The 48,853-nt window shown below is 67.6% G+C and carries 45 protein-coding genes, 2 tRNA genes, 1 pseudogene and 1 riboswitch (1 of these 49 running past the window's edge); of the genes and pseudogenes, 25 read left to right on the forward strand and 23 right to left on the reverse strand.

All coding sequences use genetic code 11. The features are described from left to right. Nucleotides 1–167 carry the end of a phytoene desaturase family protein gene (locus tag ABLI39_RS12690; protein WP_349413782.1) on the forward strand. Its footprint begins 1,453 nt before the window's first position, so only the last 167 of its 1,620 coding nucleotides appear in the window; its start codon lies off the left edge, out of view; its stop codon occupies nucleotides 165–167. Here the strand turns inward: ABLI39_RS12690 and ABLI39_RS12695 are convergent. Beyond that, a complete protein-coding gene (locus tag ABLI39_RS12695) occupies nucleotides 164–2,362 on the reverse strand; it encodes a RecQ family ATP-dependent DNA helicase (RefSeq protein ID WP_349413783.1) in 2,199 nt (732 codons plus the stop codon). The genes ABLI39_RS12690 and ABLI39_RS12695 overlap by 4 nt on opposite strands. Nucleotides 2,363–2,485: 123 nt before the next feature. On the opposite strand from ABLI39_RS12695, the gene ABLI39_RS12700 reads away from it, so the two are divergent. From ABLI39_RS12700 to ABLI39_RS12715, 4 genes are all read left to right on the forward strand, one after another. Continuing rightward, the gene (locus ABLI39_RS12700; protein ID WP_349413784.1) at nucleotides 2,486–3,904 is read left to right on the forward strand and encodes a phosphomannomutase/phosphoglucomutase; all 1,419 of its coding nucleotides are present in this window, start codon (nucleotides 2,486–2,488) and stop codon (nucleotides 3,902–3,904) included. A gap of 5 nt (nucleotides 3,905–3,909) precedes the next feature. Next, a complete protein-coding gene (locus tag ABLI39_RS12705; RefSeq protein WP_349413785.1) occupies nucleotides 3,910–4,419 on the forward strand; it encodes a hypothetical protein in 510 nt (169 codons plus the stop codon). A 14-nt stretch (nucleotides 4,420–4,433) separates the two neighbouring features. Continuing rightward, nucleotides 4,434–4,883: an RrF2 family transcriptional regulator gene (locus ABLI39_RS12710; RefSeq protein ID WP_349413786.1), complete on the forward strand. Its 450-nt coding sequence runs from the start codon at nucleotides 4,434–4,436 to the stop codon at nucleotides 4,881–4,883. A 151-nt stretch (nucleotides 4,884–5,034) separates the two neighbouring features. Continuing rightward, nucleotides 5,035–6,195, forward strand: a complete 1,161-nt coding sequence (locus ABLI39_RS12715) for a globin domain-containing protein (RefSeq protein ID WP_349413787.1) — start codon at nucleotides 5,035–5,037, stop codon at nucleotides 6,193–6,195. A 78-nt stretch (nucleotides 6,196–6,273) separates the two neighbouring features. On the opposite strand, the gene ABLI39_RS12720 is transcribed toward ABLI39_RS12715, so the two are convergent. Continuing rightward, nucleotides 6,274–8,106 (reverse strand): phosphoenolpyruvate carboxykinase (GTP), encoded by a 1,833-nt coding sequence (locus ABLI39_RS12720; RefSeq protein WP_349413788.1) that lies wholly within the window; start codon nucleotides 8,104–8,106, stop codon nucleotides 6,274–6,276. A 278-nt stretch (nucleotides 8,107–8,384) separates the two neighbouring features. Here ABLI39_RS12720 and ABLI39_RS12725 point away from each other — a divergent pair. Further along, nucleotides 8,385–8,458, forward strand: a tRNA-Arg gene (locus ABLI39_RS12725). A gap of 175 nt (nucleotides 8,459–8,633) precedes the next feature. On the opposite strand, the gene ABLI39_RS12730 is transcribed toward ABLI39_RS12725, so the two are convergent. Continuing rightward, nucleotides 8,634–9,350 (reverse strand): FadR/GntR family transcriptional regulator, encoded by a 717-nt coding sequence (locus ABLI39_RS12730; RefSeq protein ID WP_349413826.1) that lies wholly within the window; start codon nucleotides 9,348–9,350, stop codon nucleotides 8,634–8,636. Nucleotides 9,351–9,483: 133 nt separating this feature from the next. Here ABLI39_RS12730 and ABLI39_RS12735 point away from each other — a divergent pair, with 133 nt between their 5' ends. The 4 genes from ABLI39_RS12735 (at nucleotide 9,484) to ABLI39_RS12750 (ending at nucleotide 14,406) form a co-directional block, all read left to right on the forward strand. Further along, the gene (locus ABLI39_RS12735; protein ID WP_349413789.1) at nucleotides 9,484–10,944 is read left to right on the forward strand and encodes a dihydrolipoyl dehydrogenase family protein; all 1,461 of its coding nucleotides are present in this window, start codon (nucleotides 9,484–9,486) and stop codon (nucleotides 10,942–10,944) included. A gap of 89 nt (nucleotides 10,945–11,033) precedes the next feature. Continuing rightward, nucleotides 11,034–11,711, forward strand: a complete 678-nt coding sequence (locus tag ABLI39_RS12740) for a sugar ABC transporter ATP-binding protein (protein WP_349413790.1) — start codon at nucleotides 11,034–11,036, stop codon at nucleotides 11,709–11,711. Continuing rightward, the gene (locus ABLI39_RS12745; protein ID WP_349413791.1) at nucleotides 11,708–13,753 is read left to right on the forward strand and encodes a YhgE/Pip family protein; all 2,046 of its coding nucleotides are present in this window, start codon (nucleotides 11,708–11,710) and stop codon (nucleotides 13,751–13,753) included. The genes ABLI39_RS12740 and ABLI39_RS12745 overlap by 4 nt, the downstream gene beginning before the upstream one ends. Further along, nucleotides 13,750–14,406: a TetR/AcrR family transcriptional regulator gene (locus ABLI39_RS12750; RefSeq protein WP_349413792.1), complete on the forward strand. Its 657-nt coding sequence runs from the start codon at nucleotides 13,750–13,752 to the stop codon at nucleotides 14,404–14,406. Before ABLI39_RS12745 ends, ABLI39_RS12750 begins: the two co-directional genes overlap by 4 nt. Before the next feature lie 6 nt (nucleotides 14,407–14,412). Here the strand turns inward: ABLI39_RS12750 and ABLI39_RS12755 are convergent, their stop codons facing one another. The 6 genes and pseudogenes from ABLI39_RS12755 to ABLI39_RS12780 all read right to left on the reverse strand — a co-directional run bounded on the left by ABLI39_RS12755 (nucleotide 14,413) and on the right by ABLI39_RS12780 (nucleotide 18,732). Beyond that, the gene (locus ABLI39_RS12755) at nucleotides 14,413–14,733 is read right to left on the reverse strand and encodes a hypothetical protein (protein ID WP_349413793.1); all 321 of its coding nucleotides are present in this window, start codon (nucleotides 14,731–14,733) and stop codon (nucleotides 14,413–14,415) included. Between the two features lie 344 nt (nucleotides 14,734–15,077). Continuing rightward, nucleotides 15,078–16,073 (reverse strand): annotated as a pseudogene (locus ABLI39_RS12760) (EamA family transporter); the annotation flags it as partial. A 30-nt stretch (nucleotides 16,074–16,103) separates the two neighbouring features. Next, nucleotides 16,104–16,643 (reverse strand): hypothetical protein, encoded by a 540-nt coding sequence (locus tag ABLI39_RS12765; protein WP_349413794.1) that lies wholly within the window; start codon nucleotides 16,641–16,643, stop codon nucleotides 16,104–16,106. Between the two features lie 115 nt (nucleotides 16,644–16,758). Continuing rightward, complete coding sequence (locus ABLI39_RS12770; RefSeq protein ID WP_349413795.1) at nucleotides 16,759–17,286, reverse strand: SixA phosphatase family protein; 528 nt, start codon at nucleotides 17,284–17,286, stop codon at nucleotides 16,759–16,761. A gap of 55 nt (nucleotides 17,287–17,341) precedes the next feature. Beyond that, complete coding sequence (locus tag ABLI39_RS12775; RefSeq protein ID WP_024366200.1) at nucleotides 17,342–17,545, reverse strand: dodecin family protein; 204 nt, start codon at nucleotides 17,543–17,545, stop codon at nucleotides 17,342–17,344. Between the two features lie 314 nt (nucleotides 17,546–17,859). After that, nucleotides 17,860–18,732 (reverse strand): winged helix-turn-helix domain-containing protein, encoded by an 873-nt coding sequence (locus tag ABLI39_RS12780; RefSeq protein WP_349413796.1) that lies wholly within the window; start codon nucleotides 18,730–18,732, stop codon nucleotides 17,860–17,862. Nucleotides 18,733–19,338: 606 nt separating this feature from the next. Between ABLI39_RS12780 and ABLI39_RS12785 the strand changes: the two genes are divergently transcribed. The 3 genes from ABLI39_RS12785 (at nucleotide 19,339) to ABLI39_RS12795 (ending at nucleotide 22,702) form a co-directional block, all read left to right on the forward strand. After that, nucleotides 19,339–20,079 (forward strand): response regulator transcription factor, encoded by a 741-nt coding sequence (locus ABLI39_RS12785; protein WP_349413797.1) that lies wholly within the window; start codon nucleotides 19,339–19,341, stop codon nucleotides 20,077–20,079. 3 nt (nucleotides 20,080–20,082) lie between these two features. After that, a complete protein-coding gene (locus ABLI39_RS12790; protein ID WP_349413798.1) occupies nucleotides 20,083–21,678 on the forward strand; it encodes a sensor histidine kinase in 1,596 nt (531 codons plus the stop codon). A 107-nt stretch (nucleotides 21,679–21,785) separates the two neighbouring features. Then, nucleotides 21,786–21,975: riboswitch (cyclic di-AMP (ydaO/yuaA leader) on the forward strand. Then, on the forward strand, nucleotides 21,974–22,702 hold the full coding sequence (locus ABLI39_RS12795; RefSeq protein ID WP_349413799.1) for an aggregation-promoting factor C-terminal-like domain-containing protein: 729 nt from the start codon (nucleotides 21,974–21,976) through the stop codon (nucleotides 22,700–22,702). It overlaps the preceding riboswitch by 2 nt. Nucleotides 22,703–22,819: 117 nt before the next feature. Here the strand turns inward: ABLI39_RS12795 and ABLI39_RS12800 are convergent, their stop codons facing one another. The 3 genes from ABLI39_RS12800 to ABLI39_RS12810 are packed head-to-tail and all read right to left on the reverse strand — an operon-like array spanning nucleotide 22,820 to nucleotide 24,715. After that, nucleotides 22,820–23,197, reverse strand: a complete 378-nt coding sequence (locus ABLI39_RS12800; protein ID WP_349413800.1) for a glyoxalase superfamily protein — start codon at nucleotides 23,195–23,197, stop codon at nucleotides 22,820–22,822. Between the two features lie 54 nt (nucleotides 23,198–23,251). Next, the gene (gene upp, locus ABLI39_RS12805; protein ID WP_091255877.1) at nucleotides 23,252–23,887 is read right to left on the reverse strand and encodes a uracil phosphoribosyltransferase; all 636 of its coding nucleotides are present in this window, start codon (nucleotides 23,885–23,887) and stop codon (nucleotides 23,252–23,254) included. 12 nt (nucleotides 23,888–23,899) lie between these two features. Beyond that, a complete protein-coding gene (locus tag ABLI39_RS12810) occupies nucleotides 23,900–24,715 on the reverse strand; it encodes a phosphatase PAP2 family protein (RefSeq protein ID WP_349413827.1) in 816 nt (271 codons plus the stop codon). Nucleotides 24,716–24,813: 98 nt separating this feature from the next. Here ABLI39_RS12810 and ABLI39_RS12815 point away from each other — a divergent pair, with 98 nt between their 5' ends. Further along, nucleotides 24,814–25,317, forward strand: coding sequence for a nucleoside deaminase (locus ABLI39_RS12815; RefSeq protein ID WP_349413801.1), 504 nt, complete (start codon nucleotides 24,814–24,816; stop codon nucleotides 25,315–25,317). 2 nt (nucleotides 25,318–25,319) lie between these two features. On the opposite strand, the gene ABLI39_RS12820 is transcribed toward ABLI39_RS12815, so the two are convergent. Genes ABLI39_RS12820 through ABLI39_RS12835 form a run of 4 tightly spaced genes read right to left on the reverse strand, consistent with a single transcriptional unit; the run spans nucleotide 25,320 to nucleotide 29,157 of the window. After that, the gene (locus ABLI39_RS12820; RefSeq protein WP_349413802.1) at nucleotides 25,320–26,561 is read right to left on the reverse strand and encodes a DNA glycosylase AlkZ-like family protein; all 1,242 of its coding nucleotides are present in this window, start codon (nucleotides 26,559–26,561) and stop codon (nucleotides 25,320–25,322) included. 4 nt (nucleotides 26,562–26,565) lie between these two features. Then, nucleotides 26,566–27,720 (reverse strand): glycosyltransferase, encoded by a 1,155-nt coding sequence (locus tag ABLI39_RS12825; RefSeq protein ID WP_349413803.1) that lies wholly within the window; start codon nucleotides 27,718–27,720, stop codon nucleotides 26,566–26,568. 6 nt (nucleotides 27,721–27,726) lie between these two features. After that, nucleotides 27,727–28,125: a 6-pyruvoyl trahydropterin synthase family protein gene (locus ABLI39_RS12830; protein ID WP_349413804.1), complete on the reverse strand. Its 399-nt coding sequence runs from the start codon at nucleotides 28,123–28,125 to the stop codon at nucleotides 27,727–27,729. Between the two features lie 3 nt (nucleotides 28,126–28,128). Further along, nucleotides 28,129–29,157 carry a zinc-dependent alcohol dehydrogenase gene (locus ABLI39_RS12835; protein ID WP_349413806.1) on the reverse strand — a complete coding sequence of 343 codons (1,029 nt, stop codon included), beginning with the start codon at nucleotides 29,155–29,157 and terminating at the stop codon, nucleotides 28,129–28,131. Between the two features lie 126 nt (nucleotides 29,158–29,283). On the opposite strand from ABLI39_RS12835, the gene ABLI39_RS12840 reads away from it, so the two are divergent. After that, nucleotides 29,284–29,373: transfer RNA gene (locus ABLI39_RS12840), tRNA-Ser, on the forward strand. 89 nt (nucleotides 29,374–29,462) lie between these two features. Here the strand turns inward: ABLI39_RS12840 and ABLI39_RS12845 are convergent. After that, nucleotides 29,463–29,978 (reverse strand): hypothetical protein, encoded by a 516-nt coding sequence (locus ABLI39_RS12845; protein WP_349413807.1) that lies wholly within the window; start codon nucleotides 29,976–29,978, stop codon nucleotides 29,463–29,465. A gap of 242 nt (nucleotides 29,979–30,220) precedes the next feature. On the opposite strand from ABLI39_RS12845, the gene ABLI39_RS12850 reads away from it, so the two are divergent. After that, nucleotides 30,221–30,379, forward strand: a complete 159-nt coding sequence (locus ABLI39_RS12850; protein WP_349413808.1) for a three-helix bundle dimerization domain-containing protein — start codon at nucleotides 30,221–30,223, stop codon at nucleotides 30,377–30,379. Between the two features lie 88 nt (nucleotides 30,380–30,467). Here ABLI39_RS12850 and ABLI39_RS12855 read toward each other — a convergent pair whose 3' ends face one another. Further along, on the reverse strand, nucleotides 30,468–32,309 hold the full coding sequence (locus tag ABLI39_RS12855; protein WP_349413809.1) for a pyruvate kinase: 1,842 nt from the start codon (nucleotides 32,307–32,309) through the stop codon (nucleotides 30,468–30,470). A 130-nt stretch (nucleotides 32,310–32,439) separates the two neighbouring features. After that, the gene (locus tag ABLI39_RS12860) at nucleotides 32,440–33,966 is read right to left on the reverse strand and encodes a CYTH and CHAD domain-containing protein (protein WP_349413810.1); all 1,527 of its coding nucleotides are present in this window, start codon (nucleotides 33,964–33,966) and stop codon (nucleotides 32,440–32,442) included. A gap of 446 nt (nucleotides 33,967–34,412) precedes the next feature. Between ABLI39_RS12860 and ABLI39_RS12865 the strand changes: the two genes are divergently transcribed. Beyond that, nucleotides 34,413–36,197, forward strand: a complete 1,785-nt coding sequence (locus ABLI39_RS12865) for a putative bifunctional diguanylate cyclase/phosphodiesterase (protein WP_349413811.1) — start codon at nucleotides 34,413–34,415, stop codon at nucleotides 36,195–36,197. A gap of 220 nt (nucleotides 36,198–36,417) precedes the next feature. Here the strand turns inward: ABLI39_RS12865 and ABLI39_RS12870 are convergent, their stop codons facing one another. Continuing rightward, nucleotides 36,418–36,894: a DUF4188 domain-containing protein gene (locus ABLI39_RS12870; protein WP_349413812.1), complete on the reverse strand. Its 477-nt coding sequence runs from the start codon at nucleotides 36,892–36,894 to the stop codon at nucleotides 36,418–36,420. A 71-nt stretch (nucleotides 36,895–36,965) separates the two neighbouring features. On the opposite strand from ABLI39_RS12870, the gene ABLI39_RS12875 reads away from it, so the two are divergent. Then, nucleotides 36,966–37,607, forward strand: coding sequence for a MerR family transcriptional regulator (locus ABLI39_RS12875; protein WP_349413813.1), 642 nt, complete (start codon nucleotides 36,966–36,968; stop codon nucleotides 37,605–37,607). A gap of 35 nt (nucleotides 37,608–37,642) precedes the next feature. Here the strand turns inward: ABLI39_RS12875 and ABLI39_RS12880 are convergent, their stop codons facing one another. Together ABLI39_RS12880 and ABLI39_RS12885 are read right to left on the reverse strand one after the other, a co-directional pair. After that, entirely contained in the window at nucleotides 37,643–38,008 is a 366-nt protein-coding gene (locus ABLI39_RS12880) for a hypothetical protein (RefSeq protein ID WP_349413814.1), read from the reverse strand. Between the two features lie 257 nt (nucleotides 38,009–38,265). Continuing rightward, nucleotides 38,266–39,483, reverse strand: a complete 1,218-nt coding sequence (locus ABLI39_RS12885; RefSeq protein WP_349413815.1) for a TIGR03364 family FAD-dependent oxidoreductase — start codon at nucleotides 39,481–39,483, stop codon at nucleotides 38,266–38,268. Between the two features lie 215 nt (nucleotides 39,484–39,698). On the opposite strand from ABLI39_RS12885, the gene ABLI39_RS12890 reads away from it, so the two are divergent. The 4 genes from ABLI39_RS12890 to phnE all read left to right on the forward strand — a co-directional run bounded on the left by ABLI39_RS12890 (nucleotide 39,699) and on the right by phnE (nucleotide 44,019). Next, the gene (locus ABLI39_RS12890) at nucleotides 39,699–40,391 is read left to right on the forward strand and encodes a phosphonatase-like hydrolase (RefSeq protein WP_349413816.1); all 693 of its coding nucleotides are present in this window, start codon (nucleotides 39,699–39,701) and stop codon (nucleotides 40,389–40,391) included. Between the two features lie 147 nt (nucleotides 40,392–40,538). Further along, nucleotides 40,539–41,492 carry a phosphate/phosphite/phosphonate ABC transporter substrate-binding protein gene (locus ABLI39_RS12895; RefSeq protein WP_349413817.1) on the forward strand — a complete coding sequence of 318 codons (954 nt, stop codon included), beginning with the start codon at nucleotides 40,539–40,541 and terminating at the stop codon, nucleotides 41,490–41,492. Between the two features lie 3 nt (nucleotides 41,493–41,495). Further along, complete coding sequence (gene phnC / locus ABLI39_RS12900) at nucleotides 41,496–42,278, forward strand: phosphonate ABC transporter ATP-binding protein (protein ID WP_349413818.1); 783 nt, start codon at nucleotides 41,496–41,498, stop codon at nucleotides 42,276–42,278. Between the two features lie 217 nt (nucleotides 42,279–42,495). Then, entirely contained in the window at nucleotides 42,496–44,019 is a 1,524-nt protein-coding gene (gene phnE / locus ABLI39_RS12905; protein ID WP_349413819.1) for a phosphonate ABC transporter, permease protein PhnE, read from the forward strand. A gap of 32 nt (nucleotides 44,020–44,051) precedes the next feature. Here the strand turns inward: phnE and ABLI39_RS12910 are convergent, their stop codons facing one another. After that, entirely contained in the window at nucleotides 44,052–44,198 is a 147-nt protein-coding gene (locus ABLI39_RS12910) for a lmo0937 family membrane protein (protein ID WP_146335827.1), read from the reverse strand. A gap of 193 nt (nucleotides 44,199–44,391) precedes the next feature. On the opposite strand from ABLI39_RS12910, the gene ABLI39_RS12915 reads away from it, so the two are divergent. From ABLI39_RS12915 to ppsA, 3 genes are all read left to right on the forward strand, one after another. After that, entirely contained in the window at nucleotides 44,392–44,832 is a 441-nt protein-coding gene (locus ABLI39_RS12915) for a VOC family protein (RefSeq protein ID WP_349413820.1), read from the forward strand. Between the two features lie 421 nt (nucleotides 44,833–45,253). Next, nucleotides 45,254–46,072 carry a pyruvate, water dikinase regulatory protein gene (locus ABLI39_RS12920; RefSeq protein WP_349413821.1) on the forward strand — a complete coding sequence of 273 codons (819 nt, stop codon included), beginning with the start codon at nucleotides 45,254–45,256 and terminating at the stop codon, nucleotides 46,070–46,072. Between the two features lie 150 nt (nucleotides 46,073–46,222). Then, complete coding sequence (gene ppsA / locus ABLI39_RS12925) at nucleotides 46,223–48,652, forward strand: phosphoenolpyruvate synthase (protein WP_349413822.1); 2,430 nt, start codon at nucleotides 46,223–46,225, stop codon at nucleotides 48,650–48,652. Nucleotides 48,653–48,853 lie beyond the last annotated feature (201 nt).

Genomic DNA, 48,853 nt, shown 5'->3' on the forward strand with positions numbered 1-48,853 from the left:
ACGACGACGCGCCCCTGGACACCCCGGCGCAGCGCTGGGGCGTGGCCACAGACGATCCGCAGCTCTTGCTCTGCGGCTCCGGCGCTCGCCGCGGCGGCGCGGTCAGCGCGATCGGCGGGCACAACGCGGCCATGGCCGTGCTGGAATCGGACCAGCTGCCCGCTTAGCCGGCCTGGCCGAGCACGAGCGGCAGCACTGCGCCGGCGCCGGCGAGCCGGAGGGCCCGGCCGGCCACGGTCACGGTCCAGCGGCTGTCCACGAGGTCGTCCACCAGCATGACGCTCTGGCCCTGGATACCCTCCAGCGCGGCAGCGAGTTCTGGTCCCACGACCAGCCGGTCCCAGACGCCGGCCAGCCGGTAGGCGCTGTTGCCGCCGCGGCCGCCCGTGGGGCCGCCGTGGGCCAGATGCAGCTGCCCCAGGTAGGGGATGCGGCCGATCTCGGAGATGCCGCGGGCCAGGGAGTCCACCAGTTCCGGCTTTGTGCGGGAGGGAACGCTGACGATCGCCGCCGGGCGCCCCGCGCCGCTCCAGCCGGGGGTCCGCGCGTCGCCGCTGCCCCATTCACGCAGGACCTGCACACAGGCGCGCAGCATGCCCGGGTCGACGGGCCGGTCGGGGGCGCCGGCGGCGAAGGTCTCGCGCAGCGCGCCGCCCCAGCCCAGGTCGGTCAGCCGGGCCAGCACCCGGCCGTTGGCCAGGGCCTCCTCCGGTTTGATCTTGCCCTTGACGTTCACGCCCAGGCGGTCCATGCCGCTGGGCCACTGCAGCCGCGGCTCGAGCACCATGCCGGCCCGGCTCAGGGTCGCGCCCGCCGCTTCCGTGGCGTCCGCGGCGACGTCGGCCGGGAACCACCGGCCCGCGCAGTTGTCACAGCGGCCGCAGGCCCGTGCCGTTTCGTCGTCGAGGACCGAGGTGATGTACTCCATCCGGCAGCCGGCGGTGTCCTGGTAGATCACCATGGAATCCTGCTCGTCCACCCGGGCCTCGGCGATCCGGCGGTACCGCTCGGCGTCGTACGTCCACGGCTGGCCGGTGGAGCGCCACCCGCCGCCCACGCGTTCGACGGCGCCGTCGACGGCCAGCACCTTGAGCAGCAGTTCCAGCGGGGTCCGGCGCAGGTCAACCCTGGCCTCGAGCGCCACGGTGGACACGGCGGTCCCCGCCTCGGCGAGGGCCGTGAGCACGGCGGCTGCCTTTTCTTCCGAGGGCATGGAGGCGGTGGCGAAGTACTGCCAGATCTCCCGGTCCTCGGAACCGGGCAAAAGCAGAACGTCGGCATTGGCGGCGCCGCGGCCGGCGCGGCCGACCTGCTGGTAGTAGGCCACCGGTGACGACGGCGCGCCGAGGTGGACCACAAAGCCGAGGTCCGGCTTGTCGAAGCCCATGCCCAGCGCCGAGGTGGCCACGAGGGCCTTGACCTGGTTGTCTTTGAGCAGCTGCTCGGCACGTTCGCGGTCCGCGGGATCGGTCCGGCCGGTGTAGGCGAGCACCTCGTGGCCGGCTTCGGCCAGCAGGCGTGCGGTGTCCTCGGCGGCGGAGACGGTGAGTGTGTAGATGATGCCGCTGCCGGGCAGGTCGGACAGGTGGGTGAGCAGCCAGCCCAGCCGTTCCCGCGAGTCCGGCAACCGCAGCACACCGAGGCGCAGGGACTCCCGGCCCAGGGCGCCGCGGATGGTCAGCACTCCCTCGCCGAGCTGTTCCTCGATGTCGTGGACCACGCGGGAGTTGGCGGTGGCGGTGGTGGCCAGGACCGGAACGCTGTCCGGCAACTGGGTGATCAGGTCCGCGATCCGCCGGTAGTCGGGACGGAAGTCGTGGCCCCAGTCGGAGATGCAGTGCGCCTCGTCGATCACCAGCAGCCCGGTCCGGCGGACCAGCTCGGGCAGCTGGTTTTCGCGGAACGAGGGGTTGGTGAGCCGCTCCGGGGAGACCAGGAGTACGTCCACTTCGTCGGCCGCCAGTTGTTCGCGGACCGTGTCCCAGTCGAGCTGGTTGGCAGAGTTGATGGCCACCGCCCGGACACCGGCCCGCGCCGCGGCCGCGACCTGGTCGCGCATCAGCGCCAGCAGCGGGGACACGATCAGCGTGGGGCCGGCGCCGCGGCGGCGCAGCAGCAGGGACGCGACAAAGTACACCGCCGACTTTCCCCAGCCGGTGCGCTGCACAACAAGTGCGCGCCGTCCGCCGTCGACGAGTGCCTCGATCGCCTCGAACTGGCCGTCGTGGAACTCCGCGCCGGGGTGCCCCACCAGCTCGCGCAGCACCGCCTGGGCCTGTTCCCGCGTCGCGGTACCCCCGGCGGCGGTAGCGGTGCCGGATTCGGCGGCGGTGAGGAGGGCAGCGTTCTGGTTATTGGCCATTGCCTCAGTATCCCAGTCCCCTCCGACAGCCGCGAAGCCGGCGTCCGCCTATGTGGACAGGTGTTGTCCACATAGGCCGCACGCCCCCGGCGGCCCGCCGCCGCTTCCACGTAAGATGGAGCCGTGACTAACGACCAGACGAAGACTTTTGACCTCTCGGCTTCCTTCAAGGCCTACGACGTGCGCGGAATCGTGGGCGACTCCATTACCGCCGAAATCGTCGAGGCCGTGGGGGCTGCCTTCGTGGACGTCCTGGGCCTGGCCGGACAGACCGTACTGGTCGGCGGCGACATGCGCCCCTCCTCGCCCGAGTTCAGCCGCGCCTTTGCCAACGGCGCAGCCACCCGCGGGGCCAACGTGCAGCTGCTGGACCTGATTTCCACCGATGAGCTGTACTACGCCTGCGGGGCCCTGAACGCGGCCGGCGCCACCTTCACCGCCAGCCACAACCCGGCCGAATACAACGGCATCAAGATGGCCAAGGCCGGCGCCGTGCCGATCTCCTCGGAAACCGGCCTGAAGGAGATCCAGGCCCTGGCCGAGGAGTACCTCAACGTTGGCAAGATCCCCGCGAACGGCACCCGCGGCCTGATCAGCGTCCGCGACGTGCTCAAGGACTACTCCGAATACCTGCGCAGCCTCGTTGACCTCCGCGGATCCCGGCCGCTGAAGGTCGTGGTGGACGCCGGCAACGGCATGGCGGGCATGACCACCCCGGCGGTGCTGGGCGACACCCTGCTGCCGAAGCTGCCGCTTGAGATCATTCCGCTCTACTTCGAGCTCGACGGGTCCTTCCCGAACCACCCGGCCAACCCGCTGGAGCCGGCAAACCTCCGCGACCTGCAGGCCGCCGTCGTCGAGCACGGCGCGGACATCGGGCTGGCGTTCGACGGCGACGCCGACCGCTGCTTCGTGATCGACGAAAAGGGCGAGCCGGTCTCGCCGTCGGCAGTGACCGGCATGGTGGCGCGCCGCGAGATTGCCCGGGCCAAGTCCAACGGCGAGGACCACCCGACGATCATCCACAACCTGCTGACCTCGCGGGCCGTGCCCGAACTGGTGACCCACGACGGTGGCCGCGCGGTCCGGACCCGGGTGGGGCACTCCTTCATCAAGGCCGTGATGGCGGCCGAAGGCGCCATCTTCGGCGGCGAGCACTCCGCGCACTTCTACTTCCGCGACTTCTGGAATGCGGACACCGGCATGCTGGCCGCCATGCACGTCCTTGCCGCCCTCGGCGAGCAGGACGGCCCGCTCTCCGAGCTCGGCCGCGAATACGAGCCGTACCGGTCCTCCGGCGAGATCAACTCGGAAATCGAGGACAAGGCCGGCGCCGTGGAGCGCGTGCGCCAGGACTTCCACAACGAGGACGTCGAGGTGGACTACCTCGACGGCAGCACCTTCATCGCGGCGGACGGCAGCTACTGGTTCAACCTGCGCCCGTCCAACACCGAGCCCTTCCTGCGCCTGAACGTCGAGGCCACGGACCAGCAGACGATGGAACGCGTCCGCGACCGGGTCCTGGCCGTGGTGCGGGGCTGACCACGGTGACCGATCCTTCCGAGGCCCAGGGCGCCCTTCTGCAGCCGGCCGACCCGGCCGCGGACTCCTGGCGCGGCTCGGTGCCGGACGCCAGCGCCACCGACCTGGAGAACCTGCTCGGCACCGGTGTCGGCGCGGCCCAGGAACAGCTGGAGCGCAACGGCGGCTTCCTCCCCTTTGCCCTGGTGGTGGAGAACGACGGCGAGGTCCGCCTCGTCGCGGTCACGCCGGCGGACGCGGCCGGGGACAGCGACGCCGATTTCGATGCCGACGGCATGATCAGCGACCTCACCGAACTGCTCCGGCAGCACCGGGACGAGTTCCGTGCTGCCGCCATTGTCTGCGACATCACCCTGCTGGAAGAGGACTCGGACGCGATCCACGTGGCCGCCGAGCACCAGGACGGTTCCGTGTTCGCGGCCGTGCTGCCCTACGGCGCCAACCCGGAGACGAACGAGCTGGAGTTTGGCGAGCTTTCCGCCGACTCCAACGAACCCGCCGTTTGGGTGGACTAGACCAGCCCGGTGCCATGAAGATCAATGCCTTCGCGGACGTAAGCCTGCGCGCGATGATGGTGCTTGCGGCCGCTGCCGACGGCGAACTGCTCACCACCCAGAGCATCGCGGACGCCGTCGGCACGCCCTACAACCACGTCAGCAAGGCGATGGCGAGACTGCGCGTCCTGGGCCTGATCGACGTCGAACGCGGCCGCAACGGCGGGTCCAGGCTCAGCAATGCCGGCCGCGCCGCCACCGTCGGCCAGGTGCTGCGCGCCCTGGATACCCGGACCGACCCGGCCGACTGCGCGGGTGCCGGCGGCACCTGCCCCCTGATTACCGAGTGCCGGCTCCGCGGGGCGCTCGGCCGGGCCAGGGAGGCCTTCTACCGTGAGCTTGACGACATCGTCGTCGCCTCGCTGCCCACCGCGCGGCAGATGAATCCCGTCTTTCAGGCGATCGGCCTGCGTCCCGGCCTCTAGCCGGGCACCGCCTCCCCGGCCGCCCTCCTTTCCCGATTTGCAACCATTTTCTACGACGTGTAGAAATGAGGCATAAATACTCGTATTTCAAATGCTGGTATTTCGGATCGGCCCGGTTGAAGACCCCGGGCCACTACCTCAGGAGTCAGCAATGCTCTCGGACAAGTCCTTCCCCGTCATCGAGGCCACCCTGCCGCTGGTCGGTTCCCGGATCGGCGAGATCACCCCCAAGTTTTACGCCCGGCTCTTCGGCGCGCACCCTGGGCTGCTCGACGGGCTGTTCAGCCGCTCCAACCAGCGCTCCGGCGACCAGCAGCAGGCCCTGGCCGGGAGCATCGCCGCTTTCGCCAGCCACCTGGTGAGCCACCCGGGCACCCTGCCGGAGACCGTCCTGGCCCGCATCGCGCACCGGCACGCCTCGCTCGGCATCACGGAGCCGCAGTACCAGGTGGTCTACGAGCACCTCTTCGCCGCCATCGCCGAAGACCTGGCCGAGGTCATCACCCCGGAAATCGCCGAAGCCTGGACCGAGGTGTACTGGCTGATGGCCGATGCGCTGATCAAGCTCGAAAAGGGTCTCTATGCTGCCCAGGCCAACGGCAAGATGTGGACCCCATGGCGGGTCGCGGCCAAGACAGCGGCCGGCACCGGCTCCATGACATTTGTGCTGGAACCGGCCGACGACACTCCCATCACCCCGGTGCTGCCCGGCCAATACGTCAGCGTCAAGGTCACCCTCCCGGAGGGCCTGCGGCAGGTCCGCCAGTACTCGCTCTCGGGCGACGCCGGCACCAGCCGCAGCTTCACCACCAAACTCGACGACGGCGGCGAGGTCTCCCCGGTGCTGCACAACAACGTTGAGGTCGGCGACGTCTTGGAGATCTCCAACCCCTACGGCGAGATCACGCTCAAGGATGGCGAGGGCCCCGTGGTCCTGGCCTCCGCCGGCATCGGCTGCACACCGTCGGCCTCGATCCTGCGCTCCCTCGCGGCGGCCGGCTCGGACCGCCAGGTGCTCGTCCTGCACGCCGAAAGCACCCTGGACTCCTGGGCGCTGCGCTCCCAGATGACCGACGACGTCGAGCGTCTCGAGGGCGCGGAACTGCAGCTCTGGCTGGAACGGCCCGAGGCCGGAGCGCGGGAAGGCTTTATGTCGCTGCGCGACGTGGACCTGCCGGCCAACGCCTCGCTGTACCTCTGCGGGCCGCTGCCGTTCATGAAGAACATCCGGAACGAGGCCATCAACGCCGGCATCCCGGCCACCAAGATCCACTACGAGGTCTTCGGCCCGGACATCTGGCTCGCCAACTGAACTGAGCCTCGAGAGAACGACGGCGGCCCCGCACCTTGGGAAAAGGTGCGGGGCCGCCGTCGTGCGTTCAACTGTCTGCTAGTGCGCGGACATGCGCTCCTTCAGCGAGTCGAGCTCGGAGCGCAGCGCCTCCGGCAGGGAGTCGCCGAACTTCGCGTACCACTCCTCGATCGAGGCCAGCTCGGTGTCCCATTCGGCGCGGTCGACGCGGACGGCGTCCTCCACGTGGGCGTGGGTCAGGTCCAGGCCGGTCAGGTCCAGCGCGTGGCCGGTCGGGACGTAGCCGATCGGCGTCTCGACGGCGTCGGCCTTGCCCTCGATGCGCTGGATGGCCCACTTGAGCACACGGGCGTTGTCGCCGAAACCGGGCCAGGCGAAGCCGCCGTCGGCCGTGCGGCGGAACCAGTTCACTAGGAAGATGTGCGGCAGCCGCTCCGGGTTGGCCTTGCCGGAGACGCTGATCCAGTGCTTCAGGTAGTCGCCGGCGTCGTAGCCGATGAACGGCAGCATGGCCATCGGGTCGCGGCGGAGCACGCCCACCTGTCCCGCGGCGGCGGCCGTGGTTTCCGAGGAGAGGGTCGAGCCCATAAAGATGCCGTTGGTCCAGCTGCGGGCCTGTGTCACCAGGGGGACGGTGGTCTTGCGCCGGCCGCCGAAGAGGATCGCGGAGACCTCCACGCCCTCCGGGCTGTAGTACTCCTCGGCGAGCATGTCGACCTGCGAGATCGGCGTGCAGAAGCGGGAGTTCGGGTGTGCGGCGGGCTTGTCCGAGGCCGGGGTCCAGTCGTTGCCCTGCCAGTCGATCAGGTGCGCCGGGACCTCGTCGGTCATGCCTTCCCACCACACGCCGCCGTCATCCGTGAGCGCGACATTGGTGAAGATGCTGTGGCCCTTGGCGATGGCGCGCATGGCGTTGGGGTTGGTGCCCCAGCCGGTGCCGGGGGCGACGCCGAAGAGGCCGGCTTCCGGGTTGGTGGCGCGCAGTTCTCCTTCCTTGCCGATCCGCATCCAGGTGATGTCGTCGCCGAGGGTTTCGACTTCCCAGCCGTCGATGGTGGGGTCGAGCAGGGCGAGGTTGGTCTTGCCGCAGGCGGAGGGGAACGCGGCGGAGACGTAGTAGTTCTTCTTCTCCGGGGAGGTGAGCTTGAGGATGAGCATGTGCTCCGCGAGCCAGCCCTCGTCCCGGGCCATCACCGAGGCGATGCGCAGCGCGTAGCACTTCTTGCCCAGCAGGGCGTTGCCGCCGTAGCCGGAGCCGAACGACCAGATGGAGCGCTCTTCGGGGAAGTGCACGATCCACTTGTCCGGGTTGCAGGGCCATGCGACGTCGGCCTGGCCGGGGGCCAGCGGGGCTCCCAGGGAGTGCAGGGCGGGAACAAAGAAGGCGTTCGTGGCGGTGATCTTGTCCAGGACCTCGGTGCCGATCGTGGCCATGATGCGCATGGAGGCGACAACGTAGGCGCTGTCCGTGATTTCGACGCCGAACTTGGGGTCCTCGGCGTCTAGGTGGCCCATCACGAAGGGGATGACGTACATGGTGCGGCCGCGCATGGAGCCGCTGAACAGGCCGCGCAGCTTCTCCTTCATCTCCGCCGGGGCCATCCAGTTGTTGGTGAAGCCCGCGTCGCGTTCGTTTTCGGAGCAGATGAAGGTCTGCTCCTCCACCCGGGCGACGTCGGCGGGATCCGAGAATGCGGCGAAGGACTTCGGGAACAGCTTCTCGTTAAGCCGGGTCAGGGTGCCGGCGGCAACGAGCTCGTCCGTGAGCCGGGTGTTCTCCTCTTCCGAACCATCAACCCAGTGGATCCGGTCCGGCTGGGTCAGTTCAGCAACCTCTTCAACCCATGCCAGCAGTCCAGCATGAGTGGTGGGTGCTTTCTCAAGCAGCGGCAGTCGCGCCAGATCGCCCATTACGGTTCCCTTCCTCGGGTTCAGTGGTGTGTCCTAAATGCTAGGTGTCGCGGAGGGTCCAGCTTCAGGCCCAATTACGGGTTGACTGCGGGCCCGCAAACCAAAACCGCGGAAATTCAAGGTTTAATAACTCCACACGGCGGATTTTTTGTGACTAAGGTCACATAGACCGGTCTAGTCAGCTAGATTACAGGGTTTCCGATTTGGAAGTCTGGGCCCATCTCGCGTAAAGTAATTCGAGGTTCGGGGGAGCGAGAAACTCCCGAAGAGCCGAGAATGCGCCCATAGCTCAGCTGGATAGAGCGTCTGTCTACGGAACAGAAGGTCAGGGGTTCGAATCCCTTTGGGCGCACAGAAATAAAGATCCGCATCGGTCCGCCGGTGCGGATCTTTTGTTTTCCCGGGGCTCGGCACACCCGGAAACGCGGCACATCCGGAAGGACGCTGCGGTTTCGGACGGGCGCGGCCCGGGCCCGGTGGGCGCCGGTCCGAAACCGTAGCGAACACCCGGAAGCGCGGCCCGAAAACTACTCCGCCGGTCCGCCCACTGCCGCTTCGATCCGGCGGCGCATCCCGTCAAAATGGCTGCCCAGCCGCTCGGCGGCCCGCGCCGCGTCCCCCGCCGCCACGGCCTCGTAGATGCCCCGGTGCAGCGCGGCCGCCCCCGGGGATACGACGCCGGGGCCGAGCTCCCGCTCGATCCCCCGGTAGACCGCCTGGAACGCATCGAGCAGGCCGCGCAGCAGCCCGTTGTCCAGCGGCTCGAACAGCCGGCGGTGGAAGTCGGCGTCGGCTTCGACAAAGTGCTCCCCGGATCCTGCCAGCGCTTCCATCCGGCGCACGGCCGCCTCGAGTCCCGCGAGCCGCTCCGGCGTCATGAGCGCCATGGACCCGCCGATCAGCGCGGATTCCAGCACCCGGCGCACCTCCACCAGTTCCAGCGCCTCCCGCCCGCGGTGGCGCAGGGACAACCGAGCCGTGAAGGCCAGACCGTCCACCAGGGCGCCGAAGCCGCTCGCGGCGACGAACATGCCGAAGCCGTGGCGGATCTCGATCACGCCCAGGGCCTGGAGCACCTTGAGCGCCTCGCGCAGCGTGTTCCGGCCGGTTCCGAGTAGGGCGGCCAGTTCGGTTTCGGTGGGCAGCGCCTCCCCCGGCTCCAGCTCCCGTTCGAGGATCAGTTCGATGATCCCTTCCTGCAGGGCGCGCAGCCTTGCCTGCGCGCCGGGCCGGTTCGGCGGCATGGCCGGGCCGGCGGTCAAAGCTGCTGCGTTCACTGGTGGCCTCCTGCCCCGAAGTGGTCCTCAGCGTAGCGGAGGTCCCATGTCCTGCAAAGGGTCCGGGAACGGCCCTTCCCGGCAGGGTTAGGCTGTTGCCATGACGGCACATATTGAGCGTGAATTCGATGTCATTGTGATCGGGGCCGGCGCGGTGGGCGAGAACGTGGCCGAGCGCGTGGTGAAGGGCGGCCTGACCGCCGTCATGGTGGAGGCGGAGCTGGTGGGCGGCGAGTGCTCCTACTGGGCCTGCATGCCGTCGAAGGCCTTGCTGCGCCCCGGCACCGCGCTCCACGGCGCCCAGACCGTCCCCGGCGCCGAGGAAGCCGTCACCCGGGTGCTCGACGCCGCCGCCGTCCTGAAGCGGCGGGACTATTTCACGTCCAACTGGCAGGACGACAGCCAGGTCAAGTGGGCCGAGGACACGGGCATCGAGCTGATCCGCGGCCACGGCTGGATCACCGGCCCCCGCCGGGCGGAGGTGGCCGGGCTGGACGGCAACAATTACGCACTGACGGCACGCCATGCCGTCGTGGTGGCCACGGGGTCGCGTCCAAGCATCCCGCCGGTGGAAGGGCTCGCCGACGTCGATTTCTGGACCACCCGGGAGGCCACGTCCGCCCAGGACATCCCGGCGCGGTTCGGCGTGCTCGGCGGCGGCGTGGCCGGCACCGAACTCGCCCAGGCCTTCGCGCGGCTCGGGGCGTCCGTAACGCTGGTGGCCCGGGGCGGGCTGCTGAGGGCATTCCCGGCGGCGGCGGCGGAGCTGGTCGAGGCCGGGCTGCGCGCGGACGGCGTCGAACTGCACCTCCACACCGGCACGCAAAGCGTCCACGAGAACGACGACGGCTCCCTTACCCTGGTGCTCCAGGGCGGCAGCCAAGTCACGGTCGACAAGCTCCTGGTCGCCACCGGAAGGCACCCCGCACTCGAAGGAATCGGGCTGGAGAGCGTGGGCCTCGCCGGCGACGACGACGGCGCGCCGCCGCGGCTGCGGACCGACGCGAGCGGGCTCGTCGCAGGAGCCGAGGGCCAGGACGGCGCCCCGTGGCTGTACGCCGTCGGCGATGCCGCGGGCAAGGTCCTGCTGACCCACCAGGGCAAATACGAGGCGCGGGCCACCGGCGACGCGATTGCCGCCCGCGCCGCCGGCACGCTCTCCGGCGAACCCGCGCCCTGGAGCCGCTACGCCCACACGGCCGACGAGCACGCCGTCCCCAACGTCGTCTTCACCGACCCCGAGCTGGCAAATGTGGGCCGCAGCCTGGAACAGGCAACCAAGGACGGCTACCGGGCCACGTCCGTGGAGCTCCCCATCCAGGTCGCGGGCTCCTCGCTGCATTCCGAGCATTACAAGGGCTGGGCCCAGCTCGTGGTAGACGAGGACCGCAAAGTGCTGCTGGGCGCCACGTTCGCCGGCCCCGACGTGGCCGAACTGCTGCACGCGGCAACCATCGCCGTCGTCGGCGAGGTCCCGCTGGACCGGCTCTGGCATGCGGTCCCGTCCTACCCGACCATCAGCGAGGTATGGCTGCGGCTGCTCGAAGAGTACGGCCTCTAAGCGCGAAGTGTCCGTTCGCTCACATCTATTTGAACTGACCGGTCAGTTTAGTTAGCCTTGAAGCAGACCATTTCTGCGAAAGGCTTTCCTTGCTCAGCGTTCAACAGCTCCACGTGAAGGGCCGGCGCGATTTCCTGCTCCCGCCGACCTCGCTGCAGGCCGCCCGGGGTGAACTGCTCCTCGTCAGCGGCAAGCGCCAGGACCAGCGGACCGCCCTGGCCCTGACGCTCAGCGGCCGAATGAAGCCCACGGCCGGCGCCATCGACTGGGACGGCGCAACGCGGATCAAGCAGCTGCGGCAGGCCAGCGCCGTCGTCGACGCCCCCGGCGTGAACGAACCGGAGCCGCACCTGAGCGTCCGCGACCTCGTCACCGAGGACCTCGCCCTGATCCCCCGCCGCTACCGGGGCGCGCTGCTGAGCACGCCCTGGCTCAAGGTCAACCGCTTCGAGGACATTGCCGGGCGCTGGGCCGAGGAACTTCCCGCGGACCGGCGCCTTGAGCTGCTCACGGCACTGGCCCTGGCCAACCCGCACACCGACCTGTTGGTGGTCGACTCCCCCGACCGGCACAGCGGCGACCCCGCCGACTGGCTGCCGCGGCTGGCGGAACTGGCGTACGACGCCGGCCGTCCGCTCGCCGTCGTCGCCGTCGTCGGCAGTGTCCCGGCGGACTGGACCGGTCCGGTCGCGGAGATCGGCAACGCCGCCCCGGCGCCCGAACCGGCCGAAGCCCCCCTTATCTCCGAAACCGAGGATGCCCGATGACCGTGCTGCGGCTGGCCCGTTCCGAACTCAAGCGCATGACCGGCGGCCTGCTGCCGAAGCTGACCATCCTGGCGCTGACCCTGGTGCCGCTGCTTTACGGCGCGGTGTACCTGTATGCGAACTGGGATCCCTACGGCAAGCTGAACCAGATCGACGCGGCCCTCGTGGTTGAAGACACCGGAGCCGGCACGGCCGACGGCTCCCGGCTGGAGGCTGGCCGGAAGGTCGCCGACAGCCTGGTGGAGGGCCATGTGTTCAACTGGCAGGCCGTCTCCAGCGCGGAGGCGGCAGATGAGGGCGTGAGCAACGGCAAGTATGCGTTCGCGCTGAAGATCCCCCGCGATTTCTCCGCCAACCTGGTCTCGCCGGGGAGTTTCGACGCCGCCAACCAGGCCATGCTGAACGTCACCACCAACGACGCCAACAACTACCTGCTCAGCACCATCGTGGACAAGCTCACCACCGCTGTCCACGCGAGCGTCGCGAAAGAGGTGGGCGAAGGCACCGCCAACCAGCTCCTCACCGGTTTCGGCACCATCCACACGCAGATGCTCAAGGCCTCCGATGGCGCCCGCGAGCTCGCCGGCGGAGTGTCCTCGCTTCACGACGGCACGGTGACCCTTCACCAGGGCACGGGCTCGCTCCGGAGCGGCGCCGCCGAGTTGGCGGCCGGGCAGCACAAACTACTCGACGGCGCCAACGCCCTCAACAGCGGCGCCGGGCAGCTCGCCGCCGGGCTGGGCCAGCTCACGGACAAGACCGCCACCCTGCCCGCGGACTCGCAGCGGCTGGCCGACGGCGCCGCCCAGGTGGCGGCCGGAAACGCCGCGCTGAACACCAAGTTCCAGGGCATCGCCGGGCAAATGGCCGCGGCGGATCAGGCCGCCGCGCAGGCCCAGCGCGCCAAGGTGGCGGAGTCGACCGCTCGCATGGTGGCCTCCGGGCTGATGCTCCAGCCCCAGGCCGACTCCCTGATGGCCGACTACGACGCCCATAACACCCCGGCCCCCTCCGGCGCGGCCGCTGCGCTGAAGGGCGCCGCCGGGCAGATCCAGCAGCTCGCGGACGGCTCGGCAGCCGTCAGCGCGGGCGCCTCACGGCTGGCCGGGGCGACGCCGGCCCTCACCGACGCCGTCGGCAAGGCCTCCGCCGGCGCCGACCAGCTCTCCAGCGGTTCCGCGGCCCTGGCCAGCGGGGAGCAGAACGCGGCCGCCGGGGCAGACAAGCTCTCCGACGGCGCGGCTCAGCTCGACGACGGCGCCGCACGGCTTGAGGACGGCTCGGCCACCGCCTCCAACGGCGCCGGCACCCTCGCCGGCGAGCTCGCCAAGGGCGCCGGCAAGGTCCCCAACCCCGGCGACGCGCAAAAGGACAGCCTCGCCAAGGTCATGGCGGACCCGGTGGCCGTCAGCAACGTTTCCCAGGCCAAGGCCGGATCCTACGGTGCCGGGCTGGCTCCGTTCTTCCTCACCCTCGCCCTGTGGATCGGCGTGTTTATGCTGATCCAGGCGATGCGCCCGGTCACCCAGCGCGCGCTGGCGTCCAATGCGCCGGCATGGAAGATCGCCGTCGGAGGCTGGCTGCCGTTCCTGGCCGTCGCCGCCGCACAGGCCAGCCTGCTGACCCTGGTGGTGGATGTGGGGCTGGGCCTTGATCCCGCCCACCCTGTGCTGATGTGGGTCCTGATGCTTGCCGCCGCCATGGCGTTCAGCGCGATCATCCAGGGTGTGGTGGCGCTGCTCGGCTCACCCGGCAAACTTGTGGTGCTGATCCTGCTGGTGCTGCAGCTGGTCTCCTCCGGGGGCACCTTCCCCTGGCAGACCACGCCGGAACCGCTGCACGTGGTCCACCAGCTCCTGCCGATGGGTTACGTGGTCAGCGGCATGCGGCACCTGATCTACGGGGCCGATCTGGCCAGCATCCTGCCCACCATGCTGGGCCTGGTTGGCTACACTTTGCTGGGACTGGCGATGTCCGCCGTCGCCGTCCGGAAGCACAAGTTCTGGACCCTCAAGACCCTGAAGCCGGAGATCGCCCTATGAGCCCCATCAGCGCGGCAACCCCCACCAGCGCGACCGGGGACTCCGACGCCGACGGCGGCAAGAAGCTCCGGCCCGGACGCACCAACGCCACCAAACAGAAATTGTTCGAGGCGTCGATGGAGCTGATCGGCGAGCGAGGGGCCGCGGGCGTGACGGTGGACGAGATCGCGGCGGCGGCCGGGGTCTCCAAAGGCACGGTGTATTACAACTTCGGCAGCAAATCGGATCTGATCGCGCAACTGTTGCGGCACGGGGTGGACATCCTGATGGCCCGGCTGCTGAGCGTCAGGGACGAATCGGCGGACCCGCTGGCCGCAATGGACGAGATGATCGGCCAGGCCATGGATTTTATGGCCGAATACCCCTCGTTCGCCAGGCTGTGGGTGAGCGAGAACTGGCGGACGCCCAGCGAGTGGCAGGACACCTTCGCGGAGCTCCGCGGCCGGCTCCTCGGCGTGATCGGCGCCGCGATCGAAGCCGTGGCCGCCAAGTACCCCGTGGATCCCGGGGTCTCGCGCGGGAGCCTGGAGACCGCGATCTTCGGGGCGTGCTTTGTGGTGGGACTGGACCGCCAGACCTACAACCCGGAGCGCACCCGGGCGCAAAGTGTCGCCGCAATCATGGCGATCATGCGTGGCTACGTCGTGAAATAGTCCCGTTCAGGGATGATTGGTCACATGCGCCACATGGGTAAAAGCGGCAAAACTGCCATCGGAGCCTCGTTGGCGGCGCTGGCCCTGCTGGTACTCGCCGGCGCCACCCTTAACGAAACCGTGGGATTGTGGTTCCTGGCCGCCTGCGCCGTGGCCTACGTGGCGTGTGTGGCCGAGGTCGTCATCCGCCGGCGGCACAGGACGCTGCTGGCAAGCGGGGTGGGCAGCATCCTCTTCATCGCCTTCGGCATTGCATTCCTGCGCCAATGGGGCCTGGCGTTCAACCCCGACCCGGAGGCGCTGTCCACCCGCGTGGATGCCGAACATCCGGATCTGTACTTCTACCTCTCGGCGTGCGCCGGCGCGGCGACGCTGCTTTTGCTGCTCGCCGGCACGGTCCTGCCCGGCCGGGGCCCAGCACGGCGCTCCGGCTACCCGTCGCGTCGACCAGCGGCGGCGTCCCGGCGCCCGGCGCCGCGCAGGCCAGCAGCCCGGCCGTCCACCCCGCGTGCCTCGGCCCCCCGCGCTTCCGCACCGAGGGCGGCACCCAGGTCAGCGGCGTCCCGCCCGGCAGCACCTCGTCCTGCCGCGCCCCGGTCCTCGGCCGCACCTCGTTCCGCGGCGCCAAAGCCGGCCGCACCCCGCGCTTCAGCGCCCCGCGCTGCTTCACCCCGGACCTCGGCCGCCCGAACCCCCGCGCCGGCAGCCAAGCGTCCGTCGTCGTCCAAACCGGCGGCAAAGCTGCCGCCGAAGCCCCCGGCCAAGCCCTCCACCCGGCGCTGACGGGCCGTCCGCGGCCCAGGCGCCCGGAGCACCGCGATTGCCACCCCGGCGAGGAGCAACAGCCCGCCCGCCACTTCCGCCGGCGAAGGCACCTCGGACAGCACCAGCCACGCGGTGGTCATCCCCACCACCGGGACCAGCAGCGTGAACGGCACCACGGCGGAGGACGGGTACAGCCCCAGCAGCCGGTTCCAGATGCCGTAGCCCACGAGGGAGCCGAAAGCTGCGGTGTAGACGGCACTGAGGATCGACGCCGGCTGCAGGTCCAGCAGCGCCCCCGACACCGCGCCGGGCCCGTCTACCAGCAGCGAGAGTCCGGCCAGCGGCAGGGGCACCACGGCCCCGGACCACACCACGAGCCCCAGCCCCGAGGCGGCCTTCGCCTTGCGGGCCACAACGTTGCCCGCGGCCCAGGACAGTGCCGCGGCGAGCACAATCAGCAGGGGCAGAAGCGGGGCCACCAGGCTCCGGCCGACCGCCACCACGGACAGGCCAGCGATCCCGAGCACGACGCCGGCCAACTGCCGGCGGGTGGGCCGCTCGCCAAGGATCCCGGCCGCCAGCAGCACCGTCAGCAGCACCTGCGCCTGCAGCACGAGAGAGGCCAGCCCGGCGGGCATGCCAAGCGCCATCGCCAGGTAGAGCAGCCCGAACTGGCCCGCGCTCATCAGCAGGCCGACACCGATGATGGCCTTCAAGCTCACGTCAGGCTTGCGGATGAAGAAGATGCAGGGAACCACCACCAGGGTGAAGCGCATGGCGACGAACAGGAGCGGCGGCATCTGCGCGCCGCCCCCGGGGTTCAGGCCAAGGTCGATGGCGACGAAGTTGATGCCCCACAGGACCGCAACCAGCAGGGCAAGCGCGGAGTGGCGGGGGGTCATCGCGCGAGCGGCCCCCGCCATTCCGGCGCGTCAGAGATTGCGTGGCCGTTCGCCGTGTGGGCCCTCGGTGTCATGCCGCTCCGCAGCCGTGTCCTCGCGGATCCCGGCGGCACCGCCCGCCTCGGCCGGCCGCTCGCGGCCGGCCCGGTCCCGGCGCAGCTCCTCTTGGGGCGCCGCGTCCGGGTGGCGGGCGTCCAGGTGCTCGGTGTCGTGGTGGCCGGCGTCGCCGCGCTCGGTGACGACGACGTCAGGATCGACTTCGTCGGCCCGGCGAAGCTGGTCCTCGGCGCCGGCGCGGACGGTTTGGGCTTCCTGCTGCGTCCCGCGCGCCTGCATGCGGAGGCGTTCGGCTTCGACTTCGGCTGCCTTCGCGTCGGCTTCCGCCCGGGCCGCCTTCGCCTCGTGCTCCCGCGCGGCAAGCTGGTCGGCTTCCGCTTTTTCGCGCATTTCTGCGGCCCGGTTCCTGTCCGCGTCAGTCTTGCGCTTGCGGCTGAAGTAAATTGCTCCTGCGACGATCGCGAGTACCACCACGACGCCGACGATGATCCCTACGAGCTGTCCTGAATCCACGCTGATCCACCTTTTCCCTCGGTCACTAAGACAACACCGGCAGTAAAAGCAATAACAGCATCAGTAAACAACACAATCAGCACGCAGGCCATCAATCCGGAAGCCCGCCGGCCTGCTATTTTGCCCGCGGCACCTTGAAGTGCGTCAGCCGGGCGTCCTGACCGTCGAGCTCGGCCCACGGCTTCTCCGTCTCGAAGACCGTCAGGCCACTGGTGGGATAGCGGGTGGCCGCATCCATGTAGGCGTCATGGTTGGAGTCCCGGGACGCGAGATGCATGGCCAGGTCCTGCACGCCGGGCATGTGGGCGATCACCATAAGCGTCGTGACCGTGTCCGGAACGTGGTTGATGACCGCCAGCATGCGCAGGGCCGAAGCGCCGTACAGTCCGTCCTCGAGTTTCGGCGTCGGGGCCTTGTCCCCCAGTTCACTGCACACCCAGGTGCAGGTCTGCCTGGTCCGCAGGGCGCTCGAGCACAGGATGAAATCCGGCACCACACCGTGCTTGAGAAGCCATTTGCCCGCCAGCGGCGCCTCGCGGTGTCCGCGCTCTTCCAACGGCCGCTCATGATCGGCGACGCCGCCGGGCCAGTCGGCCTTGGCGTGCCGCATGAGCACCAGACGTTTGATGTGATGCGCGCTCATGGCTCAATCCTAGTGCGGCCCGGATCCGCCACGGGCGCGCATCACCTCAGTCCCTTCAGTCGTCCAGGACGAAGGTCACCTCGAGGACCACGTGCCAGGCCACGACGGCGCCGTCGCTGATTTCGACCTTCTGCTCCTTCACCCACGCCCCCGTGACATTGCGCAGGGTCTTGTTGGCCCGGTCGACGCCCTCCTTAATGGCGGCATCAAACGAGGTCTTCGAATTGGCGCTCAGGGTAGTAATACGTGCAACAGACATGTTTCCTCCCAATAGTCGGATCGACGGGACCGAGACTACGCCCAAAGGAAGGAATCACAACAGGGCCAACAGCCGCGGAGGCACGTACTCCGTCGCCCGGACCATCCGAGGCGGCCAAAGCGTGGTGCGAGGGCGCTGTAGCGCAGCGGCACATCCCGAAAGCGCCGTTATTGCGTGAGCGCCGCCGTCGGATCCCTGACCGAGCCCTGCGAGGGTAGGGGACGGCGGCGCGAGCGCAGGCGCCGAGGGATCGTGCCGCGAAAGCGAAAGCGCCCGCCCCCACCAGGGACAGGCGCTTCGCAAATAGGCTAAGGCTAGATGGAGTACTCCGGAGCGGCCCAGACTACGACTTCGGGGTGCTCGTAGAACCGGTATCCCTGGCCGCGCACGGTCCGCACGGTGTTGGCCAGGCGTCCGAGCTTCGAACGCAGGCGGCGGATGTGGACGTCGATGGTCCGCTCGTTGGGAACCTCTTCGGCATTGCGCCACAGGCCCTCGAGCAGCTCATCGCGGCCCACGGTGCGGGTGCCGTTCTCCACGAGGTAGTTGAGGAGCTCGAATTCCTTGAACGTCAGGTTCAGCGATTCGCCGTCGAGCGCCACTTCACGGCGGGCGAGGTCGATCAGCACACCGGACGGGCGCGGATCCTGCGGCTGCTGGAGCCGGGCGTTCTCGGCGCGCTGGCGGGCGCCGGCGGTCGGATCGCCGAAGGTGGAGCGGACGACGTCGAGCGCGGACCCCGGGGCGGATGCCGGGGCGACGGCGACGGCGGCGTAGCTTTCGGCGCCGGCGACCAGCGACTGGGCGTAGGCGCGGATTTCCTGCGCCAGCTTGGCAATGGAGGTCCCGGCAGCCGCGGCGGTTTCCTCATCGATGCCCATGTAAAGGACAAAGCCGCGGGCCACATTGTCGTTGGGCACGGGGCGGACCGGGCTGCCGTTGCCGGGGGCGATCACCGGAGTCGGCGCGGTGGCCGGGGCCAGCTCGGCGGCGGGGACGGCGCGCAGCTGTCCGTACGAGTTGGGATTGTAGCCCTGGGCGGCGTAACCGGGGGCGGGGAAGCTGTTGCCTGCTCCCGCGGGGCCGTAGCTCGGGCGGCCGCCAAAGCCCTGGCGAAGGCCGGATGCCTGGCCGGCCTTGTTGGCGTTACGGACGGAGATGTGGACGTATCCGGATGCAACTGACATGGAATGCTTACCTCAATGTGAATGGCCGTCATCGCGGCTCGAATGCTTAAGTTCCCCGCAATGAGAACTGGGGAGGGGCGCCCGACGCTGGGCTGGGAGCGAATGCCTAGAAACGTTCTGGGGTGGAGAAGTTAGGCGTGCATTCGACAACAGCGCATCTCGGTACCAGCTGGTGCGCTGATCCAGGAAGCTGCGGCTGCAGGTGCTGTTGAGTTCTTGTTCACATTTGAAGTGTGCAACGTAACAATAAGAACTAGCAAGTAACAATGGACCCCAAAGTCCGCATTGTGAGACAAAACGGGAGTTTGTAGCGCAAGTCACAATTCTGGCGAGTCAAGGAAGTGTGCTTTATTATTGCCGAACGAACGGTCGGTTCCCGGGTTCTGTCGAAGATTATTCGCCACGTCACCTCGTCGGCCGGAAATCGTTCACGGTAAGGCGCGGCAGCAAAATCAGGGGCCCTGGACGCCCGCAACTTTCCCGTCCGCGGGCCGGACAAGGGCCAAATCCGGCGGACCGACTGGTCCAGCTCGCTAAGCTGTGATTCACAGCTGGCGCACAGGATCCCCAAAGCCATCCCCTACTGCCGGATTGGAGAGTTGTCGCATGGCCACCTCGCACTCCATGACCAACAACCTGCCCCACCTCACGCACCCGGACGGCTCCCCCATCCGCGCCCTGGTAGTGGATGACGAACCCAGCCTCTCGGAGCTCATGAGCATGGGGCTGAGGATGGCCGGCTGGTCCGTGGCGGTGGCGGCGGACGGTCCGACGGCGGTGAAACTCGCCAAAGAGTTCCGCCCGGACGTGCTTGTCCTGGACGTAATGCTCCCCGGCTTCGACGGCGTCGAACTGCTGGGCCGGATCCGGGCCTTCGCGCCGGAGGTCCCCGCGTTGTTCCTGACCGCCAAGGACGCCGTCCAGGACCGGATCACCGGCCTGGCAGCGGGCGGCGACGACTACGTGACCAAGCCGTTCAGCATGGAAGAGGTCCTGCTGCGGCTGCACCGGCTGGTCCAGCGCTCCGGCGTCGCGGCCATGGACACCGCCGAGCTCGTGGTCGGGGACCTCGTCCTGAACGTGGACACCCGGGAAGTGACCCGCGCCGGGGAGGAACTTCATCTGACCGCCACCCAGTTCGAACTGCTGCGCTACCTAATGGAAAACCCCAAACGCGTGGTCAGCAAGGCGCAGATCCTGGACCGCGTTTGGGACTACGATTTCGGCGGCCAGGCCAACATCGTGGAGCTCTACATCTCCTACCTCCGCAAAAAGGTCGACGCGGTCCACCCGCCGATGATCCACACCGTGCGCGGCGCCGGGTATGTCCTGAAACCGGCGGACTAGTCCGTGGCAACTCCCGCCCGAGACTCCGGCACCGGCCGGGACTGGCGCAGCCCGTCCACTTGGCACCTGCGCACACGACTGGTCCTGCTCGCCATGGCCCTGCTCGTTGCGATCTGCGGCGCCGTCGGGCTGGTCAGCTACGCCTCGATGGATCTGTTCCTGACGAAACAGCTGGACTCCCAGCTGGACCAGGCCTCCGAACGGGCGCGGGAGTTCGGCCGTCCCGGCCCCGGCAACGGCGAGGGGCGCCGGGATCCGCTGGAAGCACGCGGCCAGGCGGTGGGCACCCTCAACGCCCGGATCCTCGGAGACGCCGTCACCAGCGCCGGCTTCCTCGCCGACGACGCCACCCGGAAGGCGCTCTCCGCCGACGACGCCGGCGTCCTGCTGGCGCTCACCCCCGGCGCACTCCCCGTTGACCGGACCCTGTCCAGCGGCGCCTACCGGCTGGTCGCGGCGCAGACACCGTACGGCGATGTGATCGTTACCGGCCTGCCCCTGAAGGACAAACAGAACACGCTGGCTTCACTGGTCTGGACGATGGTCCTGGTCTCCGCCGGCGGGCTGGTGGTGATCGGGCTGGCCGGAACGGCGCTGATCCGGCGGACCATGAAACCGCTGGAGCACCTGTCCGAGGTGGCCACCAAGGTCTCCCGCCTCCCGCTCGACGCCGGCGAGGTTGCCCTGGCGGTGCGGGTGCCGGAGGCGGCCGCCAATCCCGGCACGGAGGTGGGCAGCGTGGGCTATGCCCTGAACCAGATGCTGGACAACGTTTCCAGCGCGCTGGAGGCGCGGCAGCAGAGCGAGATGAAGGTGCGGCAGTTCGTTGCCGACGCGTCCCACGAGCTGCGGACCCCGCTGACGGCCATCCGCGGCTACACGGAGCTGATGCGTATGACCGAGCACTTCACCCCGGACGGCCAGAAATCCCTCGCCCGCGTGCAGAGCCAGTCGGAACGGATGACCACCCTCGTGGAAGACCTGCTCCTGCTTGCCCGCCTCGACGAGGGCCAGCCGCTGAAGTTCAGCGACGTGGACCTCTCGCAGCTCGCGATCGAGACGGTCAGCGACGAGAAGGTCATGGCCCCGGACCGCCTCTGGCAGCTGGAGCTCGCCGAGGAGCCCGTGGTGGTGCGGGGTGACGCCGCCCAGCTGCACCAGGTGCTCGCGAACCTGCTCTCCAACGCGCGCAAGCACACCAAACCCGGCACCACCGTGACCACGGGGGTGAAGTGCGCCGACGACGGCAGCGCGGTCGTCACGGTGACGGACAACGGCACCGGAATTGCCCCTGAATTCGTGGACCGGGTGTTCCGCCGCTTTGCCCGGGCGGACGCGTCCCGCCGGAACCCTGTCACGGCCGCGGCACCCGTCGTCGCAGTTCCGGCGCCGGAACCGGCCCCGGCGAGGGTGCGCGGCGGAGCCGCCGCCCCCTTGACCTCCCCTGTTCCGGCCGCGACGGCGGAGGGCACCAGCGGCCTGGGGCTGTCCATTGTGCAGGCCATCGTCGAAGCCCACGGCGGCACCGTCGCTGTCACGTCCCGGCCCGGCCGCACGCAGTTCACCGTCCGCCTCCCCGCGCCATCTGCGGCGGGATAGTAGGAGCAAGCAACCACGCCGCCAACTATGGCCGCCGTTACCTAAATGTGACTTTCGCGGGAAAGTCCGGTATCGTTCTAGAGTGCGGCCATCGACCTGGCCGCATATCCGGTTTGACGCCAAACTCTGCCGCTTCCCGGATTCCGATGGATTAGGCAGAGGCGGGGGACCCAGAGTTCCCGGGCATTCTCCATCCATGCACCCTTGGGGTTAAGCCGCCACGTTGAGATTCCGTGCGGCCGGATTTTTTGCATCCGAACCCGACAGCTAACTCCGTAGGCGTTGAGAGGCAAACATGACTGAATTCAAGGTACCCATGCGCCCAGAAGGCGCTAAACAGACAGCTGAAGCCGACGTCGCGCGCCACCGCGCCGAGCCGGCCAAGCGCACGGCCCTGTCCCGGATTGGCTCCGGCCCCGGCACCAAGGGCAAGCGCGCCGCCGTGGTAGCCACCGCCCTCGCGGTCCTGCTGGGCGCAGGCGCCGCGGGCCAGGCTTCCAACACCTCGGCCCACACGGAGGCCGCGTCCAAGGACGCGTCGTTGCAGAAGCTGGAGTTCGAACAGGTCGGCAGCAACTCCCCGGCCTCCCCCTCCACCGGCACCGTGGACGCCAAGGCCTCCGAGGTCAAGCCGGCCGAGGCCCCGGCACCCCCGGCCCCGCCCGCGCCGGCCGCTCCCGCTCCCGCCGCGGTCCCGGTGCAGCCGGTCGCCATCGACGATCCCGCCGGCGCGCAGGCCTATGCCGCCGCGCAGCTGCCCGCCCATGGCTGGGCCGCCAGCGAAATGCAGTGCCTGCAGAAGCTGTGGACCAAGGAGTCCGACTGGAAGACCACCGCCACGAACCCCAGCAGCGGCGCCTACGGCGTGGTCCAGTCCCTGCCTGCCGAGAAGATGGCAAGCGCCGGCGCGGACTACCGCACCAACTACCGGACCCAGATCAACTGGGGCCTGAAGTACGTGCAGGACCGCTACGGCTCGCCGTGCGGCGCCCTGAACTTCCACTACGCGAACAACTGGTACTAAGAAAGCCGCCACCCGGGCCCCGGCGGAAAGCGAGGCCCCGGATTCAATGAATCCGGGGCCTCGCGTGCGCCTGCCCCCGCGGCGGCCGGGCCGCCTGGCAGCGGCCGCCCTGGCGGGTTACGCGTTCGGCCGGTCGGGGAGGTACTGCACCCCCCATTTGTTGCCGTCGGGATCCGCGAAGTAGACAAAGTGCCCCCAGTCCTGGACATCGATGTCGCTGACGTCCACACCGTTGTCCTTGAGCTGCTTATGGGCGGCCTCGATGTCATTGACCACCAGCTGGAGGCCCGGGGCGGTGCCGGGCGGGGCATCGTTGAGACCCTCGCCGATCGCAATCGAGCAGCCGGAGCCCGGCGGGGTCAGCTGGACGAAGCGGATGCCTTCTGAGGGGCGCTCGTCGTAGTCGGCGTTGAAGCCCACCTGGTTGACGTAGAAATCCTTGGCCCGGTCCACGTCGGACACCGGGACAAACACGAGTTCAAGTTTCCAGTCCATGGGCACAGGCTAGTCCCGGGCGCTGTCCGCCGGAACCCTTGACCGGCCGCGGAGCTAGCCTGCGATGCCGTAGAGGCGGTCGCCGGCGTCGCCCAGGCCGGGGACAATGTAGGACTTCTCGTTGAGCTTCTCGTCGATCGAGGCCAGCACAATCGTCACGTTGGCCTCCGAGAGTTCCTCTTCCAGCTTGGCCAGGCCCTCCGGGGCGGCCAGCAGGCAGATGCACGTGACGTCCGAGGCGCCGCGTTTGAACAGGAACTTGATGGCTTCACGCAGGGTGCCGCCGGTGGCCAGCATGGGGTCCAGGACGAAGATCTGGCGGTCCGTCAGGTCCTCGGGGAGGCGCTCGGCGTAGGTGATGATGTCCAGGGTCTCTTCGTCCCGGGCCATGCCCAGGAAGCCGACCTCGGCCGTGGGGACCAGTTTGGTCATGCCCTCGAGCATGCCGAGACCGGCGCGCAGGATCGGGACCACCAGCGGGGTGGGCTTGGTGAACGCCGTGCCGATCGTGGTGCTGACCGGCGTCTCGATGGTCACGGGTTCGGTGCGGACGTCGCGGGTTGCCTCGTAGGCAAGGAGCGTGACGAGCTCCTCAGTGAGCTGGCGGAAGACCGGGGACGGGGTGTTCTTGTCCCGCAGAACGGTGAGCTTATGGGCGACCAGCGGGTGGTCCACAACGAGAGTGCGCATGGGTCAAAACTATCACCCGGACGTGGAGGACCGTCCCGCCGGGCCGGGGGTATCGGCGTCGCCCGTTCCGCCGCGAAGGCTGCTCTCTGGGGCGGGGTCGCGCAGGTGGGCCTCGTTGTCGAATGTCGGTGCGGGGCCGGTGTGTTCCCGGTGCCTCAGCACATGGAAGAGCCGGTGGGCCAGAATCACGATCCCCACCCAGCCCAGCCCGATCACCCAGCCGATGATCACGTCGGTCATCCAGTGGTGGCCCAGGTAGACCCGGCTCATGCCCATGGCGAAGATGAAGATCGCACCGGCTGTGATGAAGCCGACCCTGGCGAGCGTGCGTCTCACCTGCAGGCAGGCGAGGTAGACCACCAGCCCGATCACCACGGTGGTGTTCAGGGTGTGGCCGCTGGGGAACGACGGCGAGGTCTCGTAGGGCGGCACCGCGTCGACGTGGTCCGGACGCGTCCGGCCGATCAGTTTCTTGCCGAGCGACGTGGCGGTGACCGACACGGCGGCGGCGCCTCCGATCAGGATCAGCGGCCGCCAGGTCCGGGAGACCCAGATCAGCCACGCCGTCAGGATGCTGGCCAGGATCGGCATGCCGATGCCGCCGCCGATGTTGGTGAAGCCGGTGACGAAGGAGTCCAGGCCCGGACTGCGCAGCTGCTCCATGTAGGAGAGCATCGGCTTGTCCAGGTTGGCCAGGCCCGCGTCGTCCACGACGTTGTCATAGACCTCCGCGCTGGTGAGCGCCAGGGCGACAATGACGATGCCGCCGATCAGCATCGTGATCCACAGCGCGGCGTACGGCACCACCCACTTGCCCCAGCGCCGCATCAGCCAGCTTTCAGTCCTGGTGCTCACTGCTGTCTCCCGACTTCCCGGTGCACTTTGATGGTGCACAGCCTGCTTAGGATCGAAACTACCATTGACCCATGACTACTCCCGAGCCCCGGCATGCGGAATGGATGGGCCTGGCCCTCGCCGAAGCGCGCCGGGCGCTGGCCACCGCGGACGTGCCGATCGGCGCCGTCGTGATCGGCCCGGACGGGTCGGTGCTCGGCACTGGACGCAACGAGCGGGAAGCGCTCGGGGATCCGACGGCGCACGCCGAAATGGTGGCCATCCGCGAGGCAGCGGCCCGGCTGCGCGCCCGCCGCGCCCTGCAAGGCCTGGGCGACGACGGCTGGCGGCTGGAGGACTGCACCCTGGTGGTGACGCTGGAGCCGTGCGCCATGTGCGCCGGCGCCGTGGTGCTGGCCCGGATTCCGCGGGTGGTTTTCGGTGCCTGGGATGAGAAGGCCGGGGCCGCCGGCTCCGTGTTCGACATCCTGCGCGAACGTCGGCTCAACCACTGGGTGGAGGTGTACGGCGGCGTCCGGGAGCAGGAGTGCGGTGCGCTGCTGCGGGACTTCTTCGCCGGCCACCGTGGCGCCTGAGGCTACCGCTCCGCGGTAGCCGTGGTGGAGGCCCGCAGCGCGTCGATCCGTTTCTGCCGGGACGACGGCGAATCCAGGCTGAAGGCCCGGAAGTCGCCCAGGTCCTCCTTGATCCAAGCCTCCACCTCGGCGATCCGCCGGGCCACAGCCGGTGTGGTCGCACCGAACACCCAGGCGGCGAGCCGTTCCTGGCCGGGGTCGTACTGCCACAGCCCGATGATCCGGCCGCGGTCAAGGATGGGATGGTCCGGCAGGTCTGCCTGCAGCGCGAGCCGGCCCAGCGCTTGTTTGTCCCGGTCCTGCTCGGCCAGCAACTCCGCCGCGTTCCGGCGCAGCAGCACCAGCGAATCGGTCCCGGCGAGCAGCTGGATTTGTTCTTCGGCAGGTTCCTCGAAGGCGGCGAGGCGTTCGACGTCGTCGGGCAGCATCCAGAGCGGGTCCCCGCCGACGGCGGTGGCGACCTCGACGGCGCCGAGGGCGGCGAGCGCGGCTTTGCTCTGCGCGACGGTGAAGCCGGTGAACCACTGCGACTGCTTGAACGTGGCCCCTCCCGTCCAGCCGAGATAGCGCCGGATCAGTTCGGCACGGATCTCCTCGTCGCTGAGATCGCTGGGTGCCAGGTTCCAGGGTTCATAGGCGTAGCGCTGCTGGTCGAGCCGGCCGGCGGCGGGGACACGGCGGATCCGCCCGTCCGCCTGCAGGATGCCGAGCGCGGTGGGCAGCGTGGTGGCAGCGCCCTTCTTCTTGCCCTCCTCGCCGAGGCTGCGCACCGAATCGCCGAGTTCGTCCTTAAGCTGCCGCGGGTCCAGCGGGACGCCCGCTTCTGCCAGGACGTGCAGCACCTGCTCCTCGAGCAGCGCGATCTCGCCGCGGTCCACCCCGAGCCGGCCCACCACCTTGAAGGTTGCTTCGGCCGGATCCCGTCCCAGCCGCAGTGCCCAGGCGAAGTCGTCCCGGCCGAGCACATAGGTGCAGCCGCGCGCCGTCGGGAGTTCCAGGATCCGGTGGGCCTGGACGTCGGCGTCCACCTGCGCGCGCCGGATGCCGGCCCGGGCGAAGAGCGTGAGGTACGGGTTGGCGCCGCCCACGGACCGCGCCCAGCCGGCCCGGGCGAGGACCTGTTCGGCCGTGCACCCGGCCAGCGAGCCGTCCAGGCCCTGCCGGTGCCACGACCAGGCGCGGAGCCGCCCGGGGGTGAGGCTCGCGGCGGGTGGCAGCTGCACGGTCATCGGCTCGGTGGTCATGGGGTCATTCTCCACCAGGAGTTGCCGTTTTGGGCCGTGGCATCGACAACTGCTGCCGGCCGGCGGGGTGGGGCTGGGGCTCAATTCCGAGGATCGCCAGGACGGCCCGCGCCGTGGCGTCCCAGCCGGGGAGGTGCTCCCGGGCGGCCAGTGCGGCGTCCCGCCACTGCGCGCGGAGGGCAGGTTCGGTGAGCCAGCGGCGGAGCACGGCGGCCAGCGGGGCCGGGTCTTCGGCGAGCGCGACGGCGGTGCCCGGCAGTGCGGTGGTGCCGGCGGCGCTTTCGGCGACGGCGCTCCCCGCGGGCGCCGCAGGGGTTCCTGCGGCGAGCGCCTCGACGGCGCCGGTGCCCTGCCGCACGATCACGGGAATGCCCCGGGCCAGGGATTCGGTGACCACCAGCCCGTAGGTTTCGGCCCGTGAGATCAGCAGGCTGAGGTTGGCGGCGGCCCATTCGGCGTCCAGTGCGGCTCCGCGCAGCTCCCCCGGCAACCGGACGCGCCCCGCCAGGCCCAGTGCCACCGTTTCCCGCCGGAGCAGGGCGGCGTAGGCCGGGTCCGCCGTGTCCGAGCCGGCAAAGGACGCCGTCCAGGGCAGATCCGTGAGCCCTGACAGGGCGTGCAGCAGGAGCAACTGGTCCTTGTTGGGCAGCAGCGCGGCGACCGCGAGCAGGTGCGGCGGCTCGGAGCCGGCGGCCGGCGGGGCGGGCGCCGTGCCCGGCAGCGCCACCCTGAGCCCGCCGACCCCGTGCCGCCCGTGCCGCCGGCGCAGGTCCGCCGCCGCCGAGCCGCTGGTGCAGATCACCCCGGCGGCGGCCTGCAGGGCGCGGCGCTCCAGCTCCCGGTGGGTGCCGAGCGGCATGTGCAGCAGGATCCAGGCCGGCATCCCCGCCGCGGCCGCCGCTTCCAGCTCATCCGGCGCCCCGCAGGCCACCAGGCCGTCCACAAGGGTGACCCTGCCGCCGTCGGCGTCGGTGAGCAACCGGCCGAACCGCCGCCGGTCGGCCGGGCTGCCCAGGGGCCAGTCGCCGCCGGCCTCGCAGGCCTCCGCCGCCACGCCGAGGGCCGCGACGGCGCGCAGCAGTGCGGAGTTGTAGGCGTTGCCGCCGGAGTTGTGGCGCACGTTGCCTGGCAGCACCAGGCGGAGGGCGGCCGGTTCCACGGGCTGCTAGCCGGCGTCGAACTCGAGCGAGTAGCTGGCCCAGGCGTCCGGGGTTTCGCGCAGCGTGACGTCGAGGCCTGCGAGCGCCTGCCCGTCGGTGCCGACGCGGATCTTGGCGGCGACGGCGTCGGCGATGTACTGGGCCAGGGCCTCGGTGGTGCTGAGTTTGCCGGCGAAGTCCGGGTGCTCGTCCAGGTTTTTGTAGTTCAGGTCCGCGAGAACGGCGTCCAGCACGTCGCCGGCTTCGCCGATGTCCAGCACGATCGAATCCCCGTTCAGCGTCCGACGCCGGAAGGTCACCTCCGTGACGAAGGTGGCTCCGTGCAGTCCCTGGGCGGGGCCGAAGGCCGGGCGCGGCAGGCTGTGGGCGATCATGAAATTGCGGCGGACGGTCAGGCTGAACACGGTTTACCTCGTGGTTTCTGTTGCGGGGGCATCGTCGGCGGGGTATTCGATGACGTGGCAGAGCGCGTGGAGACTGCTGTCGGAGAGGCGCTGGACGACGTCGGGCAGCGCGCTGAAGGCGGACGTGCCGGTGAGGAAGGTGTCGAAGACCGGGTCGGCCAGCAGCGAGACGGCCAGCTCGAGCCGGTCCGCGGTGGTGCGGCGGTGCCGGCGGGCGCGGGCCACGACGCCCACCTGGCTGGCGCGGATGGAGAGCCTCCGGGCGTGGAAGTCCTCCCCCAGCGGCAGGGTGATCCGGCGGTCCGCGTACCAGGACATCTCGATGATCTCGCCCTCGTCGCCCACCAGTTGCAGGGCGCGTTCGAGACCGGCCTGCGAGGCGGAGCAATGGATCACGATGTCGCAGTCCGGCAGTGCGTCGTCGGGGTGGCAGAAGTCGACGCCGAGGGTATCGGCGAAGGCGCGCTTGGCGGGGTCGACGTCGATCAGTTGCAGCCTGCCCAGCGGGAAGGACCTGAGGAGTTTGGCCACCATGCCGCCGACGAGCCCCGCACCAATGACGGCAACCCGGTCGCCGAGACGCGGCCCGGCTTCCCAGAGTGCGTTGACCGCGGTTTCCACGGTGCCGGTGAGCACCGCGCGGCGGGCCGGGACGTTCTCCGGGACGACGGTGAGTGATTCGACCGGGACGACGTAGCGGTCCTGGTGCGGGTGCAGGCAGAAGACGGTCTTGCCCACCCAGTCCGCGGGGCCGTCCTCGACGACGCCGACGGAGAGGTAGCCGAACTTCACCGGCGACGGGAAGTGGCCTTCCTGGTGGGGGGCGGCCATTTCCTCCGCGATGCATTCGGGCACGCGGGCGTGGTGCACCACCATCTCGGTGCCCTTGCTGATGCCGGAGTAGAGCGCGCACACGAGTGCCTCTCCGTGACCGGGCGCCGGCAGTTCCTCGCGCCGGAGTTCGCCCTGCTCCGGGCCGACGGTCCAGTAGGCGGTTGAGGTTGCCTGGTTGGGGCTGGTCGAGGTGCTCATCTTGCTTACGAATCTAGTGCCGCTGGCGGGCCGGGGGAAGCTTAGGCGCCGTGGGGCGGGGCCCGGGGGGCGCTTCCGCCGGCCGTTTTGGGGTTGGGCGCCTTGCTCCGGTACCCTAGTAAGGTTGGTGACGTGTCCGAGCGGCCGAAGGTGCAACACTCGAAATGTTGTTTGGTGTAAAAGCCAACGTGGGTTCAAATCCCACCGTCACCGCCAGTGAAAACCCCCGGGAAACCGGGGGTTTTCTGCATTCTGCCGAGCTTTCGCTCATCGCCGGTGGTTGCAAGTGGTGGCAGCCGGAGCCGTCATCTTGAGCGCGGGCGGGGAAAGCTGAGCTCCACGGGAGCCGCCATGAGAATATCGTCCCGGGCGATGCCTAGAACCGTGGGCTGGATCCCTGCTGCCGGCCAAGCAACAGCCAAAGCAACCTCTGCAGGTACCGGATCGGGCACTCTGACCCAGTAGGAGATGTCCCATCGGCCCATGCCACCGCCGCCGGATTGGACTTCGACCGGAACCCGCACAGCTTCATCACCCGGGCTTTCCGCGCCTTTAAGGAGGACTTCAACGACGAAACCTCCGGGAACAGGCTCCGGACGCGGAACTTTTTGTGCGCCTGGACCATTCAACGGCAGATCAGGAGCGCTGAAGATCTGAAGCGTGAAGTAGAGCGCCCCGGGAAGGGCCTGCATGGCCCTGAGAGCTATCACCGCGTTTTCCCCCTCGGCGAGGGTGACGTCATAACCCGCTAAGGGTGCCGAGAGCACCATGCGCGGGAAGGCTGCGGACGAGCCGCCAGGGTCCTCTGTTGGGGGATTCATGGAAAGCTCCGAACCTGGTCAGTAGAAACTTCTCGTGTCATGCAGCGGCATGCGCCGCGACTTCGCCCGGCAGGCTTCGCTGTGTCCACTAGGAGTACACAGAGCTGCAACCAGACTCTGGCAAAGAGTAACTGAAGGGGATCCTGCCGGGGCGCCGGATGGACGCAGCCCGAGTCGCGATTATGACGACAGGTTCGCGGGGTTGGTTGACGCCGGTTCAGCCCCCGGGCCAAACTGGCGTCGTGAGCGAAGCGGAGAAAGAAGTCATTATCCGTGCAGTCATCGATCGCCTGTCGGCCCGTTTTCCGGAGGCGCCCCGGCCGCACATCGCCGGCATCGTCGGTGAGGAGTACGAATCCTTGGCGGACGGCCGAATCAGGAGCTACATCCACCCTGATTGAGAATGGCGCCAGAAATCGGCTCCATCGGGAATTCACCGCCGAGCCCTCCGAGCACCTCTTCTAATCCCCTCAGCGGCTCCTTTGTGCGCTAGCGGGGATAGTGGTCCCAGGCCCGGAGGCGGCGGAGAAGGCTGCGTTTCTTCTGCGTGTGGTCTTTCATGCGGCCCAGGATGCCAGCGAGCATGGTGATGGCCTCGTTGATAAACGGTCCCTTGTTGAGCATCACGCATTCGGCGCGCTGGGCCATCGCGGCGTCGGTGACTTCGGCCCGGGACGGCTGACCGGTGCGGGCCAGGGTGTCCAGCACCTGGGTCGCCCAGATCACCGGTATGTGGGCGGCTTCGCAGAGCCAGAGAATTTCCTCCTGGACCTCTGCGAGCCGTTCGAATCCTGCCTCCACGGCGAGGTCGCCGCGGGCGATCATGACGCCGACGTCGGCCCACTTCATCAATTCCAGGAGGATTTCCGGCAGCGCTTCAAACGCGGCCACCGTCCCGATCTTGAGCATGATGTCCAGGTTCCGGTCCGCTTCCGCGTCCAGGTGTCTCAGCAGGTCCCGGACGTCGGCGTCGCTGCGGACAAAGGACATGCTGACGATGTCGGCCAGTTCCTTGACGTGTTCGAGATCGGCTAGGTCCTGCTCCGTCAGCGCCGGGACTGTGAGGCGCGTGTCGGGAAGATTGATTCCCTTTTCAGCCCGGAGCCGGGAGCCCCGTGGAGCCGCGGAGACAATCTTCGCTGTCAGTTCGCCGTCCCTGACGTCGGTGATCACCCCGCCAATTTTTCCGTCGTCAAGCCAGATCCTTTCCCCGGGATTCGCATTCACGAAGACGCCCGGGAGGGTACAGCCTATTTGGTGAAGTCCTTCGGTGTGGCTGTCGGCGGGAGTCAGGTCACTGCTGAGGATGACCGTGTCACCCCGGTGGATCATGAGGCACTGCTCAAGTGCGGGCAGATCGCCGACAATGGTGGACGGCCACTCTTCGCGGCGGGCCTTCCTTTCGGCCGACGGGTCGGGAACTGCGTGGAGCCTGGTTCCGGGGATGAAGTAGCTGGTGTCGTGGAGGACTGCCAGGCACCCGTCCGGCCCGGCCTGTTCCTCCACGACGAGCGTGCGGCCTGCTCCTCTGGCATCGTCGAAGACTATCTTTTGGCCTTCGCGCAGGGCCGCCGCCCAGTTCTCATCCAGCACGGGAATCACCGGAACCGCCGGACTCGCCCCCGTCTGCTTTCCAAGCCATACGTGGGCTGGCGCCGTCACCGCGCCGGTATCGTTCCGGACCGGCTTGACGCGCAAGACACAGGGGCCCGGGCGGACCGGTCCGGTCCGAAGCTTAGGCCCGGCTAGATCCATCGAGACCAGGCATCGCCCGCCCGTGGATTCTTCCGCGGCATGGATGTTGGCGACCATTTGCCGCCATAGCTCCGGGTTGTCGTGGGCGCAGTTGATGCGGGCCAGGTCCATACCCCGTTCCATCATGCCCAGGACGATGTCCGGGTCCGAGGCGGCTTCGCTGGGCAGCGTGACCATAATCCTCGTGCCGCGGTCCTCCGGTTCCGGCCCCAGGAGGTTTACGGCGTTTCGGGCGAGCAGCCCTTCACCGTCGAAGGGATCCGTCGCTGCGTGCGGCAGGTCAGTCGGGGCCACCAGCCGCGCCAAAGTCCTCGCGAGCGTGCCGACGCCATTCAGGACAGCCGATTCGGTGCGCCCCAATGAGGAGAGTCCGTGCTTCGCCAGCGCTGATTGGAGGTCCCGAATGTCATGCCTGCGCAGCTCCGCGTAGTGAATGAGGTTCCTCGCGCTGTCGCGGTGGCGGGGAAGTACCGCCGCAATCCTTTCACTCTGCCATCTTTCGGCGTGCCTGAGGTTTCGTTGCAGCCGGGATACATCCTCCAGCAATGCGCGGAGTTCCTGGATCTCAGAGTCCATCACGATGATCCTTTCCGGCCACGGCGGCGGCATGGCCAGTGGGGTAAGACACAAGTCTCTGACTGTTCTTCCGGGTGGGATTAGCTGTTCGGGATGTCCGGCTTGTGAATCCGAAACGAGGAGCCGGGGACTATGTCCAGCGGAGCCGCCCGGGCGGGGATGTGCGCCACACTTGGTGGAACCGGGAACGGGCTTCGGCGCCGCGCTGTTGTTCCAGCGCATGGAGTCGGCCAAAGGTGAAACCGTCTCCCCCGCTGGCCTCCGCTGGGGGCGTTGCGGCAAGGGACCGCAGCTTCTCCCGGACGAGGACGCTGTCCTGGTGTTCGCCCAGAATGGTCTGGATTCTTTCGGCGGCGCGGGCAATCTTGACGGCCTGCTTCCCAAAGATCGGGACAGCAGCTTCTGCCGCGTAACGGAGGCGTTTCGCGCTCTTGCGGACTTCGTGGAGCGCTGCGTCGGAGGTCTCGGCGTCGAAGGAACCGCGGAGGCTCTTCGCCTCCCCTTTGAGACGCCGTCGTTCTGCGTTGACGAGCCGGCCGATCCTCGCCTGGGCCTTCTTTTGCGCCGCTCCGGCCAGCGGAGGGGACGTGAGGAAGCCGTCGAGCGCATCCAGGAGCCGGAAGTACCGGTCGCTGTCCAGAGCCGCCAGGCCTTCGGCGAGGGCGGCCTCGTAGGCGCCGGCGAGCGTGTCCTCCAGGTGTTGTTTCGCGTGGCCCGTGACGAGATCCGAAGGTTCGGCGTCGAGCTGCTCATTGAGGTGAGCGCGCATGACTTCCAGGTCCCGGGCCTCCCCTACCGTGCCGGCGAGCCATTGAAGTTCTTCCCGCAGAAGCTGTGCAGTTCCCTTGTTTGTCAGGTTGCGGAAACTGGCAAGCACCGATCGCATCCGGCGGGCCGCCACGCGGAGCTGGTGCACGGCGTCGGGGGCTGCTCGCCGGACCCCGACGTCGTGCTTCTTGAGCGCCTCGACCTGCTCGTGCAGGTAGGCGAGCAGCACCGCCGAGGCCGGGCCCTTGCGACCCGGGCTAGGTACTGGAGGACCGTCCGCCGGGTAGCGGGCGCCCAGGGCGCGGGCCAGTTTTGAGGGCAGTTGCGCGGGCCGATGGCCCAGCACGGCCAACACCGTCTCCGTGGTGTCCAACAGCTTCCGCCTCCCGTCGACCAGTTCCATCTCCCATTCCCGCCATGCCGCAGCCTCGACCGGCTCCAGGAGGATCGTCGATTCCACCCGGTCATCGCTGAATTGAGCCAGAACCGTGCCGTCAGCGGAGAGCAGGGATATCGGCGTGCGGCGGGTCTTCACGTGGGCGATGGGAGCCAGTTCCAGGTTTCGGGTGTGGACCAGCACCAGAGACCTCAATCGCCGGGGCACCGTGTCCGTATCCTCGTTCAGGGGTTCCGTGATCTCAAGCCGCTCGTCTGCGGCCACCGGCAGTTTCAGATGCCAGCCGGCGTCCTTGCCCCCGGTGCGGCGGCGCAGGGTAATGCGCCGTGCCGCGAGGGCCAGGGTTGCCGTGTCGAAATAGACCGCGTCGAGTTTCTGATCTCCGGTGCTTTGAACGCTGTCCACCCCTGGAATCAACGTAAAAATCGGCAGCTCATCTGATTCGCCGACATCGAATTTTCGTTCAACTTCGGCTTTTTCGGTCCCGGCCATGTCTCATGGTAGGCCCGCAAGGATTTCCCCGGGCCGTGTCCAAAGGCCCTTGAAACATGAGCCGATTCAGAGCGCATTCTCCAGCTTTAGGGGCCGGCCATCAGCGATGCACACGGCAAGACACGCATCGAATCGACCGTCTGCAGGGCGCGGCGGCAATGCCGGAGGAATTAGTGCTTGCCTGAGGCAATAATTCACGCCAGACTGACTAGCACGCAAGAGGACCACGCGGGCGCCACTTTGGGGGCTGCACAGCATAGAATCCAAGGCCCTGTGCTGTGCGGCTGGCGTGCCCCTACCTGGGCCACGACAGCGTCCACGACTTCGAGCCGGATAACGTTCGGTCAGTGCGGCGGGCCCGGACAACCGCGCGCTGAACGAGATATGGCTCTCGCTCTTAGTCTTGTGTTCAGGTGATGTTCGCCTGACTCCTGTATGAATGGCCGGTGAGCACTGATCCCGGTAGTCCCGGCCGGGCGCCGCGCCCGTCATTTCGGATCTTGACCGACCTCGGATCCCCCGCATTGGTCGTGCCCGGGGATAAGCCCTCAACTGAGATCGAGGCGTTATTCCGTGCCGACCGCGGGCTGCGGGCCGTCGTGGTCGATGTGGACGGCACGCTCTCGTTGCTCACCCGCGGTCAGGTCGATGACCGCATGACGGGGCGGCTGGGTTACGGCAGGGCACTGAACGCCCGGGTCAAGGCCGCCGAGTTGCTGCCACCGAACCGCTTCGCGTTCGAGCCTCTCTTGGATCTTCGGGCCGCCGCGGCCGCGCTTCTGGGCCGGCCCGAGGAGGCCCAGTATGAGGACCTGCTGGTCCTGTCGGCAGCCGGTCCTCGGATTGTGCCGGTGTCGGAGGTTTTCGAGGGCCTGTCAGAGCTCTTCCAGCAGGACGCCCATCATGATCCTCTGACCGGACTCCCGAACCGTAGGCTTCTGGACGAACACGGGCCAACCCTGATCGACACCCCGGGGTCGTCGTCGACAGCCGTCCTCTACGTGGATCTCGATGACTTCAAGATCATTAACGACACATTCGGGCACCGCACCGGCGATGCGGCATTGGCCTCCTTTGCGGCCAGGCTCCAGGCGTGCACCCGCCCGGGGGACCTGAGCGTCCGGCTGGGCGGCGACGAATTCGCCGTTCTACTGGTCGACGTCGACGAGGCCACCGCTCGTTCGATCGCGGCCAGGTTCCTGGAAGCACTCAAAGAACCCTTTGAGCACGATGGACACGAGCTCCACCTTTCGGCGACCCTGGGCCTGGCCATGGCCGGTGACATCGAGGGCGGCAGCCCGGCGGCGCGACTGGAGTACCTGCTCCGTCACGCCGACACGGCCATGCTGCAGGCCAAGCATGAGGGCAAGCGGCGGGTTGGCCGGATCGATCCCTGCCGTCCCCCCACCCGGTTCGCTCGCCAGGCGTTGATCCGCAGACGCCTCCCCCATGCCCTCGCCGCGTCGGGGTTCACGCTTCATTACCAGCCGCTGATGGACATCGGCGACGGGACCTGCGGAGCCGTCGAGGCGCTGCTGCGCTGGGAAGACGCCGAACTCGGCCGCGTTTCCCCCGACGAGTTCATCCACGTGGCAGAACACACCGGCGAGATCCATGCCATTGGCCGTTGGGTCATTGATCAGGCTTGCGCCCAGGCCCGTCGATGGGCCGATGCCGGTACGCCCAGGGCGATTTCCGCGAACATTTCTCCGGTCCAATTGGGGACCGGCACACTCGTCCCGGACGTCCTCTCGGCGCTGCAACGGCACGGCCTGCCGGCATCACTGCTGAATATTGAGATCACCGAAACCGCCGCCGTCGCTGACTTCCGGTCCGCCGCCAAACAGCTGCAGGAGCTGATCGACGCCGGCATCGGCGTCGCCCTCGATGACTACGGGACAGCGTATTCATCCCTGGCCATGCTGCGCGACCTTCCTCTGACCGGGCTCAAACTCGACAAATCCTTCATCGACACCATTGACTCCGACCCCACCTCAGCCATCCTCGTCTCCGGCGTCATCGCCCCGGCCAGAGCATTGGGACTGACGACCACGGCCGAAGGCGTCGAACGACAAACCCAACTCGAAGTCCTGAAAGAGCTGGGCTGCGACACCGCCCAGGGGTACCTCATTTCGCGCCCCCTCCCCGCGGACCAGCTCGACACCGTGCTGCGGGCACGGCAACCAGACGCGGCGCCCCGGCCCACCCCGCTGCCGAGCGTTCCAGGCTAGCCACCCCGCCGCCGCGAACGACGTTGATGCCAAAACACGCCGGCGGGCGCGCCCAGGAAAGATGAACGGCTGGTGAATTAGCCGACCGGTGCGTGACATGAGAAGGTCAGCATGCTTATGGTTGGCGTGTGCCAACGGGTGGAGCGAACGCCGCTCCGCGTGCAGGAGGGTCCTTGGGGGACCCTCTTCGCGCATCTGGCCCCTTCTCGATCGGGCCGAGTCAGCGCGGACCCGACAGCCGCTCCCTCGCTTGATGGCTTCCGGGGCCGACGGGTACCAACTCGGTTGCCTGCGCCAGCCCCAGGGTCGGCGTGGATACGTACATGCTCTCGGCGCGACTGACCTGGAAAGTTTCATGCCAGATGCCGACAGCCTTAGGGGCCTTTCGCGCGCGGCGGTTAAAGGCGGTCCAGGCGGGCCGGTGTCCCGAATCGGACGCGCTGGCGTAGGCATACAGCTTGTCCACCGAGTCCCAGTACTGCACAATGGCCGGCCCGCCCGGACCGACGGCAAACCTGAAGCCTAAAAGCCCGGAACCCGGCTCGCGCGAGAGCTCGGCCAGCATTCGGGGCATCGCAAGGAAGACCGGGAGCCAGAGATCCGGGCGCCAAGGCTTATTGATGCGCATACCGATGAGGAAGACCACCAATTCACCGTGATAGCGGTGCGTGAAACGTCCTGCGTTGATGCGTGCCATACTCGTCTCCTAACTGGATACCATCACTCCCCAATATTGGTGAGTAGCACTATCTAAGTCAAGGAGAATCTTTGCGCATCTCACAGCTGGCCGCCGCCACAGACATTCCCGTAGCCACCATCAAGTACTACCTTCGCGAGAACCTGCTGCACGAGGGCGTGCTTACGTCCGCGACGCAGGCGCGGTACGACGACTCGCATGTCCGCCGCCTAAAGCTCATCCGCGCCCTGATTGGGACCGCCGGCCTCAGCGTCAGCGCCGCCCGAGCGGTACTGCACGGGATTGAGAACCCCCCGGATTCCCGCCACGAGTTGCTTGGAATCGCCCACCAGGCGGCCACCCGGCCCGCAGCGGACGACGTCGAGATCGCGGGTGCGCAGAGTCTCCTGGCGCGTTGGGGATGGGGCGCTGAGGCATGCGACCGCAGCACCCAGGCTGCACTAGTGCAAGCCCTGCAGGGGCTCTCCGACGCGGGCTTCAACCCGCCGGAAGCACTCCTGGACCGTTACGCCGCAGCAATGCGGGACATCGCGGAAGCCGACGTCGAAGGCGTTCCGACGGATTCGCCCGAGGCCACGATGCAATACGTAGTCCTCGGGACTCTGCTGATGGAACCAGTCCTCCTGGCCATGCGCCGGCTTGCACAGCAATCCGCGTCTTTCCGGCGCTTTGGTGGTTCCGGGACCCCGGAGTCCGCTGGACCGGCGTCATAGAGCCAGGAATCGGGCGACGCAGCCAGACGACCCCGTCAGAGCGCGTAGCGCCGGGACCGTCCGGGGATCATGTCCTTGACCAGGGCGATCCTGCCGGTGACCGTCACCACGAACCATTGGCCGGAGGAATGATCATGGCCAGCGAACCGGTCGGGTTCGGTCTGGATCAGTTCGATCGTGGCGTTGTCCCCGGCATGGAACAGGTTCCACCGGCCCGCAGTCCGGCTGCCCGCAAGATAGCCGCGGGTCTGGAAATCGTAGATGTGGACGCGGTCCGCGGACACTTCGCCGCTCATCAGGACGAATCGCCCGGTCTCTGCGTCGCGGATCAGCCGGGCGCTGGAGAAGGTGCAGAGACGTCCGGCAACGTATGCTACCGCCCGCTCACGGTCTTCTATCATCAGAGCCCCCAATCTGCTCGGCAGGGCCGCCACGGCTTGGCCGCCGCCCGCCAGGTTTCCCGGCCCCCGCTGCCGTCATGCTTACCGGTTTTTGCAGTCTCCGGCCCATCCCTGTGAACTGCGCCAACGCCGCCCGAACACCGCACAACAACTCGGTGAAACTTCGGCACTCTTCCCTGAGGGGACCCGCTCAGGCCGGTGCAACAGGACGAACCCGGCCCGGCACTACAAGGGATCGAACGCCGGCAACTCGCACCTCAGCAGAAGTGGGCGAGGTTTCGTTGCGCGAGTCCGAACGACAGCGTCATTCCCACTCCCGAGGTCACCGATACAACTGTGACGCCCGGAAGGACGTCACAGACAAGGATCGGCGCTACATCGGAGGAGGCGTAAACACCCTGCCATCGCTCGACGATGTCCAGCGGCTGGCCAATGACGGCCTCAATTTCCGCGTTGATCGTTTCGGTCACGGACTCAGACAAGAACGGCCCCGGAGCGGAGCCGTAGTGGTGGGAGTCCCCGAGAATCAAGCCTCCGTCGGGACGCTGGGTGAACATCACGTTGGCGCCGATCTCCAGCAGCTCGGGACGGGTCCGTTCCACTTCAGCGCGAAGCGCGGCGGCGGCGGGCAGCTCCGTGAATGCGGGGTAGCGAAGCATGGATGTGGCCGTGAGCACTGCCGGGGCGATCTGAACGCCGGCCGGCCCGGCCGCGAGTGACATCTGCAGGCTGCAGCGCTGGATCTGGTGGTCGGCGGCTACGTCCGGGAAGAGATAGTCGACATCGTGGCCCACGCAGACAAAGACCTGCCGGGCACTGAATTCACCACGCGATGTGCTGACGGTTGCTGCGCCGGCTGCGTCTTGACCAAAGCCCAGCGCCGCCGTGTTCCAGAAGAGTTGGACGCCAGGCTGCGCACCGAGCCACGCAGCCAGCCGGTCCACCGTGGTGCGGGGGTCGACGCGCAAGTCATCACGCAGGAAGGCACCGCCAAGCAAACCCGGCCACGCGCCGACGCCGTATCTGCCCCCGGCGGAGGCCGCTGAAGATGCGGAACCCAAACGTGCGCGAGTCTCGGCGGCCGTTAGCAACTCCACCTGGCCCGGGCCGCGTAACGCGGAGAGTTCCCGCAGGACCGCCAGTTCAGATTCGGTGCGGGCGAGCACAACAGCCCCGGATTCGATGGCTGAGAATCCGGCTCGAGCGGCGTATTCCAGCCAGTGCTTTCGTGAGACCTGGGCAAGGTCGTAGAGTTCGCCGGATTGCGCAGTGATGCAGCAGTGGCCGAAGTTGCGGACTGAGGCACCGACAGCCCGGTGGTCGCGTTCAAGAAGGACGACTGTGAGCCCATTGGCCAGCGCGAGGGCAGCGTGGGCAAGCCCAATGATGCCTGCTCCTACGATCACGACATCGACGACACGTGAAGGTCCAGTGGAACTCGATGCAGGGACAGGGCGAGGGCGGGAGACGTTCACCACTCGACAATCGTCCCTGGAGGCATTGGTATCAAGTCAGCCTGGCAGAGAAACGAGGAAATTCACGCGAACGCAACCCGGCGTTTGAAGTGTCTGGTGGTTGCCCGGTGCAAAGTCATTTAGCAGTCCCAAACGAGTTGCTGAAAATTGTTTGGTTCGATTTTGAATTTGAACAATCTACGTCAGATCCGATCAGTGTCTAAATAGGAGGAATCGTGATCAAGCTAGTAGCCCTGGACATGGCGGGAACCACCGTGGACGAGCATGGGGATGTATATGTTGCACTGGCACGCTGCGTCGAGGAAACCGGTGCGGTGACCACACCGGAGGATATCCAGCAATGGATGGGGGCGGATAAGGCGGAGGCCATCTCCGCGCTGATCCTCCGAGGCGGTGGCCGCCCCAGCCCTGAGATCGTGGCAGCGGCATTCGCCCGCTTCAAAATACTTCTGGGGAGTGCCTATGACTCTCGTCCACCAGCGCCGCTGGACGGTGTCGAAGAAGCGTTTGGGGAACTGCGCAGCATGGGTGTCAAGGTGGCCCTGACCACCGGTTTTTCCGGCGACGTTGCGTGGCCGCTCTTGGCCAGGCTCGGTTGGCGCCTGGCGTCCGACGGCGGAATGCTGGACGCCGTCGTCTGCTCAGATCAGGTGAGAGCCGGACGCCCAGCCCCTTACATGATCCACCGGGCCATGGAACTGACGGAAACCCGCGACGTCCGATCGGTGGTGGCCGCCGGGGACACCATTGCGGACCTTGCGGCGGCCCACAATGCCGGTGTCACCGCCGTCGGTGTGCTCACGGGCAAACTGGGCCGCCAGGCCCTGGAACAACGGCCCCACCACTACATTCTGGATGGTGTGAAGGATCTTCCGGCCCTGCTGGCCCGGATGGATTCACGCACGTAGTCCCAAGGTTCACGTGCCGTTCACCGCAACGCCGCCGTTCCTCGAGAGTTCTTAACCACCGCTTCGTATGATCAGCCGGTCAATCGGGGGTATCGAGTGCTCCGCAGCCCTCCCAGACAACTCCGCATCCGAATTGAAAGGCACCCTGTGAATTTCCTGCGTTCCTCCAGCCGCGCCATCCAGGCCGCAGCACTGATCACGGCAGCGACCCTCGCTTTGACCGCATGCGGCACAGCTGGAGCCTCCGGCCCCGCCGCTGAAACTGGCACTTTTGCCAAGGATTCCAACACTCTTGTCATCGGCTTGGTCCCGGACGAAAGTTCCGCGACGTCAAGCCAGCAGCCCATCGCCGACTACGTCGGTAAGATTTCGGGCAAGAAAGTCGAAGTCAAGCAGTCATCGAATTATGCTGCGCTCATCGAGGCCGCCATTGCCGGCCAGGTTGATGTCGTGTCATTTTCCGGCTTCACCTATCTCCAGGCAAAGGCCAAGGGCGCAAAATTCACCCCGGTAGGTGCCAGCGTTGACGCAAGCACCCATGAGCCTGGCTATTACTCTGACGCCATCGTCCCCGCAGGATCCGCCGTTACCGATCTGGCAGGATTCAAGGGAAAGAAGGTTTGCTTCGTCAATGAAAACTCCACCTCGGGCTACCTCTTCCCGCAGTACATGCTGAACAAGGCCGGCGTCACCGGCGGCGCCTACACTCCGGTGATGGCCGGCAAGCACGACGTCTCGGCCCAGAAGGTCGCCAAGGGCACGGAGTGCGAAGTGGGCTTCGCCCAGGACATCACGGTCACTACCTCCGGCCCCGCTGCCGGGCTGTTCAAGGCTTCCGACCTGAAAGTCGTGCACCGTGAGTTCGTCCCGGGTCCGCCTTTCGCCGTCGCGGACGGACTGCCCGCAGACCTCAAGAAGCTCCTGACCGACAAGATGTCGACGGTCACCACCGCTGACATCAAGGCTGCCGGGATCACCACTACGGAGGCTTTTGAAAAGTTCTTCGGCGAGGGCAACAAGCCGGTCGACGACAAGTACTACGACAACCTACGGGACCTGTGCAAGAGGCTCCCGGACGTCAAGACCTGTGCCGGCATCTAGCACATGAAAACCCATCACGCCGTCATCGAGATCAATGGACTGGTCAAGGACTTTGGCGTCACAAGAGCCCTGGACGGTGTGAACCTGACGGTCGAGGAGGGCGAAATTCTCGTCCTCCTCGGCCTGTCCGGATCGGGCAAGTCGACCCTGCTGCGGCACGTCGACCAACTGGAGCGGCCAACTTCCGGGCGTGTCCGAGTCCTCGGCCAGGACGTCCCGGCACTGCGCGGTCGCGATCTCCGGGCGCTCCGCTCACAGGTGGCGGTGGTGTTCCAACAGTTCGAGTTGGTGGGCTCACTCTCCGTTCTGGAGAATGTCCTCACCGGCGGGCTCGCCAGGGTCACCGGTCCGCGGCTCGGCCTTTGGTCCTACTCCCGGGCGATGCGTACGACGGCGGCCGGGCACCTCGAGCGCGTCGGTCTTGCAGGCCTTGAACACCAGCGGACGGACACCCTTTCAGGCGGCCAGCAGCAGCGAGTGGCGGTTGCCCGGGCCCTGATGCAGGAACCGAAGATCCTCCTTGCCGACGAACCGGTCGCCTCTCTGGACCCCGATTCATCGCAACAGGTCATGGACCTTATCCGCGAAATCGGCCGTGAGAACGGGCTTACCGTAGTGTGCAGCCTGCATCAGGTGGACCTTGCCCTTTCGTGGGGCGACAGGGTTGTCGGGTTGCGTCGGGGCGCTGTCGTGCTTGACACGCCAACCACCGGTCTAAGCCGGGAGGAAGCGATGCGCATCTACGCGAAAGTTGCGCCCGCCGATGCCGGGGCGGTTGCCGGATGACCGGAATCGTGACCCGGCGGCCCGAGGCNACGCCAACCACCGGTCTAAGCCGGGAGGAAGCGATGCGCATCTACGCGAAAGTTGCGCCCGCCGATGCCGGGGCGGTTGCCGGATGACCGGAATCGTGACCCGGCGGCCCGAGGCCCAGGATCAGGCACCCGACGGAACGTCGCCGCACCGGGCCCCGTGGACGCGCCGCTCCTGGGCCAGGTTGTCCGTGACCATCATTCTCGTCGCGCTGGTGCTTGCTGCGATCGGTTCGTTCCAACTGCTGGACTTCAGCGCCACCCGGCTCACTCGGGCGGCCCCAGCCGCTGAGCGCTTCTTCGCCCGGATGCTACCGCTCGACTTCTCCCATCCTGAAGAGCTCCTCCGTCTGACCTTCCTGACCTTGGCGATAGTAGTCTGCGGGACAGCTTTGTCTGCCGTGCTGTCTGTGCCCATAGCGTACTGGGCGGCGCGCAACACCAGCCCGCACCCCGCGCTGCGCTGGTTCGCGCGGAGCGTCACAGTGCTTGCCCGCGCCTTCCCCGAACTCATTCTCATCATTGTGCTTGCCACCATGTTCAGTCTCGGCTCACTCCCGGGCATCCTGGCTCTTGGCCTGCACTCCGTGGGCATGGTGGGTAAACTCTTCGCCGACGCGATCGAACAAATCGACAACGGTCCGCGCATAGCTATCCGGGCCGCGGGCGGCACGAAAACCCAAGAGTTCGTTTCCGGCGTACTCCCCCAGGTGGCCCCGTCCTGGGTGGCCACGATACTCCACCGCCAGGACATCAATCTGCGCGCCTCGGCCATCCTTGGCTACGTGGGGATGCCCGGCCTCGGCTACGAACTCTCGGCAAGCATTCAGCGGCTCGACTACCAACGGGCCATGGCTGTAGCCGTCGTTATTTTTGCGCTGTGCTTGGCGATGGAGGTGCTTTCCTCATCCATTCGGCGCATGATCCTTCACGGCGATCGATCAAGGATGCGCCGGCGTTGGTCCGGTCCAGTGCTCGGATGGACGGCAGCTGCTGCCGTCGTCGGCGCGGTCGTAATTGCTGCCCCCGCGTGGGGCGATCTCCTGACCGTCTGGACCGTCCTTCCGCAGCGGCTGGCCTCTTTTTTCTCGCTCTCGACCGGCGACTACACGTGGCCACAGATCCTGGCCATGCTGGGTCAGACGATCGCGATCGCTCTTGCCGGGACCTCGATCGGCGTCTTCCTCTCGATCGTGATTGGATCCTGCGCCGCAAGCAACGTTGCCCCGGGCGAAGGCGTCCGGCGAGGCGCACGTCTCCTATTGCTCGTGGTCCGCGGGATCCCGGAACTCATTTTGGCAATCGTCCTGATCCTCATGACGGGCCTCGGTGGGGCTGCCGCCGCACTGGCACTGGGAATTGGGACGGTGGGCCTGCTCGGCAAACTCCTCGCGGACTCGATAGAGGAGGTTGACCCTGGCCCCGAACGCGCCATCCGGGCAACTGGCGCTTCCCGGATGCAGACCTACGTCTCAGCCACATTCACGCAGGCCGCTCCCGCCGTCGTGGGGCACGTTTTCTACGCCATGGACGGGAATATTCGTGCAGCAACCGTGCTGGCCGTAGTCGGGGCAGGCGGGGTTGGCCAGGTTATGTTCGAGGCCGCGCAGTTGAGCCGGTATAACGTTGTCTTCACCATGGCGCTGTTGGTGATCGGGCTGGTGCTGTTTATCGAGGCCCTCGCCATCTGGATCCGGAAAGTCCTCACCTCCTGAAGTTCGGAATCAGGATTGGGTCGGATCCGTCTTTACGTGCGGGTCCTGCCGCGGAGGAAGTGGAAAATCAGGACAACCACGGCGATGACCAGAAGCAGGTGAATGAACCCGCCGCCGATGTTGCCGAGCAAGCCGAGAAGCCACAGGACGGCGATGATGATGGCTATCCAAAGCAACATGTGAATCTCCCTATAGTTTGTTTGCGGATGGAAAAGCTGGTTCTGCGCCCATCTTCGTACCTCCCGGGGCCGGAGGCAAGGAAACAGTCCTCTGCCGACCGAATCAGCAGCCTTCCACACCTCCCTGAACAGCCGTAAAGTTCGCCGTAGGGCCGCCCCGGGCCACGGAAACGATCATTTGGAGGTGTTGCCCATGGCACGCATCATGCGGTTCGACCACGTCGGCGTCACCGTCCAGGACCTCGACCGGGTGACGGCGTTCTTCGTCGGACTCGGGCTCGAGGTGGAGGGCCGGACCTTCGTCGAGGGTGATTTCATCGACACTGTCATCGCCATCCCGAATTCCCGCACCGAGATCGTTATGCTGCGAACCCCCGACGGCGGCACCGGCGTGGAGCTTTCCAGCTTCGTCCGGCCGGAGCCGGTCCCGGGATCGCCCTCCGCTATGGCCAACGAACTTGGACTGCGCAGCCTGGCCTTCGAGGTCGACGGTCTCGAGGCCCACGTCGACCGGCTGGCCGCGGAGGGGTACGGGCTGGTCGGCGGCATTGGCCGGCATGAGGATGCCTGGCAGATGGCCTACGTGCGCGGCCCGGAGGGAATTATCGTGGCGCTGGCCGAGCGGATTGGCTGAGCCGGCCCGTCCCCCGGGTCCGCAGATCCGGCACACACCCCCGGGCCGATGATTTCCGCAGCTGGCTCCATCGTTTTGAGACCATGGAGCCAGCCTTTTGCGGAATCCAGCTCGCTCGGAACACCGAAATGGTCTCTCCCCAGAAAGATGCCCGGACCAGATCCCATGCTCAGGCTAATCAGCGTAGCGTTGACAGGCAATGGGTAGTCATGTTGATCTGAATTTCCCGCAACCTGTGACGCCCTGTGATGAGTCACTTCACGCTAGAAAGGCTTCGCCGGCCGGGCTCACCACGTCCTCCAGCACCGTCCGGTCAAAGACGCGGATCTCTCCGGTGTCCTGAGGCGTCCGGCCGCCACCCGGCGCCCGCCGGCGGCGTCACGGGAAGACCGCGCGGCCCCCGTTGGTGCACAATGCGTTCATGACCAATGACGCTCCACGCCCGGTCTACTTCCTTTCGGACAGCACGGGCATCACCGCGGAAACGCTCGGCAACACCCTGCTCACGCAGTTCCCGGAGAACGATTTTGACCGCATCACGGTCCCCTTCATCACAACCGTGGACCAGGCCCGCGCCGTCGTCAAGGTGATCGACAACCTGGCCGCCACCGGCCTGCAGCCCATCGTCTTCTCCACCGCCGTCGGCAGTGACATCCGCCAGACCCTGGGCACCTGCAAGGGGATCATCGTGGATCTGATCGGCACCCACGTCGGCCAACTCGAACAGGCCCTCGGGTCCGAAGCCAGCGGGGAGCCGGGGCGGGCCCACGGGCTGGGCAACGCCGCCCGGTACCAGTCCCGGATGGCCGCCGTCGAATACGCCATGGAGCACGACGACGGCCAAAGCCTGCGGGCGCTCGAAAAGGCGCAGGTCATCCTGGTGGCCCCGTCCCGCTGCGGCAAGACGCCCACCACCATGTACCTGGCCCTGCAGCACGGCATCTTCGCCGCGAATTTTCCGCTGGTGGATGAGGACTTTGAACGCGAAGGGCTCCCCAAGCCGCTGCGGCCGTTCGTGTCGAAGTGTTTCGGCCTCACCACCAACCCACTGCGCCTGAGCCAGGTCCGCACCGAACGCCGCCGCGGCTCGCCCTACGCATCCCTCCGGCAGTGCGGCTTCGAGCTGCGCAGCGCCGAACGGCTGTACGTCTCGCACGGGATTCCCTACCTCAATTCGGCCAGCGTCTCCGTCGAGGAAATGGCGGCCACCATCCTCCAGAAGATGAACCTCAAGCACTGACGCCACACTTCACAAGTGTTGCGTGGGCCACATCGTGTGGAAACCCCCGCGCCGACCTGTCACTGTGGACAGGACTTGCGCCCATAAACCGGCGGCCGCCCGCGAGGGGCGGCGTTAGCGTATGCCACCATCTGCAAAGGAGCAGCAACCATGACGACGGACATCCTGTGGTTCTCAGAACTCGGCCTCAAGGACCTGGACCGGGTGGGCGGCAAAAACGCCTCCCTCGGCGAGATGGTGCAGAACCTGACGTCTGCCGGCGTCCAGGTTCCCGACGGCTTCGCCACGACCGCGGACGCCTACCGCAGCTTCCTGGCCGACTCCGGCCTCGACCAGAAGATTGCCGACCGGCTGGTGGGCCTGGACACCGACGACGTCACCGCCCTGGCCGCCGCGGGCCAGGAAATTCGCACCCTGATGCGCGAGACGCCCTTCCTGCCGGACTTCGAGGCGCAGCTCCGCGACTCCTACCAGAAGCTGGTGGACAAGCACGGCGGCTCCGACGACCTCTCCTGGGCGGTCCGCTCCAGCGCCACGGCGGAAGACCTCCCCGACGCCTCCTTCGCCGGCCAGCAGGAAACCTTCCTGAACGTCCGCGGCATCGAGAACATCCTCATTGCCATCAAGGACGTCTTCGCGTCTCTCTACAACGACCGGGCCATCGCCTACCGGGTGCACCACAAGTTCGAGCACGCCGAGGTGGCACTCTCGGCCGGCGTGCAGCGTATGGTGCGTTCCGACGTCGGCGCCTCCGGCGTGATGTTCACCATGGACACCGAATCCGGGTTCAAGGACGCCGTCTTCGTCACCTCCTCCTACGGCCTGGGCGAAGCTGTGGTCCAGGGCGCCGTCAACCCGGACGAGTTCTACGTCTACAAGCCCGCCCTCGAGGCCGGCCGCCCGGCGATCCTCAAGCGCGGGCTGGGCGAGAAGGCCCTCCAGATGACGTACACCAGCAACCGCGAAATCGGCCACACCATCGACTTCGTCCCGGTGGAAGCGTCGCTGCGGAACCGCTTCAGCCTCACCGACGACGACGTCGAGCAGCTCGCCCGGCACGCCGTCGCCATCGAAAAGCACTACGGGCGCCCGATGGACATCGAATGGGGCAAGGACGGGATCGACGGCGGCCTGTACATCCTGCAGGCACGCCCGGAGACCGTGCAGTCCCGCCGGGCCTCCGGCAGCCTGAGCCGATTCCGCCTGAACGGGTCCGGCAAGGTCCTGGTGGAGGGCCGCGCCATCGGCCAGCGGATCGGCGCCGGCAGCGTCCGCATCCTCACCGCGATCGACCAGATGGCAGCCTTCAAGACCGGCGACGTCCTGGTCGCGGACATGACCGACCCGGACTGGGAACCGATCATGAAGCGCGCCTCCGCGATCGTGACCAACCGCGGCGGACGCACCTGCCACGCGGCCATCATCGCCCGCGAACTGGGGATCCCCGCCGTCGTCGGCACCGGCGACGCAACGGACGCCCTCACCGACGGACTCGACGTGACCGTCTCTTGCGCCGACGGCGAGACCGGCGTCATCTACGAGGGGCTCCTGGACTTTAGCGTTGAGGAAACCGAGATCACCCAGCTGCCCGAGGCCCCGGTCAAGGTCATGATGAACGTCGGCACCCCGGAGCAGGCCTTCACCTTCGCGCAGCTGCCCAACCACGGTGTGGGCCTGGCGCGGCTGGAATTCATCATCAACCGGCAGATCGGCATCCACCCCAAGGCGCTGCTGAACCTGGACGAGCAGCCCGCGGACATCCTGGCCGAAATCCGGGAGCAGATCGCCGCCTACGACAGCCCGCGCGACTTCTACATCAAGCGCCTGGCCGAAGGTGTGGCCACCCTCGCCGCGGCGTTCGCGCCGGAACCGGTGATTGTGCGGATGTCCGATTTCAAGTCCAACGAGTACGCCAACCTGCTCGGCGGACCGGCCTACGAGCCGCACGAAGAGAACCCGATGATCGGCTTCCGCGGCGCCTCGCGGTACCTCGAGCCGTCCTTCCGGGACTGCTTCGACCTGGAGTGCGAAGCCCTGTCCTTCGTCCGCAACGAGATGGGCCTGACCAACGTCAAGCTGATGATCCCGTTCGTTCGCACCCTAGACGAAGCCAGCGGCGTCATCGACCTGCTCGCGGAGAACGGCCTGCGCCGCGGCGAAAACGGCCTCGAGGTCATCATGATGTGTGAGATCCCGTCCAACGCGCTGCTGGCGGACGAGTTCCTGGACTACTTCGACGGTTTCTCCATCGGCTCCAACGACATGACCCAGCTGACCCTTGGCCTGGACCGGGACTCCGCGATCGTCGCCGGCAGCTTCGACGAGCGCAACCTTGCCGTCAAGAAGCTCCTGAGCATGGCCATCACGGCCTGCAAGGCGCGCGGCAAATACGTGGGCATCTGCGGCCAGGGTCCCAGTGACCACCCGGACTTCGCCGAGTGGCTGGTCGGGGAAGGCATCGACTCCGTCTCGCTGAACCCCGACACCGTGGTGGACACCTGGCTCCGCCTCGCCGGGGCGGCCAGCGATGCGGGCGACGATGTCAACGACGCGGCAACCGCCGGGGCCGCAGTCAACTGATCCCGGCCGGACGGCATTTGTAGGAACGGGTGGCACCCCGGTCTTCGGACCGGGGCGCCCGCTGGGTGGCAGGCTGCTTGAGCTGCTCGATGCTGCGCCGGGCGCGGGCTCGTTTTCGCTACGGTTCCGGACGGAAGCTGCGCGAAACGACAGGCGCGACGCGGATCCCCTCTCTGTCAGCCTGTTGTGAGACAGATTGTC

It is taken from the genome of Pseudarthrobacter sp. B907 (genome assembly GCF_040137805.1).
In the GTDB taxonomy this organism is placed as follows: domain Bacteria; phylum Actinomycetota; class Actinomycetes; order Actinomycetales; family Micrococcaceae; genus Arthrobacter.

Coding starts and splice junctions, on each gene's coding strand:
- ABLI39_RS12695 (WP_349413783.1), bottom strand. CDS start 2,362: ATGGCCAATAACCAGAACGCTGCCCTCCTCACCGCCGCCGAATCCGGC.
- ABLI39_RS12710 (WP_349413786.1), top strand. CDS start 4,434: ATGAAGATCAATGCCTTCGCGGACGTAAGCCTGCGCGCGATGATGGTG.
- ABLI39_RS12715 (WP_349413787.1), top strand. CDS start 5,035: ATGCTCTCGGACAAGTCCTTCCCCGTCATCGAGGCCACCCTGCCGCTG.
- ABLI39_RS12720 (WP_349413788.1), bottom strand. CDS start 8,106: ATGGGCGATCTGGCGCGACTGCCGCTGCTTGAGAAAGCACCCACCACT.
- ABLI39_RS12730 (WP_349413826.1), bottom strand. CDS start 9,350: ATGCCGCCGAACCGGCCCGGCGCGCAGGCAAGGCTGCGCGCCCTGCAG.
- ABLI39_RS12735 (WP_349413789.1), top strand. CDS start 9,484: ATGACGGCACATATTGAGCGTGAATTCGATGTCATTGTGATCGGGGCC.
- ABLI39_RS12745 (WP_349413791.1), top strand. CDS start 11,708: ATGACCGTGCTGCGGCTGGCCCGTTCCGAACTCAAGCGCATGACCGGC.
- ABLI39_RS12750 (WP_349413792.1), top strand. CDS start 13,750: ATGAGCCCCATCAGCGCGGCAACCCCCACCAGCGCGACCGGGGACTCC.
- ABLI39_RS12755 (WP_349413793.1), bottom strand. CDS start 14,733: ATGTTCGGCATCCACGCGGGTGGACAGCGCCTCCGGGTCGGGGTTGAA.
- ABLI39_RS12770 (WP_349413795.1), bottom strand. CDS start 17,286: ATGAGCGCGCATCACATCAAACGTCTGGTGCTCATGCGGCACGCCAAG.
- ABLI39_RS12775 (WP_024366200.1), bottom strand. CDS start 17,545: ATGTCTGTTGCACGTATTACTACCCTGAGCGCCAATTCGAAGACCTCG.
- ABLI39_RS12780 (WP_349413796.1), bottom strand. CDS start 18,732: ATGTCAGTTGCATCCGGATACGTCCACATCTCCGTCCGTAACGCCAAC.
- ABLI39_RS12785 (WP_349413797.1), top strand. CDS start 19,339: ATGGCCACCTCGCACTCCATGACCAACAACCTGCCCCACCTCACGCAC.
- ABLI39_RS12795 (WP_349413799.1), top strand. CDS start 21,974: ATGACTGAATTCAAGGTACCCATGCGCCCAGAAGGCGCTAAACAGACA.
- ABLI39_RS12800 (WP_349413800.1), bottom strand. CDS start 23,197: ATGGACTGGAAACTTGAACTCGTGTTTGTCCCGGTGTCCGACGTGGAC.
- upp (WP_091255877.1), bottom strand. CDS start 23,887: ATGCGCACTCTCGTTGTGGACCACCCGCTGGTCGCCCATAAGCTCACC.
- ABLI39_RS12810 (WP_349413827.1), bottom strand. CDS start 24,715: ATGCGGCGCTGGGGCAAGTGGGTGGTGCCGTACGCCGCGCTGTGGATC.
- ABLI39_RS12815 (WP_349413801.1), top strand. CDS start 24,814: ATGACTACTCCCGAGCCCCGGCATGCGGAATGGATGGGCCTGGCCCTC.
- ABLI39_RS12820 (WP_349413802.1), bottom strand. CDS start 26,561: ATGACCACCGAGCCGATGACCGTGCAGCTGCCACCCGCCGCGAGCCTC.
- ABLI39_RS12835 (WP_349413806.1), bottom strand. CDS start 29,157: ATGAGCACCTCGACCAGCCCCAACCAGGCAACCTCAACCGCCTACTGG.
- ABLI39_RS12845 (WP_349413807.1), bottom strand. CDS start 29,978: ATGAATCCCCCAACAGAGGACCCTGGCGGCTCGTCCGCAGCCTTCCCG.
- ABLI39_RS12855 (WP_349413809.1), bottom strand. CDS start 32,309: ATGGACTCTGAGATCCAGGAACTCCGCGCATTGCTGGAGGATGTATCC.
- ABLI39_RS12860 (WP_349413810.1), bottom strand. CDS start 33,966: ATGGCCGGGACCGAAAAAGCCGAAGTTGAACGAAAATTCGATGTCGGC.
- ABLI39_RS12870 (WP_349413812.1), bottom strand. CDS start 36,894: ATGGCACGCATCAACGCAGGACGTTTCACGCACCGCTATCACGGTGAA.
- ABLI39_RS12880 (WP_349413814.1), bottom strand. CDS start 38,008: ATGATAGAAGACCGTGAGCGGGCGGTAGCATACGTTGCCGGACGTCTC.
- phnC (WP_349413818.1), top strand. CDS start 41,496: ATGAAAACCCATCACGCCGTCATCGAGATCAATGGACTGGTCAAGGAC.
- ABLI39_RS12910 (WP_146335827.1), bottom strand. CDS start 44,198: ATGTTGCTTTGGATAGCCATCATCATCGCCGTCCTGTGGCTTCTCGGC.
- ABLI39_RS12915 (WP_349413820.1), top strand. CDS start 44,392: ATGGCACGCATCATGCGGTTCGACCACGTCGGCGTCACCGTCCAGGAC.
- ABLI39_RS12920 (WP_349413821.1), top strand. CDS start 45,254: ATGACCAATGACGCTCCACGCCCGGTCTACTTCCTTTCGGACAGCACG.
- ppsA (WP_349413822.1), top strand. CDS start 46,223: ATGACGACGGACATCCTGTGGTTCTCAGAACTCGGCCTCAAGGACCTG.